Annotated in this window: 49 protein-coding genes and 2 pseudogenes (2 of these 51 cut by a window edge); 17 read left to right on the top strand and 34 right to left on the bottom strand. The window is 73.7% G+C overall.

Annotated features, from left to right (window positions below):
- The 3 genes from SNE206_RS16060 to SNE206_RS16050 all read right to left on the bottom strand — a co-directional run.
- Positions 1-508, bottom strand: partial view of a TetR/AcrR family transcriptional regulator gene (locus SNE206_RS16060; protein ID WP_407914039.1) — the 5' portion only. The gene continues 221 nt to the left of window position 1, outside the view; only the first 508 of its 729 coding nucleotides appear in the window; the start codon lies at positions 506-508; its stop codon lies beyond the left edge, outside the window.
- A 167-nt stretch (positions 509-675) separates the two neighbouring features.
- Positions 676-1,551: an NAD(P)H-binding protein gene (locus SNE206_RS16055; protein ID WP_407914038.1), complete on the bottom strand. Its 876-nt coding sequence runs from the start codon at positions 1,549-1,551 to the stop codon at positions 676-678.
- Positions 1,552-1,920: 369 nt separating this feature from the next.
- Complete coding sequence (locus SNE206_RS16050; protein WP_407914037.1) at positions 1,921-2,340, bottom strand: hypothetical protein; 420 nt, start codon at positions 2,338-2,340, stop codon at positions 1,921-1,923.
- A 606-nt stretch (positions 2,341-2,946) separates the two neighbouring features.
- Here SNE206_RS16050 and SNE206_RS16045 point away from each other — a divergent pair.
- Both SNE206_RS16045 and SNE206_RS16040 read left to right on the top strand, forming a co-directional pair.
- Positions 2,947-4,152: an NAD(P)/FAD-dependent oxidoreductase gene (locus tag SNE206_RS16045; protein ID WP_407914036.1), complete on the top strand. Its 1,206-nt coding sequence runs from the start codon at positions 2,947-2,949 to the stop codon at positions 4,150-4,152.
- A 296-nt stretch (positions 4,153-4,448) separates the two neighbouring features.
- Positions 4,449-5,345, top strand: coding sequence for an RNA polymerase sigma-70 factor (locus SNE206_RS16040; RefSeq protein ID WP_407914035.1), 897 nt, complete (start codon positions 4,449-4,451; stop codon positions 5,343-5,345).
- Positions 5,346-5,576: 231 nt separating this feature from the next.
- On the opposite strand, the gene SNE206_RS16035 is transcribed toward SNE206_RS16040, so the two are convergent.
- Positions 5,577-5,915, bottom strand: coding sequence for an RNA polymerase-binding protein RbpA (locus SNE206_RS16035; RefSeq protein WP_407914034.1), 339 nt, complete (start codon positions 5,913-5,915; stop codon positions 5,577-5,579).
- A gap of 302 nt (positions 5,916-6,217) precedes the next feature.
- Positions 6,218-6,436 carry a hypothetical protein gene (locus SNE206_RS16030; protein ID WP_407914033.1) on the bottom strand — a complete coding sequence of 73 codons (219 nt, stop codon included), beginning with the start codon at positions 6,434-6,436 and terminating at the stop codon, positions 6,218-6,220.
- 1,408 nt (positions 6,437-7,844) lie between these two features.
- Between SNE206_RS16030 and SNE206_RS16025 the strand changes: the two genes are divergently transcribed.
- From SNE206_RS16025 to SNE206_RS16000, 6 genes are read left to right on the top strand one after another with little or no spacing between them, the layout of a single operon-like run.
- Entirely contained in the window at positions 7,845-9,011 is a 1,167-nt protein-coding gene (locus SNE206_RS16025) for a glycosyltransferase (protein ID WP_407914032.1), read from the top strand.
- Positions 9,008-10,327: an aromatic ring-hydroxylating oxygenase subunit alpha gene (locus tag SNE206_RS16020; protein ID WP_407914031.1), complete on the top strand. Its 1,320-nt coding sequence runs from the start codon at positions 9,008-9,010 to the stop codon at positions 10,325-10,327. Before SNE206_RS16025 ends, SNE206_RS16020 begins: the two co-directional genes overlap by 4 nt.
- The gene (locus tag SNE206_RS16015; RefSeq protein ID WP_407914030.1) at positions 10,324-10,836 is read left to right on the top strand and encodes an aromatic-ring-hydroxylating dioxygenase subunit beta; all 513 of its coding nucleotides are present in this window, start codon (positions 10,324-10,326) and stop codon (positions 10,834-10,836) included. Before SNE206_RS16020 ends, SNE206_RS16015 begins: the two co-directional genes overlap by 4 nt.
- 7 nt (positions 10,837-10,843) lie before the next feature.
- On the top strand, positions 10,844-12,082 hold the full coding sequence (locus tag SNE206_RS16010) for an MFS transporter (RefSeq protein ID WP_407914029.1): 1,239 nt from the start codon (positions 10,844-10,846) through the stop codon (positions 12,080-12,082).
- Positions 12,057-12,449 carry a carboxymuconolactone decarboxylase family protein gene (locus tag SNE206_RS16005; protein WP_407914028.1) on the top strand — a complete coding sequence of 131 codons (393 nt, stop codon included), beginning with the start codon at positions 12,057-12,059 and terminating at the stop codon, positions 12,447-12,449. The genes SNE206_RS16010 and SNE206_RS16005 overlap by 26 nt, the downstream gene beginning before the upstream one ends.
- Positions 12,439-12,975 carry a hypothetical protein gene (locus SNE206_RS16000; protein ID WP_407914027.1) on the top strand — a complete coding sequence of 179 codons (537 nt, stop codon included), beginning with the start codon at positions 12,439-12,441 and terminating at the stop codon, positions 12,973-12,975. The genes SNE206_RS16005 and SNE206_RS16000 overlap by 11 nt, the downstream gene beginning before the upstream one ends.
- On the opposite strand, the gene SNE206_RS15995 is transcribed toward SNE206_RS16000, so the two are convergent.
- The 3 genes from SNE206_RS15995 to SNE206_RS15985 all read right to left on the bottom strand — a co-directional run bounded on the left by SNE206_RS15995 (position 12,918) and on the right by SNE206_RS15985 (position 15,919).
- Positions 12,918-13,574, bottom strand: a complete 657-nt coding sequence (locus SNE206_RS15995; RefSeq protein ID WP_407914026.1) for a flavodoxin family protein — start codon at positions 13,572-13,574, stop codon at positions 12,918-12,920. The two genes, SNE206_RS16000 and SNE206_RS15995, sit on opposite strands and share 58 nt — an antisense overlap.
- A 309-nt stretch (positions 13,575-13,883) precedes the next feature.
- The gene (locus SNE206_RS15990) at positions 13,884-15,056 is read right to left on the bottom strand and encodes a tyrosinase family protein (protein ID WP_407914025.1); all 1,173 of its coding nucleotides are present in this window, start codon (positions 15,054-15,056) and stop codon (positions 13,884-13,886) included.
- A gap of 248 nt (positions 15,057-15,304) precedes the next feature.
- The gene (locus SNE206_RS15985; RefSeq protein ID WP_407914024.1) at positions 15,305-15,919 is read right to left on the bottom strand and encodes a TetR/AcrR family transcriptional regulator; all 615 of its coding nucleotides are present in this window, start codon (positions 15,917-15,919) and stop codon (positions 15,305-15,307) included.
- 107 nt (positions 15,920-16,026) lie between these two features.
- Here SNE206_RS15985 and SNE206_RS15980 point away from each other — a divergent pair, with 107 nt between their 5' ends.
- Positions 16,027-16,761 (top strand): SDR family oxidoreductase, encoded by a 735-nt coding sequence (locus SNE206_RS15980; protein ID WP_407914023.1) that lies wholly within the window; start codon positions 16,027-16,029, stop codon positions 16,759-16,761.
- Positions 16,762-16,870: 109 nt separating this feature from the next.
- Here SNE206_RS15980 and SNE206_RS15975 read toward each other — a convergent pair whose 3' ends face one another.
- Together SNE206_RS15975 and SNE206_RS15970 are read right to left on the bottom strand one after the other, a co-directional pair.
- Entirely contained in the window at positions 16,871-17,242 is a 372-nt protein-coding gene (locus SNE206_RS15975) for a ClpX C4-type zinc finger protein (protein ID WP_407914022.1), read from the bottom strand.
- A gap of 164 nt (positions 17,243-17,406) precedes the next feature.
- On the bottom strand, positions 17,407-18,654 hold the full coding sequence (locus tag SNE206_RS15970; RefSeq protein ID WP_407914021.1) for a trans-sulfuration enzyme family protein: 1,248 nt from the start codon (positions 18,652-18,654) through the stop codon (positions 17,407-17,409).
- A gap of 239 nt (positions 18,655-18,893) precedes the next feature.
- Here SNE206_RS15970 and SNE206_RS15965 point away from each other — a divergent pair, with 239 nt between their 5' ends.
- Positions 18,894-19,136: a hypothetical protein gene (locus SNE206_RS15965; protein WP_407914020.1), complete on the top strand. Its 243-nt coding sequence runs from the start codon at positions 18,894-18,896 to the stop codon at positions 19,134-19,136.
- A gap of 261 nt (positions 19,137-19,397) precedes the next feature.
- Positions 19,398-20,297 (top strand): lytic polysaccharide monooxygenase, encoded by a 900-nt coding sequence (locus tag SNE206_RS15960; RefSeq protein ID WP_407914019.1) that lies wholly within the window; start codon positions 19,398-19,400, stop codon positions 20,295-20,297.
- Between the two features lie 196 nt (positions 20,298-20,493).
- Here the strand turns inward: SNE206_RS15960 and SNE206_RS15955 are convergent, their stop codons facing one another.
- From SNE206_RS15955 to SNE206_RS15885, 15 genes and pseudogenes are all read right to left on the bottom strand, one after another.
- Positions 20,494-21,633 carry a Rieske 2Fe-2S domain-containing protein gene (locus tag SNE206_RS15955; protein WP_407914018.1) on the bottom strand — a complete coding sequence of 380 codons (1,140 nt, stop codon included), beginning with the start codon at positions 21,631-21,633 and terminating at the stop codon, positions 20,494-20,496.
- Positions 21,634-21,955: 322 nt separating this feature from the next.
- Positions 21,956-23,026 carry a glycoside hydrolase family 43 protein gene (locus SNE206_RS15950; protein ID WP_407914017.1) on the bottom strand — a complete coding sequence of 357 codons (1,071 nt, stop codon included), beginning with the start codon at positions 23,024-23,026 and terminating at the stop codon, positions 21,956-21,958.
- 313 nt (positions 23,027-23,339) lie between these two features.
- Positions 23,340-23,606: a hypothetical protein gene (locus SNE206_RS15945; protein WP_407914016.1), complete on the bottom strand. Its 267-nt coding sequence runs from the start codon at positions 23,604-23,606 to the stop codon at positions 23,340-23,342.
- Positions 23,607-23,886: 280 nt separating this feature from the next.
- A complete protein-coding gene (locus tag SNE206_RS15940; RefSeq protein WP_407914015.1) occupies positions 23,887-25,167 on the bottom strand; it encodes a chitinase in 1,281 nt (426 codons plus the stop codon).
- Positions 25,168-25,484: 317 nt separating this feature from the next.
- Positions 25,485-26,363: a GyrI-like domain-containing protein gene (locus SNE206_RS15935; RefSeq protein ID WP_407914014.1), complete on the bottom strand. Its 879-nt coding sequence runs from the start codon at positions 26,361-26,363 to the stop codon at positions 25,485-25,487.
- A 215-nt stretch (positions 26,364-26,578) separates the two neighbouring features.
- Positions 26,579-27,508: pseudogene (locus SNE206_RS15930) on the bottom strand (pectinesterase family protein); the annotation flags it as partial.
- A gap of 132 nt (positions 27,509-27,640) precedes the next feature.
- Positions 27,641-28,978: pseudogene (locus SNE206_RS15925) on the bottom strand (polysaccharide lyase family 1 protein); the annotation flags it as partial.
- Positions 28,979-29,272: 294 nt separating this feature from the next.
- Positions 29,273-30,013: a class I SAM-dependent methyltransferase gene (locus SNE206_RS15920; protein ID WP_407914013.1), complete on the bottom strand. Its 741-nt coding sequence runs from the start codon at positions 30,011-30,013 to the stop codon at positions 29,273-29,275.
- Between the two features lie 43 nt (positions 30,014-30,056).
- Positions 30,057-31,286, bottom strand: coding sequence for a hypothetical protein (locus tag SNE206_RS15915; protein WP_407914012.1), 1,230 nt, complete (start codon positions 31,284-31,286; stop codon positions 30,057-30,059).
- Positions 31,283-31,567 carry an acyl carrier protein gene (locus SNE206_RS15910; RefSeq protein ID WP_407914011.1) on the bottom strand — a complete coding sequence of 95 codons (285 nt, stop codon included), beginning with the start codon at positions 31,565-31,567 and terminating at the stop codon, positions 31,283-31,285. The genes SNE206_RS15915 and SNE206_RS15910 overlap by 4 nt, the downstream gene beginning before the upstream one ends.
- Positions 31,540-32,178 carry a holo-ACP synthase gene (locus tag SNE206_RS15905; RefSeq protein ID WP_407914010.1) on the bottom strand — a complete coding sequence of 213 codons (639 nt, stop codon included), beginning with the start codon at positions 32,176-32,178 and terminating at the stop codon, positions 31,540-31,542. Before SNE206_RS15905 ends, SNE206_RS15910 begins: the two co-directional genes overlap by 28 nt.
- Positions 32,157-33,227 (bottom strand): NAD(P)H-dependent flavin oxidoreductase, encoded by a 1,071-nt coding sequence (locus tag SNE206_RS15900; protein ID WP_407914009.1) that lies wholly within the window; start codon positions 33,225-33,227, stop codon positions 32,157-32,159. The genes SNE206_RS15905 and SNE206_RS15900 overlap by 22 nt, the downstream gene beginning before the upstream one ends.
- The gene (locus SNE206_RS15895) at positions 33,214-34,074 is read right to left on the bottom strand and encodes an aminoacyl--tRNA ligase-related protein (RefSeq protein WP_407914008.1); all 861 of its coding nucleotides are present in this window, start codon (positions 34,072-34,074) and stop codon (positions 33,214-33,216) included. Before SNE206_RS15895 ends, SNE206_RS15900 begins: the two co-directional genes overlap by 14 nt.
- A 68-nt stretch (positions 34,075-34,142) precedes the next feature.
- The gene (locus SNE206_RS15890) at positions 34,143-35,036 is read right to left on the bottom strand and encodes a diiron oxygenase (protein WP_407914007.1); all 894 of its coding nucleotides are present in this window, start codon (positions 35,034-35,036) and stop codon (positions 34,143-34,145) included.
- Between the two features lie 138 nt (positions 35,037-35,174).
- Positions 35,175-36,608, bottom strand: coding sequence for a condensation domain-containing protein (locus SNE206_RS15885; protein ID WP_407914006.1), 1,434 nt, complete (start codon positions 36,606-36,608; stop codon positions 35,175-35,177).
- 713 nt (positions 36,609-37,321) lie between these two features.
- Here SNE206_RS15885 and SNE206_RS15880 point away from each other — a divergent pair.
- The 3 genes from SNE206_RS15880 to SNE206_RS15870 all read left to right on the top strand — a co-directional run bounded on the left by SNE206_RS15880 (position 37,322) and on the right by SNE206_RS15870 (position 42,424).
- Complete coding sequence (locus SNE206_RS15880; protein WP_407914005.1) at positions 37,322-39,205, top strand: ABC transporter ATP-binding protein; 1,884 nt, start codon at positions 37,322-37,324, stop codon at positions 39,203-39,205.
- Positions 39,202-41,052, top strand: coding sequence for an ATP-binding cassette domain-containing protein (locus SNE206_RS15875; protein WP_407914004.1), 1,851 nt, complete (start codon positions 39,202-39,204; stop codon positions 41,050-41,052). The genes SNE206_RS15880 and SNE206_RS15875 overlap by 4 nt, the downstream gene beginning before the upstream one ends.
- 184 nt (positions 41,053-41,236) lie before the next feature.
- A complete protein-coding gene (locus tag SNE206_RS15870) occupies positions 41,237-42,424 on the top strand; it encodes a UDP-N-acetylglucosamine--N-acetylmuramyl-(pentapeptide) pyrophosphoryl-undecaprenol N-acetylglucosamine transferase (protein WP_407914003.1) in 1,188 nt (395 codons plus the stop codon).
- A 184-nt stretch (positions 42,425-42,608) separates the two neighbouring features.
- On the opposite strand, the gene SNE206_RS15865 is transcribed toward SNE206_RS15870, so the two are convergent.
- Positions 42,609-44,027, bottom strand: coding sequence for a lipase family protein (locus SNE206_RS15865; protein WP_407914002.1), 1,419 nt, complete (start codon positions 44,025-44,027; stop codon positions 42,609-42,611).
- Between the two features lie 499 nt (positions 44,028-44,526).
- Between SNE206_RS15865 and SNE206_RS15860 the strand changes: the two genes are divergently transcribed.
- Complete coding sequence (locus SNE206_RS15860) at positions 44,527-45,174, top strand: TetR family transcriptional regulator (RefSeq protein ID WP_407914001.1); 648 nt, start codon at positions 44,527-44,529, stop codon at positions 45,172-45,174.
- 205 nt (positions 45,175-45,379) lie between these two features.
- Here the strand turns inward: SNE206_RS15860 and SNE206_RS15855 are convergent, their stop codons facing one another.
- From SNE206_RS15855 to SNE206_RS15840, 4 genes are all read right to left on the bottom strand, one after another.
- Positions 45,380-47,740: a cellulase family glycosylhydrolase gene (locus SNE206_RS15855; RefSeq protein ID WP_407914000.1), complete on the bottom strand. Its 2,361-nt coding sequence runs from the start codon at positions 47,738-47,740 to the stop codon at positions 45,380-45,382.
- 338 nt (positions 47,741-48,078) lie between these two features.
- Complete coding sequence (locus SNE206_RS15850) at positions 48,079-49,965, bottom strand: family 43 glycosylhydrolase (RefSeq protein WP_407913999.1); 1,887 nt, start codon at positions 49,963-49,965, stop codon at positions 48,079-48,081.
- Between the two features lie 520 nt (positions 49,966-50,485).
- Positions 50,486-50,737 (bottom strand): hypothetical protein, encoded by a 252-nt coding sequence (locus SNE206_RS15845; protein WP_407913998.1) that lies wholly within the window; start codon positions 50,735-50,737, stop codon positions 50,486-50,488.
- A gap of 20 nt (positions 50,738-50,757) precedes the next feature.
- Complete coding sequence (locus SNE206_RS15840) at positions 50,758-51,318, bottom strand: GNAT family N-acetyltransferase (RefSeq protein ID WP_407913997.1); 561 nt, start codon at positions 51,316-51,318, stop codon at positions 50,758-50,760.
- Positions 51,319-51,478: 160 nt separating this feature from the next.
- Here SNE206_RS15840 and SNE206_RS15835 point away from each other — a divergent pair, with 160 nt between their 5' ends.
- Complete coding sequence (locus SNE206_RS15835) at positions 51,479-51,760, top strand: hypothetical protein (RefSeq protein WP_407913996.1); 282 nt, start codon at positions 51,479-51,481, stop codon at positions 51,758-51,760.
- 131 nt (positions 51,761-51,891) lie between these two features.
- Positions 51,892-52,311: a hypothetical protein gene (locus SNE206_RS15830; protein ID WP_407913995.1), complete on the top strand. Its 420-nt coding sequence runs from the start codon at positions 51,892-51,894 to the stop codon at positions 52,309-52,311.
- A gap of 211 nt (positions 52,312-52,522) precedes the next feature.
- On the opposite strand, the gene SNE206_RS15825 is transcribed toward SNE206_RS15830, so the two are convergent.
- The 4 genes from SNE206_RS15825 to SNE206_RS15810 all read right to left on the bottom strand — a co-directional run.
- A complete protein-coding gene (locus SNE206_RS15825; protein ID WP_407913994.1) occupies positions 52,523-52,732 on the bottom strand; it encodes a hypothetical protein in 210 nt (69 codons plus the stop codon).
- Between the two features lie 115 nt (positions 52,733-52,847).
- On the bottom strand, positions 52,848-53,198 hold the full coding sequence (locus SNE206_RS15820; RefSeq protein WP_407913993.1) for a hypothetical protein: 351 nt from the start codon (positions 53,196-53,198) through the stop codon (positions 52,848-52,850).
- A gap of 303 nt (positions 53,199-53,501) precedes the next feature.
- A complete protein-coding gene (locus SNE206_RS15815; protein ID WP_407913992.1) occupies positions 53,502-56,279 on the bottom strand; it encodes a GNAT family N-acetyltransferase in 2,778 nt (925 codons plus the stop codon).
- Between the two features lie 108 nt (positions 56,280-56,387).
- A protein-coding gene (locus SNE206_RS15810) for an Acg family FMN-binding oxidoreductase (RefSeq protein WP_407913991.1) crosses the window boundary here: on the bottom strand, positions 56,388-57,368 show its 3' portion. The gene runs 18 nt beyond the window's last position; the window shows 981 of its 999 coding nt (coding positions 19-999); its start codon lies off the right edge, out of view — the gene reads right to left on this strand; it ends in the stop codon at positions 56,388-56,390.

Raw genomic sequence — 57,368 nt, 5'->3', positions numbered from 1 at the left:
CCTCGGCCGTGGCGATCAGCGCGAGTGCGGTTCCGCTGCCGGCGGCCTGGACGAGACGGGCCGCGCGCTCTTCGCCGACGCGCAGACGGCCCGCCTGGGCGACGCTGCGGATGTAGGAGGAGAGGTGGGCGAAGGCGGCCGCGGCAGCGGGCGAGGCGGCCCCGCCCGGACGGGGCTCGCCGTACATGAGGCAGTACAGGGCAGGGTTGGCCAGCGCGAAGGCGATGTTCAGCTCCCAACCGGTCCGCAGATCCTCGACGGGGTCACCCGTGGGCCGGATGGCGGCCTCTTCCTCCAGGTGCTGGGCCCACCCGTGGGCGGCCACCGCGTCGAGCAGTCCCTGCTTGTCCCCGAAGAGGCGGTAGATGGTGGGGGCCTGCGTGCCGGCCGCCGTGCTGACGGCGCGCGTGGAGACGGCCTCACGGCCGCCCTCGGCGAGGAGCTTCGTCGCGGCGGCGATGACCCGCTCCCGGTGCTTGTCGACGCCGGCGGGCTTCTCGGTCTCCATGTTTCCGACGATAACAGACCTTCGATTCCGACTGAACAGCCGTCACGGACGGGCCCGGGCGGCAACGGAGGCCACGACTGCCCGCCGCGAACGATCGCGGCGGGCAGCACGCAGGGCCGGACGGCCGCGGAGGGCAACACGCAGGGCAGGGCAGCACGGGGGCGGGCTCAGGCCAGGAAGGCGGGCTTGAACACGTCCTGGCACCACCGGCGGAAGTCGGTGGGGGCGGGCGATGCCGGCGCCTCCTGCTCCGCGTCGTAGATGCCGTCGTTCTGCGCGGCGGCCATGTCGACCAGGCCCTGCGCCCAGGCCTCGCTCAGGCCGTACTGCATCATCGTCGCCCTGTACGCCTGTTCGTCGACCCGCTGGAAGCGGACCGGGCGCTCCAGCACCTCGGACAGGACCTGCGCCATGGCGTCGGGGGACAGCGTGTCACCGACGACCGGAACGGTGGCCTGCCCGTTCCAGGAGCCGTCGGAGAGCAGGTCTGCGGCGACTGCGGCGATGTCCCGGGTGGCGACGACCGCCAGCGGACGGTCCGCGGAGTTCGCCAGGAAGAACATCCCCTGCGCCTTGATCGCCTCGACCTGACCGAGGAGGTTCTCCATGAAGAACGGCATGGCCAGCGCCCGGTAGTTCACCCCGGCGCTCTCGATCATGTCGTCCATCGCGAACGCGGGCGACAGCAGGCCCGCGGGCTTGCCGTAGGCGCGGCCCAGGCTCGTGACGCCGACGACGCGCTCGACGCCCCGGGCCTTGAAGGCGTCGCAGGCTGCACGGGTGAAGTCGAGGTAGTGGTCGTGGATGTCGTCGGCGCGGGGGTTCGGCGGCACGAGCCACAGGACGCCGTCGGCACCCTCGAACGCCTCGGCCAGCACCTCGGGGTCACTGTGCGAGCCCTGCACCACCTCCACCCGCTCACGCGTCCGCGGAGCCAGTCGGGCGGCATCGCGGGCGATCACCCGAAGCGGCCGGCCTTCGGCGAGCAGTGCATCGACGACCTGGTGGCCGATCCGGCCGGTGGGAGCGGTAATGACGATCACGGAAGTCTCCTGTGGTGCAGTGTCGGACGGGAGCACGCCCCGGCGGGCAGGCCTCGGCGCGACATCGTTTCCACTGATAATCATTGAACGTTTCCACTGATTTCGCAAGCCGATAGCCGCGTACTGCTATCACTGGAAACGACGAAGCCCACCACTCCGCCCCGGCAGGGAACGAACGGACTCGCGTTCGGCACGGCCGGTCCGTCCGACCTCCTTCGGCAGCGCACCGACCGGGCTCCGGTCGGCAAACTCGCCGGCACCCGCCACCCATCGGCTGCGGCCGTGGACACGGCGCCCGTCGCAGCAGGACAGGGCGACCGGCACTCCCCCGCAGCCAGGGGCCACAGCCGGCCGGCCGGGCCCGTGGCTCTACGACGTGGGGATCTCCAGCAGCAGTCCGCCGTCGAGGCGCTGCTGCATGTACCGGCCGTGCGCGCCGCAGACGACGACCGTTCCGCCCTGTGCATCCATCGCGAGGAAGATCCCCGGCTCCCCGCACGGCCCCTGCGACCGGTCGTAGCCCCACCCGGTGCCGCACTCCTCGCACCGGGAGCAGCCGTCCTCCGCGCTCAGCGTCGATCCGCAGCGCGGGCAGATCCCCCACCACGCCGTGCACGACCCCGGCCACTGGGCCGCACGGACCCGCGCCAGCCTCTCGGCCGCGGCCCCGATCCGCCGGGACGCCTGCACGAGGGCGTCGTCCACCGCCCCCGGCAGGGATCCCCGCACGGCGCGGGGCAGACCCGGCTGCTGCCTCAACCGCTCCCGCATCACGGCGACGTCCCGCACCAGGGCGTCCGTACGCGCCTGAAGGTCACGAAGCTCCGCCGGAGTCGGCTCGTCGACTCCCCCGGCCGGATCGGCATCCGCGAACAAGCCCCTCACCCCCCGACACGACTCCGCCGTCCGCGAGGTGTCCGCACACGTCGGTGCGGCGCCTCACCGCCGGCGGCCTCCCACAAGAATCGTCGTGATCAAACCATGACATCCGCGTGCCGACAAGAGGCCGCTCCCGCGCCGCACGCTCCCCCACCGGCACGACCGGCGGGTCCTGCGACCCGAAGCGGCGGGTGCGGCCCGGCCTGTGCACGGAGGGCGGCACCGTACGGATCCCCTCCGCGTCCGGCCGCCCCGGCCTGCGGAGAGGCGCCACCGCCGGAGCGTTGTTCGCCGCGCCCGTTCGGCGGCCCGGGAACGGCGGCCCGGGAACGGCGGCCCGGGAACGGCGGGAGGGACGCGACGCGCGCAGACGGCAGCGGGGTCGCAGATGTGGTGGGCGGCCGCCGGCGGTCATGCAGGCGGAGTGATCCGGCTCACATGCTGTCACAGCGATCGACCGCCCGGTGTCCTGTGACCGGATCGCTCGACCGAATCGCTCGAAACGAAGGAGACACCGTGAACGGGAACACCGAGGTGGTCGTGATCGGCGGCGGCTACGCAGGCGTCATGGCGGCCAATCGTCTGACGCAGCGCGACGACGTGACGGTGACGCTGGTCAACCCGCGCCGGAGCTTCGTCCACCGGGTCCGCCTGCACCAGCTGGTGGGCGGGTCCGACGACGCGGTCGTCGAGTACGGGGACGTGCTGCACGAGGGCGTCGAGCTGGTGGTCGACACCGTGACGCGGATCGACGCGGCCGGGCGCAGCGTGGAGCTGGCGGGCGGCGGCACGGTCGGTTACGACTACCTGATCTACGCGGTGGGCAGTGGCAGCGCCGACCCGTGCGTGCCCGGAGCGGCGGAGTTCGCCTGTCCGATCGCTTCGCTGGAGGAGGCGCAGCGGCTGGGGTCGATCCTCGACGCCGCGCCCGCGTCGGCCCCGGTGACGGTGGTCGGGGCCGGGCCGACCGGCATCGAGACCGCCGCCGAGCTGGCGGAGGCGGGCCACACCGTGACCCTGGTGTGCGGCGGGGTGCTCGGCCCGTACCTGCACCCGCGGGGGCGGCGCTCGGTCGCCGGGCGGCTGGCCGCGCTCGGCGTGACCGTGCTCGACGGCCCCGGCACGAAGGTGACGGCGGTGACGCGCGGTGCCGTGCAGCTCGGCAGCGGCCGCGAGGTGCCGAGCACGGTGACCGTCTGGACCGCCGGGTTCGGGGTGCCGGACCTGGCCGCGCGCAGCGGGCTGAGCACCGACGCCCTGGGCCGGCTGCTCACCGACGAGACGTTGACCAGCGTGGACGATGTGCGCATCGTCGCGGCCGGCGACTCGGCGGCGCCGTCGGACCTGCCGCTGCGGATGAGCTGCCAGGCCGCGATGCCGCTGGGCGCGCGGGCCGCCGACACGGTGCTCAGCCGGATCGCGGGTGAGCAGCCGTCGGCCCTCAACCAGGTGTTCGCCGGCCAGTGCATCAGTCTGGGCCGTCGCGCCGGCATCTTCCAGTTCGCCCGCAGGAACGACGACGCGTTGTGGTTCCACGTCGGTGGTGGTCCTGGGGCGAAGCTCAAGGAGTTCGTGGTCAAGGGCATCGTCAAGCACCTGGCGGACGAGGCGCGCAAGCCCGGTTCGTACGGCCTGCACCGGGTCTCGGGCGGTGCCGCCCGCGGGCAGGCGCTGCAGGCCCGGCGCGGCAAGGCGCCGGCGACCGTACGGCCGACGGCCTGACGAGGCGTTCGGTGCCGGTCCGGACGGCTGTCGACGGTCCTTCAGCGCACGCGGGCGACGACATGCCGTGCCGTCAGGGGCGTTGCCCCACCCGTGCGTTCACCGGTGGCCGTCCGGACGGCGGACCGTCGCCGGCCCGGCGTGTCACCGCCGTGCGCCGGACGGTGTCCCCCTCTCGATCGCACCGGACGGGCAGGCCATGATCGAACGGCTGCCGACGAGGGGGACCTCGCTGTGGATGCACACTCGAAGGCCGCCGTCGACCGGCGCCGACCGCACAGGAGAGGGACCGGACCATGAGTGACCACGACACCGACCCGGCGACCGGGACGTTCGTCGCCCATCGCAACCTGCTCTTCACCGTCGCCTACGAGATGCTCGGGTCGGCGGCCGACGCCGAGGACGTCCTCCAGGAGACCTGGCTGCGGTGGGTCGAGGTCGACCTGGCGCAGGTCCGCGACCGGCGCGCCTACCTGGTGCGGATCACGACCCGGCAGGCGCTCAACCGGCTGCGTACGATGCAGCGCCGCAGGGAGGCGTACGTCGGCCAGTGGCTGCCCGAGCCGCTGCTGACCGCGCCGGACGTGGCCGAGGACGTGGAGCTCGCCGAGAGCGTGTCGATGGCGATGATGCTCGTCCTGGAGACCCTGTCGCCGACCGAGCGCGCGGTCTTCGTGCTGCGCGAGGCCTTCGACGTCGGCTACGACGAGATCGCGGCCGCCGTCGGCAAGAGCCCCGCGGCCGTCCGCCAGATCGCGCACCGCGCCCGCCGGCACGTCGATGCCCGCCGTCCTCGCCGGGCGGTCTCCCCGAGGACGGCCCGGGCGGTGGTGGAGTCGTTCCGGCGCGCGCTCGAAACCGGGGATCCGCAGGGCCTCATGGACGTCCTCGCCCCGGAGGTCGTCCTCGTGAGCGACGGCGGCGGCGTCAGGCGGGCCGCGCTGCGGCCGGTCGCCGGCGCCGACAAGGTGGTGCGCTTCTACCTCGGCGGCACCAGCAAGAACGGGAACACGATCACCGCCGCCCCCACCGTCGTCAACGGCAACCCGGCACTCGTCGTCCACCTGGACGGGCAGATCGACGGCATCATGGCGATCCGCATCGAGGACGCCCGCATCGCCGGTCTCTACTACGTCCGCAACCCCGAGAAGCTGACCCGTCTCGCATCCGAGACGCCGCTCACCCTGCGGTGAGCTCCCCGCGGCGAGCCGCCCCGAGCCCGACGGAGCCGGGCTCGGGCACTCCGCCGGCCCGGACGGGCCCGGGCCGACCCGGCCCCGTCCGGGGGGTGCGCACTTCGGACGGGGCCGGGCTGCTCCCGCGCGGCGGGCCCGTCCGGCCGCGCGGCGGGCCCGGCCGGGTCGTACACGGGCCGCCTCCGCCGGGCGCGACGGTGGACGGCCCGCAGGCGCCGACCCGCAGGGTCAGATGGTCCCGCGCAGCTTGGCCAGCGCCTCGTTGAGCAGGATCTCGCCGTCCTCCTGGGTGCGGCGCTGCCGGACGTAGCCCAGGTGCGTCATGTAGGGGGCGTTGCCCGAAGCGACGGGCACGTTGTCCGGGTCGGGGCCGGCGGGCAGGCCGCACCGGGGGCAGTCCCACGTCTCCGGGACCACGGCCTCGACCGCGAAGCTGAGCTGCGTGTGGTGGCCGTTGCCGCACCAGAACGACGCCACTGTGCGAGGAGCGAGGTCACCACGCTCGGGCTCGCCCATCGGCCCCGAACCGATTCGGGCACCCCTGATACCGCTACGTCCCTGTGCCACGTTCGCTCTCCTAGGCCACGATGTCCACGCCTCGGATGTGCATGGGGACGCCAAGCGTAAGGCCACCCGCGGGTGCACACACAGTCCGCGGTCCCCCCGCGGGTGCTCGGCCCGTCGCCGACGGGCCGAGCACCTGTTGTTCGCGGCGCCGAGAACGCCAGGACCGGGGCGGCAGCCGGGGCCGGTACGGCCCGGCGGGGCGCCGTTCCTCCGGCCGCCGGGCCGGCCTGCCTGGCCCGTGCCGGGTGGCACGTGGGGTGACGCGCGGGTGACATGCCCGGCGACAGATCACCCACCGCCGGTCAGATCGGCCGGTCCGGGTCCGAGAACGTCAGGCCGTCGACAGCGAGGGGGCGGCGGACCGGGACAGGCACGGCCACGTCCTCACCGGGCGGCTCGCGGAAGGCGGCGCCCTGTTCCACCGGCAACGGCCGACGGCCACCGCTCTGCGCGGGGAGGGGCAGTTCGGCAGCGGGCTCGGAGAAAACGGGCAGCCCGAGGCTGCGACGGTCGAGGGTCATGATCCCAGTCTTGCACCCCGGGCCGTGCGCTCTCGACCGGATTGCCGCCCCGCGACGGCGCGTACGGGCACCCGCCGGTCCGGCGATCGGCGCCGGTGGTTCGCCTCGTGCGCCGCCCTTCCACGGCCGCCGTCCGCTCGGTCGCACGGCGCCGCCCTCGGCATCGGTGTCGTTCACACCACCAGGACTGCCCGGTGCTTCACATGCGCCCGTCGAGGCAGCGAGACGATTTCCCCCCTCCCGGAAGAAGTCCATCGACCCTCTTTTCGGTCGATTTCCGCTGCGCCGTCAAGAACCCGTCCGCACGCAGGAACAATCAGCCATTGGCAACGAACGAATAAATCTCGTCACGGAATCCGAACCCTGCTCACGCACACGCTCCCGCCGACATTCTTCGGGATTCATCGACGGTTCTCGATCGAGCGATCGGCACGCAGTACCGTGCCGGTCCGGGATCAGGGCCGGGATCAGGAACAGGACCAGGACCGGGACCAGGTCCAGGCCTCCGGCAACGCAGCGATATGACCGTTGTGAGTGGTTGGGTGAGGATGCTCCGAATCATGGCGGTACAGAGACGGGCGCGGCCTTTCGGCACTCGTCCGGATGTCGAGTCCGGGAAGATCGAGGAGGACCACGCCCGTCGGGATCATCATCGGTGATCGACGTGCCGGCCGTGCGGTGCCCGGAGTCCCGGCCGCTGCCGTCGCGGCGGTGCCGCCCGGCGCCCGCTCCGCGGCGGCGGGCGCGGGATCGGCCGCCGATGCGCCGCAGCGGGTCCTCGCCGGGCCGGGCGCGTTCCGGGATCCGTCCACCGATGCTCCATCAGGCTCCGGACGGGTGCACGTTCCGGCCTTCCCCCGCGCCGCGCACGCACCACGATCCGCCGCCGACTGCCGGTCCACCGGCCGCGCGGTCACCGGCCTGAGCGGTGCAGCCCTGCGCCACAACAGCCGAAATCCAGACCGGCCACTCCAACTGCTCAGAATCGCCTGAAACGGTCAAATGACAACTCCGCCGGAGCCCGGTCGAAGTTCCGTCCAACAGGGCCGTGATAGCCGACAGTTACAGGGCATTGACATCGATTGCACATCCCGGCAGGCTTTGCGGAACTGCCCGAGGCAGTGATGAACCCGGTTGTTCCGAGGTTGTTCCGAGTAACATCGATCGATTTGTCCCTCCAGCGACGGCAGGGAATGCGCAGATCCTCGTAGTAGTACCTGGACGTCGACGGTCACTTTCACCTGCCGGGCGTTCCCGCCTGTCCGGGGGCGGAGTTCCGCCGTTCGCGCGTCGCCGTCCCAACTCGTTTCCGAAGGCATGGGGGTGTCGCGGTCGTGGCTGTTGTGGTGCGTCCGGAGCCGGATCCCGGGTCGGCCTGGTCGTTCTCTTTCGATGGATCGGAGATCTGATGCGCGTCGCCCTTCTCACCACGACTCAACACGGTCATCTGAACCCGTATGTTCCGGTGGTCAATGCGCTCCGAACCGCCGGCAGCGAGGTTGCGCTGCTGCTGCTGTCCGCGGACGGTGGCGCGCTCGACGAGCAGCGCCGCCAGGCCCTGGGCAAGGCGGAGGTCCACGCGATCGGGCAGGTCGAGATGGCGCCGTGGAGCGGCGACCCGGCGAACATCGGCCCGATGCTCCGGTCGTCGCCGGTGGCCGGGCTGACGGCCGACGCGCTGCGCGAGACGGCGCCGGACTTCGTGCTCGTCGACTCGCTGCCGGTCACGGCGTCGGCCATGGTCGGCGCACGGGTGTCCGGCGTGCCGTACGGGATGATCTGGGCCAACCTGGGCGGGGTGTGCCCGAGCGAGCACCGGCGGGGCCGCTGGGCGTACGACGATCAGGTCGGCGACTACCTGACCGGGCACGGGGTGCTGTGGTCGACCCGGACCCATTCGGCGCGCTCGCCGATCCTCAACCTGATGCCGACGATTCCTGCTCTCGTCGGCGACGACGCGGTCACCGACGACGGCGTGCAGTTGGTCGGGCTGCCTGGTGCGGCGGGGGACCGCGGCGACGAGGTGGCCTTCCCGGGCCTGGACCGGATCGACCCCGACCGCCCGGTGGTGTACGTCTCCTTCGGCACGATCTTCTACCGGCGGCCGGACCTGCTGCGCACGGTGATCACCGGGGCGGCGGCGACCGGTGCCCAGGTGATCGCCGCGGTGGGGGATCTCGCCGAGGAACTCGCCCTGCCCGACGACGTGATCACCGCCCCGTACCTGCCGCAGCGTGAGGTGCTCGAACGCGCCGACGTGTTCATCACCCACGGCGGGTACAACTCCGTGGCGGAGTCGATCCGGGCGGCAACACCGATGCTGGTGATCCCGCTGGCCGTGGACCAGCCCATCCAGGCGCACTTCGTGGGCAGCGCGGGCTTCGGGACGGCGCTGGAGCCGGCCGGCGTCACCGGGCAGGCGGTCGCCGACGCCGTCACCGATCTGCTCGATCCCGCCCGGGACTACCGGGCCCGGCTGCGCGCCGCGCAGCCGGAGTGCGGCGATTCCGCCGCGCGCACGGCCGAGTTGGTCATCAGCACGGTCGAGACGCTTCAGCGAAAGGGGGAGCAGTGACGATCGAACTGCATCGGCCGGTGGGCGACCCGATCGTGGTCGATGACCTTGAACGCCTCTCGTTCCGGGTGGATCGCCGTGCCTACACCGACGACGACCTGGCCGCACGGGAGATGACGAGGATCTTCGACCGCTGCTGGTTGTACGTCGGGCACGAGTCGGAGGTGCCCGGGCCGGGCGCCTACGTGGCACGCGACGTCGGCGGACGTCCGGTGGTCATGGCGCGCGGGTCCGACGGGGTGATCCGGGTGTTCGCGAACAGCTGCCCCCACCGCGGGGCCCTGATCTGCTCGCAACCGGCCGGCCAGGCACGATCGTTCCGGTGCCCGTACCACGACTGGACGTTCTCCAACCAGGGCGACCTGGTCGGGGTTCCGATCCCGGACGGGTACGGGCCGGGCTTCCGGAAGGCGGACTTCGGCCTGGCGCAGCACCGCAGTGACAGTTACCGCGGTTTCGTGTTCGCCACCTTCGATCCCGAGCAGCCGCGCACCCTGCCCGAGTACCTGGCGGGTGCGACGGATTACCTCGATCTGATCGACGACCAGTCCGAGGCCGGGATGGAGGTGATCCAGGGTGCACAGCTCCACGGGGCCCGGGCCAACTGGAAGCTCATGATGGAGAACAGCGTCGACATCTACCACTTCCGGGCCCTGCACAAGCGTTACGTCAGCTACATGGAGTCGCTGGGGTCGGTGCCGCCACGACGGCGGGGCGGCTTCGGCTGCGCCCTCGGACTGGGGCACGGGGCCAACGAGCTGCCACCGGCGGCAGCCCGCCCGCTCGCCTACTGGACGCCGATGTTCGGCCCCGAGGTCCGGCCGCGGATCGAGGCGACGGCCGCACGGTTCGTCGAGCGGTTCGGTGCCGAACGCGCCGAACGGATCACCGGCACCAATCGTGCGGTGCTGATCTTCCCCAACTTGATGATCATCGACGCGATCGCGATCACGATCCGCAAGATCGACCCGATCGGCGCCGACCGGATGGCCATCACCTCGGTCGCCCTGGCTCCCAAGGACGAGGATCCGGACATCCGGGAACTCCGCAAGAGTCACTACCTGACGTTCCTCGGCCCCGCCGGCTTCGCCACTCCCGACGACATCGAGATCATCGAGTCGTGCCAGCGGGGTTACCTCAACCGCACGGTCCGCTACTCGGACCTGTCACGCGGCATGAACAAGGAGGTCCCGGAGACGACCGACGAGCTTCCCGCCCGCGAGTTCTGGCGGCAGTGGGACCGGCTGATGCACGGCGACGACGGTCACCTCGACGTCGCGCACCGGGCCGAGATGCAAGGGGCGGAACCACGATGACCACCGAACTGACGGTCGACGAAGCGGTCCGGGTGCAGTTGTGGCACCGGGTGAGCCAGTTCCTCTTCCGTGAGGCGCGGCTGCTCGACGAGTGGCGCCTGCGCGAGTGGTACGACGAGGTGCTGACCGCCGACATCCGCTACTCGGTGCCGGCCACCGACGTCCGCGGCGAGTCGGCCGACGCGCTCGGGCTCATCGACGACGACGCCGCCCGGCTGCGCCAGCGGATCGAACAGCTCCTCAACGGTGAGGTGTGGTGCGAGAACCCCCGGTCGCGGACGAATCGGATGATCAGCAACGTGGAGATCCTGGCCGACCGGGGCACGCACCTCGACGTGGCCGCGAACGTCGTCGTGCACCGGTTCGGGCACGGGCGCTCCGACGCCTACGTCGGAAAGTACCGGTTCGAACTCGTCGTCGAGGGAGAGTCGTTCCGGGTCCGGAGACGTCTCGTGGTGCTCGACCACGAGACGTTGTACGAGCACGGAAAGCTCAGCATCATCCTGTGAACGGACAGTGACAGCGGCCGGCCCCGGCAGCGTCCCACCCGCTGCCGCCGCCCAGCCGGGCCTCCCCCGCGAGGTCTATGTCCTCAGTGCCGTCGGTGGCTGCGTCATGCTGGGCCTGGGACTGGTGCTCCCGGTGCTCCCGTTGTACGCGGCGACGTTCGGGGCCGGGCCCACCCGGATCGGCGTGCTCGTCGCCCTGTTCGCGCTCATGCGGCTGGCCACCAGTCCGTTCTGCGGCCGGCTCGCAGTCCGTTTCGGGGAGCGGCGGGTCCTGGTCGCCGGTCTGCTGCTGTGTGCGGTGTCCTCGGCCCTGACGACGTTCGCCGGGTCCTACGGGCAACTGCTCGTGTTCCGCAGTCTCGGCGGCGTCGGCTCGGTGCTGTTCTCGGTGTCCGCACTGGCGACACTCCTGGCGATCGCGCCGGCCGACCGGCGGGGCCGGGCCAGCGCCGTGTTCGAAGCAGGCTTCCTGCTCGGCGGGATCTGCGGACCGGCCCTGGGCGGGCTCCTCGCTCTCATCGCCCTGTCCGCGCCGTTCGTGGCGTACGCCGTGCTGTTGCTGGCCGCCGCGGTGCTGACGCAGGCGGTGCTCCGCACCGGCCGAACTGCCGGTGCGGAGCCCGGCCGTGACGTGGTGCGGCTACCGGTCCTGCTGCGGGACCGGCGCTACGTGGTGGCCTGCCTCGCGGCGGCGGCGCAGGGATGGGTCCTGTTCGGGTTGCGCAGCGCGCTGGTGCCCGCGGTGGTGGTGGCGTGGCGGCACGACGTCACGTGGGTCGGGTGGGCGTTCACGGTGTCCGCCGTCGTCCAGGCGCTGCTGATCATGCCGGCCGGCCGGGCCGTCGACCGGGCCGGCCGTCGGCCCGCCATGATCGCCGGCACCGGTGTGGCTGCGGCGGCGATCACGGCCCTGGTGTTCGTGGACGGCTACGCCTGGCTCGTCGTCCTGCTCGGTGTGTACGCGGCGGGATCGGCACTGCTCAACGCCGCACCCGCCGCGCTGATCGGTGACGTCGTCGCCGGCCGGGCCGGCAGCGGCGTCGCCGTCTTCTCGATGTGCACCGATGTCGGCGCCGCGGTCGGACCGGTCGTCGTCGGGCTCGTCGCCGAGCGGGTGAGTGTTCCGGCCGCCTTCGGCAGCGGCGCCGCGCTGCTGGTCGTCGCCTTCGTGGCGTCGTGGACGTTGACAACGAGTTCGGCCAACACAGAGGAGTCAGTCGATGAATCAGCCGTCTGCCCGACATGAGCAGGGCGAGGCCATGTTCCAGCAGGTCTTCGGCCGCGAACCGCGCCCGGGTTCCTACCCGGAGTTCCTGCAGATCACCGTCGACCACCTGTTCGGCGAGATCTGGACCCGCCCGCACCTGAGCGTCGAGGAGCGCGAACTGGTCGCGCTGACCGCGGTCGCGCTGGCGCGGACCGACTGGGAGCTGCGCGGCCACATCGGTGCCGCCCTGCACCTCGGGATGTCGCGGGAGAAGATCGTCGAAGTCATCATCCAGCTCGCCTACTACGGCGGCTGGCCGGTCGCCAACAACGGGCTGCGCGTCGCCCAGGAGGTCTTCGCCGAGCTGGACGGCGCCACCGGGAAGGACGCGGACGATGACCGGTGAACCGCCTCCCCTCGACCCGGCCGAGAAGGTAGACCTGTGGCGCCAGCGGTTCTTCGAGGCCCAGGCGGCCGCAGAGGAGTTCGTCCTGGGAGAGCACGGCGAAGAAGGCCTGACCGCGTGGATCCAGGCGAACTCCCGCATCACCGCGGAGCTGTTGCAAGCGCAGCGGCCCACCGGGGTGTCCGCCACCGATCACTTCATGACCCGGCTGCAGCGCCAGTTGTTGCTGTACGACTCGGCGGTGACCAGTGAACCCCAGCCCTCGGGCACCGTCCTGCGCAACACCGACTGCGGGATCCTCCGGTACCGCAAACGGGCCGAACGCGCCGGCGTCGTCCTGACGTTCTCGTCACCGTGCCCGTACTGTCAGGAACTCAACACCGCCATCGCCGCCCGCTTCGTGGAACCGGACGTCACGGTGTCGTGCGAACAGGCGGGCGACGGGTGCACCTGGCGCGCGGAATCCCCTCACGCCGTGGGAGCGGACGCGGCCGGGTCACCGCACCGCGGACGGGCCGGCGACTGAACCAGCGGCAGTACCGTGCGGCCGTCGGCCGTCGACCGGCTGACGTCCAGCGTCATGCCGAGTTGCCGGCCGACGGCCACGCACATGTCGGGCGCCGCGGTGCGGGTCAGGTCCTGATGACCGTTCTGGCTGAAGCACGCCGACGCCACGTTCTTGTTCCGCAGGCGCAGGTACCACGGGTAGAGCGATCCCAGTGCGGGCTCGGTCAGCATCGTGCGCGAATGCACGATCGTCCCCACCAGCAGGTTGCCGAACGGGCGTTGCCCGGCGTTCATGAAGCACTTCAGGCGCTCCTGGAAGATCTTCAGCACCGCGGGCACGTTCCCCGCGTACACCGGCATGGCGAGCAGCATCGCCTGCGCACCCTCGGCCAGGCCGACGATGTGGTCGAAGTCGTCGTCGAGCGTGCACCGGCCCATCCCGGGTTCGAGGCAGGTGTCCTCGGCCTCGCACATCGCGATGTGATGGTCGATCAGCCGGATCCGCTGGATCTCCGCGTCACCGATCTCCCGGACGAGGCCGGAGATCGCCGCCTCCAGCATCGCGTCGGTCGTCGACGTGAGGCGCTTCTGCGTACAGGACAACGCGACGATCTTCATTCGAAGGGCCTCCCCGGTCCGCTCAGCACCACCCACGGCCGGCCACCGGGCGAAGCCCCGTGGCCGCAGACTGAGGCAGCCTCAACCTACCCCCGATCGCGCGCCACCGGAACGGGTACCGACCAGGGCCCGCCCGCGGAGGAGGCCGTACGCCCGTACGCCCATGTACCCATGTACCCATGTGCCCATGTACACATGTGCCGTGGAGCGTTGTCGCGGCTGGTCCGGTGACGCGCGGTCCTGTCGGGCACGGTGCGCCGTCACGAGGTGTCGGATGCCGAGCGGCCGCCCTCCCGGTCCACCGTCGGGTCAGCCCTTCGGCTCCCACCAGGTCTCCCGGTCGGGGTCCGGGGCGTAGATGGCCGCCGTGCCGCGGAAGGTGACGTAGAAGCGGCTTCCGGGGTTGCCCGCGGTCTGCGAACTCCAGCTCCTGGTGCCGTCGCTGTCGTACACGACGAGGTCGCCGTCCGGCTGCATGGTCAGCCGGCCGGGGGTGCCGGGGAGCGGGCCGGTGTTCCACAGCTCACGGCTGTTGCGGATGTCGGCCAGCACCAGAGCCCCCTCCGGCGTGTAGCTGAAGGTGTACAGGAGCAGCTTGCCGTCCCGGTACTCCAGCGAGCCGCCGGGATAGAGGACGTCACCCGGGAGCATGCGGTCCCCTTCGGCCACGGGCTCCTCCGTGTCGTACATGTAGCCGAGGTCGCGGTGGTAGAGGACGCTGTCGATGGTGGTGTCGCCGCCCCACGGGATCATGGCGTCGCCCGCGTTCTGCCCCTGCGGGCCGCCTTCCTGCGGCTCGTACGGCGCACGCTGTTCGGTCTGCCACCGGGCCCACAGGCGGTCGGTGTTGGCGTGGTGCAGGAAGAACACCGGGTCGTTGGGCGAGCTCAGCGGAAGCATCTGTCCACCGACCCACAGGTGCACCCGGTTGTGGATGTTCGGCCCGGTCCCGCCTTCGAGGAAGTTGCGGAAGCTCGGGCTGCTCGTCCCGTCCCACGGCGGCGAGTCGTACGGCATGACCTGGAGGCACTCGTCGACGTCCTGCACGGTCGGCAGGCTGCCGATCTGGACTCCGAACTCCCTTGTGAGGTACTCCGGTTCGCCGCCGATCGGGAGGCACTTCCAGTTGCCCTCCTTGCCGGCGAACCGCCCGGTCGTCACCTTCCTGTCACCCGGCTCCCCGTCTCCGCCCATGAAGACGTCGTCCCAGATCGACGCGTTCACGGCGTTGTCGACCGTCCAGTCCCAGTAGGGCAGCGTGACCGTGGAGTCGACTTCCTGCAGGGCCAGTTCGAACCTTCTCAGGAATTCCCTGTGCCAGGGGAGGAAGCTCGGACCGCCGTGGCCGTAGTAGGTGATGGCCGCATGCTCGGTGACGTAGTTGTCGTAGACGCCCGTTTTCTTGAGTCTCAGCACGGCCTGGACGTACTCGGCCTTCTCCTTGCGACTCAGCATGGCCTGGTTCCTGCGGACGAGAGTCATGGCTGTTCCCTGCTGTCCTGCCGTACGCGTGCCTCGCGTGCGGGTTGCGAACCCCCGCTTCAGGGTCGGCCCGAACGGCTCACCGGGCAACACGGGCACCACCGTTGGCGTCCGGCCGGTGGTTCCGGTACCCTCCGCGCGACCGGGGCCGCACGGGCGGCCCCCTCCTCCTGCTCCGGGAGCCGGGGCCCCTGGGGAACCGCCCACCGCACACCGCCTACTGCCTACTGCCCACCGCCGCAAGCGGGTCAGGCCCTGATGCCGCGTACGAGGTTGTCGACCAGGCTGTCGGCGAACGCCCGGGTGAGCGGCAGGCTGGGCATCAGCAGGCGGTGGTAGCAGGCGCCCCAGAGCTGGTCGACGAGGACCTCGGGGTCGACGTCGGCACGCAGTTCGCCGCGTGCCCGGGCCTGCAGGATCGCCTTCACCGCGAGCGCACGGTGTGGGCCCGAGTAGCGTTCCAGGAGGGCTGCGGACAGGTCGGGGTCGGTCTGCGCCTGGCCGATGAGTTCGGCGATCACCCGCCCGGCAGGGGTCTCGGTGACGACGTGGACGAAGGCCCGGAGCTGTGCCCGCAGGTCCGCCTCGATGTCGCCGCTGTCGGGGAAGGTCAGCGCGGACTCGACCGCGTGGAAGTAGCCGTCGAGCGCGAGCGCCCCCTTCGACGGCCACCACTTGTAGATCGTGGTCCTGCTGACGCCGGCCGTGTCGGCCACGGCCTCGATGGTGAACTGGGCCATGCCCCTGTCGAGCAGCAGGGCCCCGGCCGCGTCGAGGGCATCGGCCCGCACCTCGGCCGCGGGGCGCCGCCCGCGGCCGCGCCGGACCTTCGGTGCCTCGTCCTGCTCCGGACGCTCCGGCATGCGCTGACCTCCCGTGTCGACCCGCCGGGTCCACGATGACATATGGACGCAGCGTTCACAACGTGATTATATGGACGTCACGTTCATAAGAGAGAGAAGGTCTCGCCATGCCCGACACCGCACGCGTTGCCCTGGTCACCGGCGCCTCCGGGGGCATCGGCCGCGCCGTCGCCCGACGGCTCGCCGCCGACGGCATGGCGGTCGGCGTCCACTACGCCGGCAACAGGGCTGCCGCGGAGGAGACCGTCGCCGCCATCGAGGCGACGGGAGGCCGGGCGACCGCCGTGACCGGCGACGTCGCCGACGAGACCGCGATGGCCGAGGCGTTCGACGCGGTCGGCACCGCCTTCGGCGGGATCGACGTCGTGGTCCACACCGCCGGCGCCATGGTCCTCGGACCGGTCGCCGAGTTCGACCTGGACGCACTCGACCGGCTGCTCCGCACCAACATCCGCGGCACGTTCGTGGTCACCCAGCAGGCGGCCCGCCGCGTCCGGGGCGGCGGCGCCATCGTCACCTTCTCCACCTCCGTCACCCGGCTGGCGCCCCCCGGCTACGCCGCCTACGCCGCCAGCAAGGGGGCCGTCGAGGCCATGACCCTGGTGCTGGCCCGCGAGATGCGCGGCCGCGACATCACCGTCAACGCCGTCGCACCCGGCCCCACCGCCACCCCCCTCTTCCTGGACGGCAAGGACCAGGAGACCCTCGACCGCCTGGCCGCACAGCCCCCGCTGGAGCGCATCGCCACGCCGGACGACATCGCCGAGACCGTCGCGTTCCTCGCCGGCCCGGGCCGGTGGGTCAACGGACAGGTCATCTTCACCAACGGCGGCATCGCCTGAGCGGCAGCGCAGCCTCCGGGCGGCACCGGACGCTCCCGGGCCGTTGCACCGAGCCGTCGTCCCGGGCAGACCCCGCCGCCCTGCCCTGCCGTACGCCCGCGCCCGGGGGTCACTCCTCGCCGGAGAACCGCTCCCAGGCCGACTGGCGGGTGATGCCGAGCGCCTCGCCGATCCTCACCCAGGTCACACCGCGCCGGCGGAGCTCCCGGACCCACAGCCGCAGGTCCGCCTCGACCTGGTCCGCGACCGCCGCGACGCGCGGGAGATGGCCGAGCACCTGCTCGTCGGTCATCCCGCCGCGCAGCGGGAGCCGGAGGTCGACCGGCTTCCCGCGGTACTCCGCCACGATCGAGGTGGCCAGATCGACGCACTTGTTGCAGATGCACACCCCGGGCCCGGTGACCAGCTTGTCCACCTCGGCCTCGGACGTGCCGCAGAACGAGCAGCTCAGACCCTCGTGTCCGGCCGTGGCAGCAGACATGCCGCACCCCTCCTGTCAGGTTTTTCCTGACAGGAGCCTAGTGTTGTCAGGCCTGCCCTGACAACGGGCAACAGGCGACGGGCAACAGGCAACAGGCAACAGGCGACGGGCGACGGGGCGGAGGACCCGGACAGCCCGGACGGGTCCGTCAGGCGGCGGGTCCGTCAGGCCCCTCCGGTCGGCGGCGGCGTGTCGAGCGCGGCGGCGAAGTCGGCGATGAGGTCGTCCGGATCCTCCAGGCCCACCGCGATCCGGACCGTGCCGGGTGCGATGCCGGCCGCGGCGAGTTCCTCCTCCCCCAGCTGGCGGTGGCTGGTCGACGCCACGTGGGACACGCCGGTGGTCGTGCCGCCGAGCGAGGTGACGATGTCGCACAGCCGCAGGCCGTCGCAGAGCCGTTGCGCGGTCTCCGCGCCGCCGTGCGGGGTGACGGTGACGATGCCGCCGAAGCGGCCGGGTTCGAACAGGGCAACGGCGCGGTCGTGGTCGGGGTGGCCGGGGAGTCCGGGGAAGTCGACCGCCGCGACGGCCGGATGCCCGTGCAGGGCGGCGGCCAGGAGCGCGGCGGTGCGGTTCTGCCGCTCGACGCGCAGCGGCAGCGTCTGCAGTCCCCGCAGGAGCAGGAACGCCTCGTCCGGGGCCAGGGTGCCGCCGAGTTCGGTCCGCAGGGCCCGGACGGGCTCCAGGTGGCGGCGGTCGCCGACGACCACGCCCCCGGTGGCGTCGCTGTGCCCGCCGATGTACTTGGTGGCGGAGTGGAGCACGAGGTCGGCGCCCAGGGCGAGCGGTCGGCAGACCGACGGCGTGGCGAAGGTCGAGTCGACCACGAGCAGCGCACCGCCCCGGTGGGCGGCCTCGGCGAAACCGGGGATGTCCGCGACGCGCAGGGTGGGGTTCGAGATCGTCTCGCACCACACCAGGCGGGTGGTGGCGGACATCGCGGCGGCCGCCTCGGCCGGCGAGTCGACCAGGGACACCCCGATGCCCCAGCGCGGCAGCAGCCGGGTGAGCACGTGGTGCGTGCCGCCGTACAGGCTGCGCTGCGCGACGACGTGGTCGCCCGCGGAGAGGAAGGCGAGCAGCGTGGTCGTGATCGCGGCCATCCCCGAGGAGAACGGCTGCCCGGCCTCCGCGCCCTCCAGCGCGGCGACGGCCGCGGCGAAGGTGTCGCTGGTCGGGTTGTCGATCCGGCTGTAGACGTAGCCGAGGGTGCGGTCCGCCATGACGGCGGCGAACGCCGCGGACGACTCGAACGTGAAGGTCGCCGTCCGGTGCACGGGCGGCACGGCCGGACGGCCCGCGGCCGGAGTCGGCGGCACGGACGGGACGGGAGGGCGGACGGCCATGGTCCAGAGCCGGTCCGCGGCGGGGGTCACGCGGTCGACGGGCGGGACGGGTTCGGCCAGGGACATCGGTGGATCCTCCGGCGCGGGCGGGGCCCCCCCACGGGGCCCCGCGACGATCCTCCGCCGCCCCGCCCCTGCCGCGACAGCACCGAAAGCGCAGGCTGTCGTCCAATTCCTGCCACCGGCCCGCGGCCTGCCCCGGTCGCCCGGGCCGCGACGCACGCCGCGCCGGCCTGCCCCGGGCGGCACGGCGCGGCGCGTCCGGCCCGCGCATGGGTGCGCCCCGCGGCGGGCATCGTCCCGCGGTGAGCACGAACGGGTGGTTCGTCCTGGTGATGTCCGTGATGATCGTCTGGATCCCGGCCGCGGTGTACCTGACCGTGCGGTGCCTGGACGGCAGGACCGGGGCTGCCGTCGCCCTGCGGGCCGCGGTCGCCGTGCCCGTCCTGTGCGGCCTGGCCCTGGGCCTGTGGGGCCTGGCCTCCCTCGTGCCGGTCAGCCGCTGCGACCACGACCCGGGCCCGGAGTGCGCACTCCACACCCCCTGAGCTCCGGCTGCCGGCTGCCGGCTGCCGGCCGCCGGCCGCCGACCCGGGCGCGCCGCACAGGAACCGCGCCCTCGGCCGCGAACCGCGGCGTCCGGCCAGATCGACCGTCAGAACCGTTGGGCACCACACCCCTTGTCAATTGGTATAGGCCAATCTAGGCTCGCTTCCGGTCACGGCGTGTCGGGTCCACGCCGTGCCGCCCGCCGCTCCCCGGGCTTGCGCCGTCCCCCACAACCGACCCGATCTCTCCCGAGGAGAACCATGTCCTGGACCCGCAGACTCCTGGCCGTCGGCGCGCTGACGGCCGGCGTCGTGGTCACGGCCGCCGGCAGCGCCGGCGCCCACGGTTCGCTCTACGGCCCCACCAGCCGGATCGCCTCCTGCTACGCCGAGGGCCCCGAGCACCCCCAGTCCCAGGTGTGCAAGGACCTCGTCACGATGAGCGGCACCCAGCCGCTCTACGACTGGAACGAGGTCAACATCGCGGACGCCAACGGCCGCAGCCGGCAGATCATCCCGGACGGCAAGCTGTGCTCGGCCAACCGCGACAAGTACAAGGCGCTCGACATGGCCCGCACGGACTGGCCGGCCACCACCGTCAAGGCGGGCGCCACCACCTTCAACTTCCGCGTCACCGCCCCCCACCAGGGCGTCATGACGCTCTACGTCACCAACAGCGGCTACAACCCCACCCAGCCGCTCAAGTGGTCCGACCTCGACCTCACCCACCCCGTGGCGGAGTACGCCACCGGCCGGACCGCCACCAACGGCTACTACACCTTCAGCGGCACCCTGCCCAGCCGCACCGGCCGCCAGCTGATCTACCAGGTGTGGCAGCGGACCGACAGCCCGGAGGCGTTCTACGGCTGCTCGGACGTCGACTTCGGCGGCACCGCCGGTGCCGCCGCCCTCGCGGCGACCGCCCCGGGCAACCCGACGGAGCAGCAGCTCGCCGCCGACGCCGGCCGGTCCACGGCCCGCCACGACCACGGTACGACCGCCGCCGGACCGCAGGCCCCCGCCCCCGCCCCGGCCTCCTTCACCGCCGCCTCGGCCTCCTCCACGGCCATGCTGGGCGTGGTGGGCGTCGCGCTGGTGTCGGCGGGCGCATCCGGCGTCCTCCTGTACCGCCGCATGCGGACCGCCGCCGCGCCAGCGTAGCCCGCACCCGCGTAGCCCGACCCGCGTAGCCCGCACCACCCGGGGAGCGGGCGGCCCCGCACCGGCGCTCCTCCGGGAGGGCCGCGGGACGCCGGGGACCGTCGGACGCACGGTGCGTCCGACGGTCCCTCGGGGCGCGGAGGCACCGGGCCACGGAAGCGCCGGACCAGGGAGCCGGGCCGTCGGCCCCCGCGGGCTACGCCTCGGCGCGGACGGCCTCGGGGCCGAGGGGCACCCCGTTGGAGCGCAGGACGTCGCGGACGTCGAGGATCAGCGGGAACACCTCGTGGTTGCGGTCCTCGCCCTGCTCGTCCCAGGCCCGCTGCTCGGCCTCGACCGCCGTCCGGTCCTGGGCGAACACCCGCTCGGTGAAGCGCCGGATCAGCGGCCACGCCAGGTGGATCACACCGGGCACCGGCGGCTTCGCGATCATCAGCAGGCCGTAGGCGTGACAGGTGCGCTGCTCCGCGTCCTCCGGCACGTACGCGGCCCAGAGGGAGAACGCCGGGAGGTCGGCACCCTCGGGAACGTCCTGGAGGGTCTGGTACGGGTACTCGGTGCGGATGGTGACGACGTCGGGCTTCTCCCGGCCGCCGATCCCCTCGGCGGACAGCAGGCCGGCGCCGCGGTCCTTCCTGCCGCCCGCGGGGACGAAGAGGTAGCGGGCCTCGACGGACCGCGGACCGCTCTCGTAGCCGAGGAGTTCGGGCTGGATCCTGCCGAGCACGCCCCGGTGCAGGAACTGGTGGTTCATGTCGAGCAGGTTCTCGTGCATGAACGAGTAGTGGCACCGCACGGTGCGGGAGAAGGTCATCGTCCGGTGCGAGGCCGCGTCGTACTGCGGCAGCACCGGGAACGGCGCTGCCTCGGCCTTCGCCGGGTCTCCGGGGAAGACGAACACCAGGCCGTAGGCCTCACGGACCGGGTACGACCGCACGCCGCGCGGAGGCCGCTCGCACCCCTTGGGCAGGTACGGGATCTGCGAGATGTGGCCGTTCCCGCGGTAGGCCCAGGCGTGGTAGCAGCAGCGCAGCACGTCGCCCTCCACGACGCCCATGCTCAGCGGCACCTGGCGGTGGGCGCAGCGGTCCTCCAGGGCGTAGACCCTGCCGCTCCGGCCGCGGTACAGCGCGATCCGCTCACCGGCGAACACGGCGGCGAAGGTGCGCCCCCTGGCCACCTTCCGGGCGACGGCCACGGGGTACCAGAAGTCCGGGTCGATCCCGATGCGTCGCAGGTCGGTGCCGGCGTGGCCGCGGACGTTCACCGGCCGCGGCGGGAGCCCCGGCGTTGCGCCGACGGGGTGCCGGTCCGTTCCGGGTCGGGCCTCGGTCATGTCCTGCTCCCTTGCGCTCGGGCCGGGAGGACACAGCCGCACCGGTCGCCGGGTGTCCGGGATGCGCGTACGCGGCGCGGCCGGGAGGCCCGCCGCCGGGCCGTGCGGGCGGCGGGCGCGCCTCCCGCGGCATCGCGTCGATCCGGCATCCCGGGGGCCGAGGGCGATCCGTCGGCCGCGGGGGACTTCACCTCCCCACGGTGACCGCGGGCCGCGGGAACGGCAACCGCGGCCGCCGACAGCGAGGAGGCCGCCGGCAGAGAGGAGGCCCGGTGACGGCTGCGGTCGGGCCCGGAAGGACGTCGGGGCGCCGCCCGGCTGCCTACTCGAAGAACTTGAGGCTCCAGCCGGTGTCCGCGGTCGGGCCGGGGACGTTGGCGCGGCTGTAGGTGGTGTTGCCCCACCAGGCGAACGTGCCGGTGTACCAGTACCGGTTCGCCCACGCGTACGGCGTGCCCTTCGGGACGGCGTGGAACATCAGCGGGAACGTCGGCCCGGCGGGCGGGCTCGTGGCGATGTCGCCGTTCAGCAGGACGAAGCTGTGGTGGCCGGGACCGTCGACGTGCAGCGTCGGATCCCAGCCGGCCATCATCGTCGAGCGGTCGGAGCCGAACAGGCAGCCGTTGGACTTGTACCAGTCCCACACGTACGTCGGGTCGCCGCCCGCCCGGAGCCTCAGGTCGGCCAGGCAGTAGCGGTCGCTCCAGCTGCCGTTCGCGGAGTAGGTGATGTGCAGCTGCCCGTTCGGGTCCTTGACGGGCTCGGGCCCCTCGTTGATGAACGGGTTGCCGACCACGCGTTCCCAGCTCTCCCGGGGCTGCGAGATGACGTACCGTGCGCCGGTCGGCGCGGTCGGGCCGTTCATCCGCGCGATGTAGAGGTTCTGTTCGACGTTGGTGGTGCCGGCCCAGCCGGACCACACGAACCAGCGCTGCCCGTTGAAGGTGAACATGCTCCCGTCGATGGCCCACCGGTCGTCCGGCAGGGCCAGCTTCGTCTCGGCGGTGTAGCCGCTGTCGGGGGCGGCGGAGCTGATGACGTACATCCGGTGGGCCGCGCCGCGCCCGGCCGTGAAGTAGATGTAGTAGCGGCCGCCGTCCATCACGATCTCCGGGGCCCAGACCTCACCGCGGCCGGCGGTGTCCGACCACACCTGCCGGGCGGTCGCCGAGGCCAGCCCGGCGGTCGACGAGGCCTGCCGCACGGCGATCCCGCCGTTGGCCGACTGCACCGAGACGTACGTGCCGCCGACCCGGAGCACGCTCGGGTCGGCGGCACGTAGGCCGGTCTGGCCCGCCCCGGCAGGCTCGGCGAACGACAGGGACAGCACGGCGGCGAGCAAGCCCGAGAGCACGGCAGCGGCAACACCGGAGAGACGGCGGGAGAGCTTCATGGTCCCCGATCCTTGGTCGGTCCTCCGCTTCGGCTCCGCACCGCCGTGCCGTCGCCCTGCCGCGCCGACGGGGAGCCCGGGCGCGGGGACGACGTCTGCTCAGGACCGCATCGCAGAAGGCTGGGAGGCGCCCCGGCTCGACGTGTCCTTCCGCTTCCGTCCGGCCTTTACATCGATGGAAGAGCGCTCTCGCAGCATCCCGACAGGCGCTGAGCATGTCAATAGCTGCGGCGGCCCCGACCCCCACGGGCACGGACTCCCCCGCCGGACCGGCCGCCCGCGGCCCGGCCGCCGAGCCGCCGACGCCGGGGGCCTAGCCCCTGCCGCCGGCTCCTATCGCGGACGAGAGGTCCTCGGCGGACCCCACCGGACAGAGCCTGCCGTTGCGGAGGGCGGCGAATATCGACACCTGGTCCGACCACTCGATGACCAGCCGGTCGCTGCCGCGCACGTAGCAGTTGCGGCCCCACACACTGCCGCGCCCTTCGAGCTCCGGGAAGCCGGCCGTCCCGGGGGACAGGACACGCGACCAGCCGGCTCGCTCGATCTCAAGATCCCAGAAGCCCGGGCCAGCAATCATGGGGTACCTCCTTCCGGATGCACGATACCTGCACATCCCGGGCCGATTCCGGACACCTCCGGCTGCCGGCCCTCCGCTGCCTCGCCGTCGCTCCCGTCGGCGGGAGCAGTGGAAGCGGCAGCGGCGAGTGGCAGCGGCAGCGCGTCGCGTCGTCGGCGGCAGCAGCAGCAGCGCGTCGGCGCCGGTCCCGGATGTCGGCCCGGTGCGGGGAGGCGCCGTCATGGCAACGTGGACCGGCCCCGGGGTCGCCGGGGGCCGGTCCACGCTCACGGTGCCGAGGTCAGCAGGGGCCGTCGTCGGCCCAGACGCCCCACTGGCCGCTGGCCGTCGGAACCTCGTTCAGGGTCCACCACTTGGCGTGGTAGTTGTGGCCCTGGTACGAGACCTTGTTGCCGTTGGTGTAGGTCGTGGTGGCGCTCCACGCGGGCTGGGTGCAGCTGCCGGAGGTCGGGCTGGGGCTCGGGCTGCCCGGCGGGGGGCTGGTCGGCGGCGTGGTGGGCGGCGTCGCCCCCGCGAAGCGGACGGTGAACTTGGTGAAGTCCCAGTCGTTCTGGGCCACGCTGGAGCACGAGCCGGAGAGCCCGGGGTCGACCGTGCCGGCACACTGGCGGTCCCGGTTGACGGACCAGTAGGTGTAGCGGGCCAGCTTGTGCGCGGTGGCGAAGTCGAGGACGGTCTGGAAGTCGGCCTGCCGGAAGTACTCGGCGGCGTCGGTCCGTCCGTTCATCAGGGAGACGCCCTCGTGGGCGTAGGCGGTGGCCTCGTTCCAGCCGAAGGTGGTCTGCAGGATCTGGTTGAACTTCACCAGCGCGTCGGTCTGTGCGGCGGCGCCGTTGAACCCGCCGTCGAACGGCATGATCGAGTAGTTGTTCGGCGTGAAGCCCTGGGACTTGGCCTCGTTCAGCATCTGTGTGCCGAACCAGCCGGTGCCCGCGTTGGTACCGGCCGTGGTGATCGAGATGTACAGGCCGGGGTTGTCGCGCTGGAGGATCTTCGCGGCGCCGATCTCGTTGTGGATGGCCGCCGCGTTCTCGTACTCGGGCTCCTCCAGGTCGAAGTCGATCGCCTTGAGTGCGTACTTGGTGATCACCTTCTGGTAGCCGGCCGCGGTCGCCTCCGGACTGCCGCAGCTCTGGCCGAGCTTGTTGCCGCCGTAGCCGCCGATGGAGACCGAGACGTCGCCGCCCTTGCTGCGGATCTTCTGGATCACGGCCGGCATGACCGTGTCGGTGTCGATCGAGGAGGTGCCGCCCCAGGCCGGCTTACAGCCGCCCGAGTCCAGGATGAACGCCAGCTGGAACGCCTTCTGGCCGGTCGCGTCCATCACCGCGGCCGCGTCCGGCGGGCTGTTGTCCTCGGGCATCAGGTACGGGGCCGAGGCGTACCAGTTGCTGCCGAGGGCGTCGGTGGCGCCGAGTGCGGCGCTCGCGTCGGTGCCGGCGGTCAGGACCGCGACGCCGCCGGCCAGCAGGCCGAGAACGGTGGTGACGCCGGCGGCCACGGCACCGCGGCGACGGCGGTGCCGGCCGGGTGCGGAGGTGCGGAGCGGGGTTCGTTCCATGGGGGAACCTCTCCGGGCAGGGGTGTGGGGGCCGCCCGGAAGCCGGGAGCCGGGGGACGGATGACACTGAACGCGGCAGAGCGGTGCGGGACTTCGACCCGGACACGGACCGGCCTGCTCCATAAAATGGACTGGACCACCTACGGGGGTCAAGGGCCCGGCGAAGGCTTGGGGTTCTCTTAAGGTCCGGAACGGAATCCCGACACGATCAGCAACTCACCTGCACGTTCCGCACGGCGGTCCACCCCCGCCGCCCCGCTCCCCCGCTCCCCGCCCCCTGCTCCCCCGTGGCGACCGACCGACCGACCGACCGACCGTCAGGCCGGTGCCCGGTCCACGGGGATCCACAGCTGCGCGTCCGCCTCCGACCAGTCCTCGGTGGGCCGGGTCCGCAGGATCTCGGGCCCGGGCCGGGTGACGTACGGGTTGGACGGGAACCACTGGGTGAAGACGTCGCGCCACAAGTACTGCAGCGCGGCCGGGAAGGGGCCGTGGTTCTCGAAGACGGCCCAGGTGCCGGCCGGGACGCTGAGCACGTCGAGGCCCTCCAGGTCTTCGCCCGCCCCGGCCCCGGAGGTCACCGCGGCGTGGTAGTAGTCGAGTTCGGCTCCCTCCTCGCGGCTGTCGGTGAGATGGACGACCGCCGAGACGATCCCGTCCGGGTCCTGGTCGGAGAGCGCGGCGATCCGCCGGAGGGTCTCCGGCTCGATGCTCCTGATGAGGACGGCGATGTGCGGGTTGGCCCCCTCGTGCACGAGCGGCACCCGGGCCGTCCGGCCGACGACCCGGAACTCCGGCTTCTCCACGATCCGGTACTGCATGGTGGTGCTCCCTTCGACGACGAGGCGGAAGGACATCCGGGGCTGGGAACGCAGGGCGGCGCCGGTGCGGCGCACCTCGCCGGGGCCGATGCCGTGCACTCCGCGGAACGCACGGCCGAACGCCTCCGCCGACGTGTAGCCGTAGCGCACCGCGATCTCCAGCAGGGTCCGTTCCCCGGCGAGCACCTCGGCCCCGGCGACGGTCATGCGGCGCCGCCGGACGTACTCCGACAGCGGCAGCCCGGCCAGGGCGGAGAACAGCCGCCGCAGGTGGTACTCCGAGGTCAGCGCGGTGCGGGCCAGGTCGGCGACGTCGATCGTCCCGTCGAGGTGCTCCTCGATCGACGCCATCGCCTGGTTCAGTCGGTCCAGCAAGCCCGGTCTCCTTCCTTCTGTCCGTCCACCGTAGGGAGGGTCCACTCTGCCCGACCCGACCAACCGTGCCCGCTTCGGTCGGGTGGCCGCCGCGGCGCCCGGCCGGCCGGCTTCCGGTGCCTGCGTCGGCGCCGGTGCCGGCGCGACCGGGGTGTCGGTTTCCTTCCGCGGCGTGCCGTGCCGTGCCCGAGGCCTGCGCGCGGTGGCGGGGATCGTCAGCCCACCGGGTTCCAGCCGTCGGTGCCGGCGAGGTAGCGGCGGGCGGTGTACACGGCGGCCTGGGCGGCGGTGAGCTGCGGCCGGTCGGCGTTCACGGCCGCGCCGGGGCCGGTGTTGGCGTACTCGGCGAAGCGGGCGGACTTCCAGGAGAAGCCGCTCATGTCCGTCCAGGGGCCGGCCGTCTTCACGGCCGCGGGCAGGACGGTGTTGCGGATGACGAGCTGGCCGACGGCGTTCGCGGAGGGGTGCCACGGGCGGCCGAGGTAGAAGGTGTTCGCCTTGGCCGGGCTGTTGACCGTGCTGTCCGTGACGAGGATGCCGTACGGCTTCGAGGCGTCGGTGTTGGGCGCGGACAGGTAGCCGTTGTTGCCGCCCGCGGCGGCACCGCGGTCGCGGAGGGTGATGTTCACGCGGTCGTACACGGCGGTGGCGTTGCCGAAGACGAAGTCCACGTCGCCGGCGACGAAGGAGTTGCGGAAGTACTGCCGGTACTGGCCGGTGGCGGACGGCGCCCAGTTGAGGACCGTGTCCTGGTGGCCGATGAAGCGGGAGCCGACGTACTGCTGGCGGTCGCCGCGGGCGGCGAGGGCCACCGCCTGGGTGGCGGTGATCTCCGGGTGGGCGGAGCGGTCGAAGGTGTTCTGGACGGTGATCCCGGTCAGCAGGGTGTCGTTCGCGGAGACGGTGACGGTGGCGCTGCCCTCGGTGCCGTACGTGGAACCGTCGGCCTTCTTCGTGCCGGACGCGTTGTCGTACGTGAGGACGACGTCCTCGGCGTTGCCCGTGGCGCCCTTCAGGGTCAGGCCCTTCTTGGCCGTCGGCACGTTCACCACCTCGCGGTAGGTGCCCTTGGCGATCAGCACGGTGTCGCCGGGGGCGGCCGCGTTCACCGCCGACTGCACCGTGCGGTACGCGGCGGAGCCGTCGGCGGCGACGGCGAGCGTGCGGCCCGCGACCGCAGCGGCCGAGGGGGAGGCGGCGGCCTCGGCGCTCGCGGACGCGGACGCGGTGGCCCCGGTGCCCGCCGAGGGGGCGGCGGTTCCGATCGCGCCGGTGGCGGTGAGCACCCCGGCACCGGCCTTCGCCCTGAGGGCGGCGGGGAGTCCGGCGGCGGAGGACTCCAGGCCGGCGGTCAGTGTCGGTGTCCAGGAGACGGAGGTCTTGATCTTCTTGGAGTTGACGGCGTTGTAGGCGGCGACCAGGTCGGTGGCCGTTCCGTTCACGAGGTTGCCGCTGCCCGTGACCGCGCCCGTGCCGTCACCGCTGAGCAGTTGGGAGGCCTTCCGGTCGGCCGGGAGCTTCCAGTAGTTGCGCTCGGCGACGACCTGCGCGCCGGCGCGGGAGTTGATGCTGTAGGAGTGCCGGTAGCCGTCGAGCGGTGTGGTGTCGTAGTAGTTGTTGTAGAGGTGGATCAGGCCGACCCGGGCCAGCGGCGCACGCTGGACGATGCCCTGGAACACGTTGTGGTGCAGGGTGACCCGCAGCTTGGTGTCCTTGTCGCTGCTGCCGATCAGCATCGTCTTGTCGTGGTCGGCGAACGTGTTGTACTCGACGGTGACGAGGTCGGAGGCGTTGGTGATGTCGAGCGCTCCGTCGTGCACCTGGTACTCCCGGCCGAAGTACGAGGCGTTCGCCGCATCGTGGTGCGGGGTGTCGGAGAAGGTGTTGTGGTCGGCCCAGACGTGGGTGGCCCCGCGGAGGCTGACGGCGTCGTAGGCGGAGTTCCAGTTGCCGGTGGAGCCGTCGGTCGGATCCCACTGCGGGAAGCAGTCGCGGACGTCGGTGAACGCCAGGTTGCGGATGATCACGCTGTCCGCGTTCTTCACCGCCAGGCTGCCGCCGGTGATCCCCGCCCCCGTGCCCGGCACGCCGACGATCGTCGTCCGTGACGGCACGTTCAGCACCACTCGCGCGGCCTGCTTCGCCTGGGCGGCGCTGCGGGCGCTCTCCTGGGTGCCCGACGGCACCTTGGCACGGCCCCACACCGCGGGGTCGTAGGCCCTGAGGTACGCGCTCAGCGAGTAACCGGTGCCCGCCGCGTAGTCGGCGCAGGCCAGCGGCTTGCCCGTGTCGTCGGTGTTGGCGTCGACGACGCCCTTCACCCGGATGATCCGCGGCGCGTCGGCCGGGCCGGCCTTCAGCGCCTTCACGAGTTCCGCGCGGGTGGAGACGGTGAAGACGTGCGCGGCGTCGGCGTCGCGGCCGCCGGTGGTGCCGGAGCCGCTCGCGGCCCAGCCGTCCTTCGCGGGCAGCACGGCGTGGGCGAGGTCGGTGGCGGCGGCGTCGGCGTTCATGACCAGCGGCACGGCGCCGAGGCCGGCCGCGGCCACGGCGGCGGTGACGATCAGGGCGAGACGTCGGCGACCGGTGGGGCGGCGGTGCGGGGAAGCGGGCATGCCCGGGTGCTCCTTCGGGTGAGGCGGACCGTTCGCCCTTCGGTCGCCGTCGGACGCGGAAAGGTTGCCGCCGGTCCGGAGAAGAGGCCGCGGACCCCGCGGGCCGACAACCGTCGTGCACGGCCGGATCGTGCACGTCGAGATCCTCGACCACCCTCCGCTGCAGCGCCGGGACGGCGCACCGGCGGCCTCCGCCCGCGACCGACCACCGGCCCCGGCCCGCAGCCGAAACCGGGACCGGGACCGGAACCTGAACCGGGGTCGAATCCGCCGGGCCTCCGTCCCTCGGCCGCCTCAGGCCAGGACCAGCAGGTCCATCCAGCTGGTCGCCGGCTCGGCGGGGTCGGCCGCGGCGGCGGCGCGCAGCCGCTCCATGCCCGCCTCGAACTGCGCATCGTCGAGCGCCTTGAGCTTGGAGTCGGCGCCGCGGCGGATCCGCCGGGCGAACTCGGCGAGCGTGGGGGCGTTCTGCTGCGGCAGTGCGTCCAGCGACACGCGGGCGAAGCCGGCCTCGGCGAACGCCTCGCAGAGCCGCTCGACGGTCGGGTAGTCGTCGATCCCGTCGGCGGTCTCCGGGAAGAAACGCACCCGCAGGTCGCGGTCGCACCGGCCCGGGAAGGCGTTGCGGACGAGCACCGGCGCGCCGGGCCGCAGGGCGCGCCGGAGCTCGCGGGCGGTCGCCCCCAGGTCCGACAGGTGGTGCACCACCGAACCGAGCCAGGCCGCGTCGGCGCAGCCGTCCGGCACCGGCAGGGCCTCGCCGCGCCCGTCGAACACCTCGACGCCCCCGCCGGCGGGGATGAGGGCGCGCATCGCCTCGGCGGGTTCGACGGCCAGCACCCGGACGCCGTACCAGTCGCGGAACGCGGTGGCGAAGGCGCCGGTGCCGGCCCCGACGTCGAGCACCGTCATGCCGGGCCCGAGCCGGGCGGCCTCACCGATCGCGGTGCGCCAGGCCGTCAGGCCGTCGCGCGGGATCTCGCGTGCGAGGCGGTACTCCTCGGCGGCGCGGGTGTCGTGCGGAACTGCTGCCATGTCTCGTCCTCCGTGGTGTCGACGGCCGTTCGGGTCCGGTCCGTCACGTGAGCGCCGCCAGGATCTCGGCGACGCACCGGTCGGCGCCGGTCCCGCCGTCGGCGGTGTCCGGGTTGTCCGCGGTGTCCCGGCCGTCGGCGGCGTCCTCGCCGAGCACGGCGTAGAACAGCCAGCCCCGCGGCGGGACGAGCGTCGACGCGGCGAGCGGCAGGATGCCGGGACGGCCGCCGACGGCGAGCCTGCCGCGTTCCGCCAGCGCCTGCACGAACCGTTCGAAGAACCGCTCGTCGCCGACCTTGACGAAGGCCATCCGCAGCGGCGCGCCGAGGTGCAGGGCGATCAGGCCCGGGGAGAACCGCGCGTTGACCTCCAGCACGGGCACCAGGGTGCCGTCGGCCGTGGTCATCGAGTCGACGGTCAGCGGGCCGTGGTAGCCCTCGGCGGCGGCCGCCGCGGCGACCTTCTCCACGGTCTCCCGGTAGCCCGCGCGGTCCAGGCGGTGCATCAGCCCGGCGGTGACCGGCCCGGAGCCGCGGAAGGAGTGCCCCTCGTTGACGAGCCGGCGCACCCCCAGCCAGCGCGTGCCGCCGTCCGGGCCGACGACCAGGTGCGCGGCGAAGTCGTCGCCGCGCTCGTACAGCGGCTGGACGACGAGCTCCAGGTGGTCCTGCGGGAGGCGTTCCAGGCCCCGCCGCACGAGCGCGAGCCGGGCCGGCGAGTCGACCACCCTGTTGCCCTGTCCGGCGACGCCGTACGGGTCCTTGAGGACGCAGGGCACGGTGGCGGCCTCGTCGAGTTCGGCCAGGGTGGTGACGACGCGTCCGGAGCCGGGCAGGCCGAGCAGGGTCGACCAGGTCTTGGAGTTGACCCGCCGTAGGGCGTCCAGGTCAGGCAGGGTGCCGGCGAGGCCGAGCCGCCGGGCGGCCTCGTGCGTCCCGGGCACCACGGCGTACGGCTGCGCGGCGGCGCCCTCCAGGCCGGGCAGGCCGTGCTCGGCGAGCCGCTGCTCGACGGGCAGGTCCGCCGGGCCGGGGGCGGTGACGTGGCGGGCGCCGAACCCCGCCTCCCGCATGAGTTCGGCGAAGGCGGCGGGCGCGCGGTGGCGGGTCACCAGCACGTCGTCGGGTCCGCACAGCACGGCGAGGAGTTCGTCCATGCCGCCGAGCAGCCGCTCGGCGTGGGGGTCGCGCAGGGCGGGCAGCGCCGCCGGCCCGGCCGGCCGCCAGTGGCGCTCGGCGTCGCAGCTGCCGAACCGGACTGCGGCGGCGGTCACCGGCCCGCCGGCTGCGGCACGTCGACGGCACCCGCACCAGCACCGGCACCGGCACCGGCACCGGCCAGGAAGCGTTCCTGGATGCGGGTGAGGGTGCGGAAGTCGTCGATGCTGACCTCCTGAAGGTCGATGACCTCGCCGGACAGGCTCTCCAGGAGGTAGATGAACTCCAGGAAGTCCAGCGAGTCGATCAGCCGGCCCTCGATGAGGTCCTCGTCGGGGGTGATCTCGCGGTCGAGTTCGGGGTTCTTGCTCAGGATCCACTCGGCGATCTGCTGCATGACGGCTCCTCCGGTGCGGGTCGCGGTTCGGGGTCGGGGTCGGAATCGGGGTGGGGGTCGGCCAGGGATGCGGGGGGTTCGGGGGGTTCGGGGGCCGGGACCGGGCGGCTGCCGACGGCGACGGCCAGCGCCCACTCCCCCTCGTGGGTGATGCTCAGCGACCAGTGGTCGATGCCGCTGCTGCGGAGCTCGGCCAGCGCTCCGCCCGCGGGACGGGCCAGCGGCGCGCCGCCCGGGGCGCGCAGCACCTCGATGTCCCTGGTGAGCACGAGGCGGCTGCGCGGCGCCAGCAGCTTGATGAACGCCTCCTTCGCGGCGATCCGTCCGGCCAGGGTGGCGGCCCGGCCTCCGCGGACCACGGCGAGCTCGGCCTGCTCGCGCTCGGTGAAGTGGTCGGCCAGCCAGCGCGCGCCGTGGCGCTCGGCAAGCGCGCGCACCCGTGGGATGTGCACCAGGTCGACGCCGACCCGGGGCACAGCGGCACTCGTGCCCGGGCCGACCGTGCCCGGGGTGACCGCGCCCGGGCCGACCAGGCGGTCCAGCATCGCGTGCAGCGTCCGGTCGGCGGGCACGGTGTCCCGGGCCGCCGTCACCGGGCGGGGGCCGCGCACGCGGCGAGCGCCTGCCGGTACTCGGCGTGGAAGCGGGCGACCACCGCGGCGGCGGGTTCGATCGCGGTCACCCGCCCGCAGCCCAGGCCCGCGTACCGGGCCATCTCGTCGACCCGGCCGTCGGCCTCGACGGTCGGCGCGGCGGCCGACCCCCGGGGCACCGGGCGGCGGGCCCCCATCACGGTCGTCCAGGCGACGAACGTGGCGGGCGGCGGCTCGGCCGCCTCCGTGACGGGGCTGCGCAGCACCCGGTGCGACCGTCCGGGCCAGCCGATGGAGAAGCGTTCGGTGACCACGGTGTCGCCGGGGCCGGCCCCGACCAGGGCCTGCTTGTAGGCGTCGTGCGCCGCGGACTCGGCGGTGGCGACGAACGCCGTGCCGCACAGCGCGCCGTTCGCCCCGGCGCGCAGCGCGTCGACCAGGTCGGCGCCGGTGGCGACGGCGCCGGCGACGAACACCGGGGGTGCCAGGTCGTAGGCGGCGAGCAGGTCGGCGGTGGAGCCGCTGCCCAGGTGGTGGCCGCCCGCCGCGACGCCCTGCAGCACGATCGCGTGGGCGCCGAGGTCGGCGGCGGCCGCGGCGTCGGCGGCGGTGCCGACCTGCACGAGCAGCCGGTGGCCGGCCGCCAGGACGTCGCGGGCGTGCCGCTCGGGCGGCAGGCCGTAGCTGTTGAGCAGCAGCGGCCGGTCGGCGGTCTCCAGCAGGGCCCGCACCTGCTCGGCGAGCACCCGGCCGGCGACCTCGGGGATGACGTTGACCCCGAAGCCGCGGCCGGTGCGGCGGGCCGTGTCGGCGATCAGGGCGGTGCTCTGCGCGCCGTCGCTGCGGTACAGCGCGACGGTGCCGAGGGCGCCGGCGTCACTGACGGCCGCGGCGAGGGCCGGGGAGGCGATCCCGCCCATGCCGGCCTGGACGAGCGGCAGGTCGGTGCCGAGGGCGCGGCAGCCCCGGGCGGCGGCCCCGGCCGGGTCGGCAGCAGGAACGGCGGGAACAGGAACAGCCGGAACGGGAACAGCCGGAACGGAGGCGGCCGGGTCAGCCGCGGACATCGAGGACCCGCTCCAGGGCGCGCTCCGGCGTGCCGTGCGCGAGCACCATGGCGTGCACCCAGCGCTCCACGCCGAACGCGGTGCAGCTGCTGTGCGCGACCGACCCGTCGGAGGTGATGCCGAGCCGCTCGCCGAAGAAGTTGCGGTGCCGGTTGACGGAGGCGATGGCGGTGCCGTCGGTGGCGACGAACTCGTACTTGACCGGGTCGAGCGCCATCAGCTTGGCGCGCGAGCCCGTCCGGTCGTAGAAGGGGTCGTTGGCGGGCTGGTAGGTCAGGGGGACGCCGAGCCGCTCGGCCAGGTCGTCGATGAACGTCCGGGAGGCGGCGAGGTGGTCGCGGGCGCCGTCGGCGGTGCCGAGGTACAGCACCTCGCGCATGTGGAAGCCCCACAGGCGGCGCAGGCCGTCGTAGTGGTCCTCGTTGCGGAAGCACCGGCCGATCGCGGTGAGCCGCAGGTCGTCGCCGACCTCCTGCCCGGCGAGCGAGAGCAGCAGGCCGTAGCAGGTGGCCGAGGGCAGCAGGTAGCCGGTCGGCTGCACGGGCTGGTCGGTGACGGCGCGGCCGGCCGCGAGGGCGTCGACGGCGTCCTCGGGGAAGCGCGCGGCGGCGACGCCCAGGTGCGGGAAGTTGCGGAAGTAGTCGAGCGAGGCGAGGCCGTCGGCGGGGAGCAGCGGCGGGCCGACGACGCCGGGGGCGCCGAGCAGGTCGGCGAGGCCGGTGAACAGGCCGTCGAGCGCGTGCAGCAGCGCGGCGCGGGCGGGTTCGAGCACGACCAGGCCGGGTCCGGGGTTCCGGAGGGTGACGGAGCCGTCGAGGAGTGCGGGGGCGGCGGGGCGCGGTGCCATGGGGTGACCTTCGTCCGGTGGGGGGAGCAGGGGCGCGTCGGCGGGAATGCGAGGTGCGGGGCGGCGGGTCAGCCGGCGGTCGGGGCGAGCAGGCCGATGCGGCGGTAGAAGGCGGTGGTGCGCTGGGCGATGGCCTCGTGCACGGCCGTCCGTGCGGGGTCGGCGAGCAGCCGGGTGCGGAACGCGAACGGGTCGGCGATGCCGGCGTCGCGGTAGACGTCGACGCTGTACAGCTGCTGGATGGAGATGGCGATGTACTTCTCGACGTACTGCCGGGCGATCCCGGTCTCCCGCTCGTCACCGGCCTCCTGCAGGCGCGCCCAGAGCGCACGGACGAGCTGCGCGCCGAACGCGATGTGGCGGGACTCGTCCTGGTGGTGCACGCGGTTGATGGCGCGGATGGTCTCGGGCAGCGCGGTGTCGGCGGCCATCCGGCTGTTGAAGTGGTCGACGATCTGCTCGAAGATCAGGATGCGGCTGAAGACGATGAAGTTGTCGAGCAGCGCGGAGTGCTTCTCGGTGGAGAAGGCCATGGCCCGGTTCGGGTAGAGCTTGCCGCCGTAGCGCAGGCAGAACTCGGCGAAGAACCACATGTGTTCGTTCTCCTCGCCGAGGAAGTGGTGGAAGAACGGGGTGGGGATCTCGTAGCCGGGGGCGTGGATGCGCTGCACGACCTCCTGGAGGAGCTCGCGGATGCCGTGCACGTTGAGGCTGTAGAAGTTGACGCTCTCCCACTTGGCCAGCGCCAGGTACTGCTCGCGCGTGAGGTCGGCCGCGGCGGCGGTGCCGTGCACCGTCATCAGGTCCTCGCTCATCCAGAGCGCGCCCTCGGGGATCGCGTCGGGCCAGTCGAAGGTCTGGTACGGGTTGTAGTAGTCGTTCTCGGCGGCGGCGGTGAGACGCTGCACCGCGGTGGCGACCTCGTCGTCCCACACGGGCTGGGGGTTGGTGGCGGTCGTCATGGGGTCCTCCGTGGCTCGTGCGGCAGTACGGGTGCGGCGGTACGGGTGCGGGTCGGGCGGGGCATGGCGGTGACGGGGGCCGGGCGGTGACGGGGCCGGGCGGTGACGGGGCCGGGGCCGGGGCGTCCGTCGGGCGGGTCAGTCCGTCGGGATCGTGTAGCCGTCGAGGTCGACCGGGCCGAGGGCGGCGTCCACGAGCAGGCGTTCGAAGGCGAGCAGCACGCGCTCGATCGCCGGCCGTGGGACGAGCCGGGTGTCGGCCATCAGGTGCAGCAGGCAGGTGCCGGGGTCGTACGCGGTGTGCACGAAGAAAACGGCGTCCTGGCGCTCCCACGCGCCGACGAACGTGACCTCGCTCTTCCCGGCGAGGGCGCGCAGCGCCTCCGGGGAGTCACCGGTGTCGGGCAGGTCCGACCATCGGTCGTGCATCCGCTTGTCGTTGAAGAAGGAGCCGAGTTCGAGGCGTCCGCCGGCGGCCTCGCGGGCCTCGGCGAGCACGTCGTCCATGGCCAGCGGGTCGTACTGGGCGAAGCGGTAGGCGTTCATGCCGGCGAGGAAGGTGCGGCGCACGGCGTCGTCGAAGGTGCCGTTGCCGACGTCGAGGGCGAAGAGGGCGTTCTCGGCCATGGCGGCGACCAGGCGGCGGCTGCGGTCGTCGTGCCGGTTGACGGCGATCAGCTGCAGGGCGACGGTGTCGTGGCCGGTGCAGGCGCCGAGCACGGCGGCGGTCGCGGCGAGGAGGACGGTGCCGGTGCTGACCTGGCAGCGGTCGGCGACGCGGGTGGTCGCCACGGCGAGCGCCGGGGAGTCGAGGCGCAGGCGGACGAACCGTTCGGCGTCGGCGCTCGCGGTGCCGGTGGTCCCGGCTCCGGCTCCGGCTCCGACACCGACACCGGCCTCGGCCTCGGCCTCGGCGACCGCAGGGAACATCGCGGGCGGGACGCTGCGCAGGGTGCGGCGCCAGTACTCCAGCGACGCCGCGCCGCGGGCCGCGCCGATGCCCTCGGTCTCGTGGCGTGCCTGGTCGAGCGGCTGCCACGCGGGCACGGGACCGACGCGGCCGGCCAGGAGTTCGCGGAGGTCGGCGAGCGCCTCCCGGACACCGGAGAAGTCGGCGCCGAGGTGCGAGAAGACGAGTGCCAGATGGGCGGGGCGGCCCCGGTCGAGGACCAGGGTGCAGCGCACCGGCCATTCGGTGTCGTGCCGGAAGGCGCGGCCGGCGAGCTCCCGCGCGAGGCCGGCGGCGACGGACGCCGGGTCAGCCTCCGCAGTGTCCAGCACGGGCACGGGCAGGGCGCCCTCGGCGTCGACCTCCTGGGTGGGTCCGCGGTCGTCGTCGTGGAAGCGGGTGCGCAGCACCTCGTGCCGGAGCATCAGCAGGCCGACCGCTGCCGTGACCTGGTCGGACGTCAGTCCGTCGGGCAGGTCGAGGGTGCGGCTGATGTTGAAGTAGTGGGCGCCCTCGTCGAGCCACTTGATGGACTTCCAGATCGCTCGCTGGCCCCACGTCATGGGCGCACTTCCGGCGCGGCCTCCGTGGAAGTCCGCCGAGTCGGCGGGTCGGGTTTCCATGCGTTCCTCTCGCTGCGACGCCGCGCCGGTGCGGGCGGTCGGTCGGGTGGGCGGGGGGTCGGGTGGGCGGGGCGGAGTCCGGAGCGGGCGGCGCGGACGGCGTAGCCGCGTCCGGGGTCGCCATGGGGGTCGCGGTCGGGTTCGCAGTCGGGGTCGCCGCTGTCGGCGCGGGGAAGGGGGTCTGCGCGGCCGCGGACACGCGGGCCTGCGGGCGGCGGGCCTCCCCGCAGGCGCCGCAGCCGGGGCTGTGCCGGGCCGCGGGCGGGGGGTGCCGCTCGACGGATCGGACGGCGCCCCGGGATGCGGACAGGCAGGTACGGGCACCGGCCTCGATGCCGGCGCTCACCTGGTCCGCGCCGGTCCGCGGGGCGCGGGCCGTGGCGGGAACGGGTGATTCCCGTACCGACCGCCTCGGCCGATGCAGGACGCTAGCGACTCGGCCCTTGAATTGTCCAGACCAATCCACTGGGTGGATCAGAACTCCCAGGCGGTGTCCAGGAAACGGGAGATGACGGAAGGATGAATTCCTTGACGCACGAATTGGTCTGGGCCAGACTCGGGGCGGCCCGCCGCCGGCCGGGACAGCGCCGTCCGCCGCCGGCCCCGCGCCCACCCCTCCACGACCGTCCTCGCCCCGCGGCCCGCACACGCCCGGGAACCGGACCGCACGGGGCTGCGCACCCACCCGTCACTCCAGCCCAGGGGGCTTCAGCGTGCCACCTGCACCTCCCGTTCCGGCCGCCGGGCCGCTCGGCCGCCGCCTCCGGCGCTGGGCGGACTTCGCCCGGCTGCTGCGCCACGTCCGCCCCGGCCTGCTCGCCACCGCCCTGCTGCTGCACACCGCGGTCGGCCTGTTGCCGATCGTCTTCATCGCCTGGACGAGCCGGCTCATCGCCCGCGTGCCGGCCGCCCTGGACGGCGGCGGCTGGGCCGTCCTCGGGCTCGCCCCGCTGCTGGCCGTCGCCGCGTTCGTCGTCCAGCAGCTGCTCACCCCGTTCCAGTCCGCGCTCGGCGAACTGATCGTCCGCCAGGTCGACGGCGTGTGTATCGCCCGGCTGATGGACTGCGCCCTGACCGGCCTGCCGATCGCCGACCTGGAGCGCCAGGACGTCCTCGACGTGCTCTCCGACGCCCGCGGCGGGTTCGAGCGCGCCACCCCCACGCCCGGCGACGCCGCGGCCGGCGCGGTCGCCCTGACCGCCCGTTACGCGCAGCTGCTCGGGGCGTCCGTGATGGTCGGCCTCGTGCTCGGCCCCGCGGCCGGTGCCCTGGTGGCCGGCACCGCGCTGGTGATCCGCTTCGGCCAGCGGGGCTCGCTCGACCGGTTCGGCGCCCTGCGCACGTCGCTCGCCGGACGGCGCCGCCGCCTCGCCTACCTGCGCCGGACGGCCGGCGGCCTCGGCATGGCCAAGGAGATCCGGATGCTCGGGCTGCTGCCCTGGCTGCGGGAGCGCCACAGCGCCGAGGCCCGCGGCTACCTCGACCCGCTGTGGGCCGGCCGGCGGCGCCTGCTGTTCGGCCCGTTCGTCGGGCTCGCCGCGGTCGGCCTGCTCGGCGGCGGCACCACCCTGCTGCTGATCGGCCGCGGCGGCACCGACGGCACGCTCTCCCTCCTCCAGGTCTCGGTCGCGCTCCAGGCGGTGCTGATCCCGCTGCGGTTCGGCGTGTACTTCCCCGAGAGCGACGTGCAGACCCGCGACGGGCTGGCCGCGTTCGAGGCGATCGGCCGGCTGGAGGAGCGCGCCGCCGCGCACCGGGCCGCCGGCGAGGCCGCCACCACCGCCACCGCCGTGCCCGACGGAGCGATCCGCTTCGAGAACGTCTCCTTCCGCTACCCCGAAGGCGGCCGGACGATCCTCGACGGCCTCGACCTGGAGCTGGCCCCCGGCCGCTCCACCGCGGTCGTCGGGCTCAACGGCGCCGGGAAGACCACCCTCGTGAAGCTGCTCGCCCGGCTGCACGAACCCACCTCGGGACGGGTGACCGTCGGCGGCACCGACCTCGCCACCCTGCCGGCCGCCGCCTGGCACCGCCGGATCGCGGTGATCTTCCAGGACTTCACCCGCTACCAGCTCACCGCGGCGGAGAACATCGGCATCGGCCGGCCCGAACTCCTCGCCGACCCGGAGGCCCTGCTCGCGGCCGCCGGACGCGCGGGCGCCCGGGAGATCGTCGAGGGCCTGCCCCGCGGACTGGAGACCGTGCTCAGCGCCCAGTACGAGGACGGCACCGACCTCTCCGGCGGCCAGTGGCAGCGGATCGCCCTCGCCCGGGCCCTCCTCTCGGTCGGGGCCGGCGCCTCCCTGCTGATCCTCGACGAGCCCACCGCCCAGCTGGACGTCCGGGCGGAGGCCGCGTTCTTCGACCGCTTCCTCGACACCACGCGCGGCGTGACCAGTGTGATCATTGCGCACCGCTTCTCCAGCGTCCGCCGGGCCGACCGCATCGTCGTCCTCGCCGACGGCCGGGTCGCGGAGTCGGGCACCCACGACGAACTGATGGCCCTCGACGGCCGCTACGCCGAACTGTTCCGGATCCAGGCGGAACGCTTCACCGAGCAGGAGGACCTCACCATGACCGCGGGCGGCCCCCGATGACCACCCTGCTCCTGGCGGTCCGCCGCCTGCTGCGCCTCGCCGTGCTCTGCGACGCCCGGCGGCTGACCCGCGCCGTCGCCCTGATGACGGTCGGCTACCTCGCCACCCCACTCATCGCGGTCTGCCTCAAGTCGCTGACCACCGCGGCCGTCGCCCGCTCCGCGGGCACCGCCACCTGGCTCGCGCTCACCACCGCGCTGCTGCTCGTCCTCGAACTGATGATGACGCACTTCGCGCACCTCTCCTACTTCGAGCTCGGCGAGCTGGAGGAGCTCGCCCTGCAGAACGAGGTCATCGGCCTCGCGCACGGCACCGCCGGGCTGGAGGACCTCGACCGGCCCGGGTGGGCCGACACCCTGGCCCTCGTCCGCGAGGAACTGCCGCGCACCCGCGCCTCGCTGGAGGCCGTCCTGCAACTCGGCGGCGTGGCCCTCCAGCTCGGCGTCACCGCCGTGCTGCTGGGGATGCTCAGCCCGTGGCTGGTGCTGCTGCCCGCAGCCGCCGTCGTACCGGTCGCCGCCGGCAACCGGGCCCAGCGGCTGGTCGAGCACGCCAAGGAGACGACGGCTCCCGGCATCCGGCTCGGCCGCCACCTGCTGGAGGCCGCCACCGCCCAGGCGTCCGCCCGGGAGATCCGGCTGGCCGGCGCCGAGGCCGTGCTGATCGGCCGCCACCGGCAGACCTGGCAGCGGGCCGACGCGGCGCTCCGCCGCGCCCACCTCACGGCGGCCCTGCTGCGGGCCGCCGGACAGCTCGTCTTCGCGGCCGGCTACGGCGCGGCGATCTTCGTGGTGGCCCGGCAGGCCGTCGACGGCGGCGCGGGGCTCGGCGACGTCATCCTGGTCATCGCCCTGGCCGCGCAGATCAGCCTCCAGGTGTCCACCGCCCTCGGCCTGCTGACCGTCCTCCAGGGCGCGGGCCGCACCCTCCAGCGGCTGGCCGACCTCACCGGCCGGTCGGCGCCCCCGGCCCCGGCGGACGGCCCCGGGCCGTCCGCGCCCGCCGCACCACCCGCGCACGCCGGGACGGCGGAGACCGACGGGCCGGCCGGGCCGGCCGGGCCGCCCGCGGTGCTCGCCCGCGGCATCCGGCTGGAGAACGTCTCCTTCCGCTACCCGGGCAGCGACCGGCCGGTCCTCGACGACATCACCCTGGACATCCCCGCGGGCAGCGCGCTCGCCCTGGTCGGCGAGAACGGCGCAGGCAAGAGCACCCTGGTCAAACTCCTCTGCGGCCTCTACCGGCCCACCTCCGGCCGGATCCTGGTCGACGGCGAGGACCTCGCCGCGTACGGGCCCGCATGGCAGCGCCGGGCCGCCACGCTGTTCCAGGACTTCGCCCGGCTGGAGCTGCGGCTGCGCGACAACGTGGGCATCGGCGACCTCGACCGGCTCGGCGACGACGGGGCGATCCACGCGGCACTGGCCTCCGCGGAGGCCGGGCCGGTCACCGGACTCGTGCCCGGCGGCCTGGACGGGCTGCTCGGCCGCAGCTACGGCGACGGCGCCGAACTCTCCGGCGGCCAGTGGCAGAAGCTCGGGCTGGCCCGGGCCCTGCTGCGCCGCCGCCCGCTGCTGGTCGCCCTGGACGAGCCGGCCTCCGCCCTGGACGCCACCGCCGAGCACGCCCTGTTCGAACGCTTCGCCGACCTCGCGGCCGAGGCCCGCACCGGGTCCGGCGCCGTCACCCTGCTGGTCTCGCACCGGTTCTCGACCGTCCGGATGGCCGACCGGATCGTCGTCCTCGAACACGGCCGGATCCGCGAGAGCGGCAGCCACGCCGACCTCGTCGCCGCCGACGGACTGTACGCGGAGCTCTACGACCTGCAGGCGCGCGTGTACCACTGACACCCGCGCCCGACCCGCCGCGCCGCCGACCGGCTGCGAGCCGCACCTCGCCCGCGGCCCGACCCCCGGCCGGCGGCCGGTGCGCCACCTGCCCTGCTATCGTCCGGATTGTCCAACTGTCCTCCGGCGCGGCCGAGTCCACGGCCGGGTCCGCGGCCGAGTGCCGTTCAGATCAGGAGCTTCCGTGACCCGCGACACCCTCCCCCCGTCCGCCCCCGGCAGGCCGCTGCGACTGGTCGTCACCGGTGGCGGCACCGGCGGACACACCTATCCGGCGCTGACGGCCGTGCGGACGCTCCGCGCCCGCCTCGCGGCCGGCGGCCGCGGGCTCGACGTGCTGTGGGTGGGCTCCGCGGACAGTCTGGAGTCCCGGGTCGCCGCCGGTGAGGGGATCGCGTTCGCCGCCGTCCCGACCGGGAAGATCCGACGCTCCCGCAACCCGCTGAAGCTGGCCTCCCCGGCGAACATCCGGGACATGGTGCGGGTGGTGCAGGGCATCGTGAAGGCCCGGCGGATCGTCGCCCGGTACGCCCCGGACGTCGTCCTGGCGACCGGCGGCTACGTGGCGGTCCCCGTCGGCCGGGCCGCGCGCAGCTGCGGGGCCCCGCTGGTCGTCCACGAGCAGACGGTCCGGCTGGGCCTGGCCAACCGCTTCCTGGCGCCGGCCGCGGCACGGGTGGCGGTCTCCTCGGAGTCGACGGTGCCGCTGCTGCCGGAATCGGCACGGTCCCGCGCCGTGGTGACGGGCAATCCGGTGCGCCCCGAGGTGTTCACCGGGCGGGCGGAGAAGGCCGTCGAGGCGCTGGGACTGCACGGCTTCGACCGGACGCTGCCCACCGTGTACGTCACCGGAGGCGCACAGGGGTCGCTGCAGATCAACACGGTCGTCGAGGCCGCCCTCCCGTGGCTGCTGACCGGGGCCAACGTGGTCCACCAGTGCGGCGCGGCACACGCGGACAACCTGCGGGCCCGGGCCGGGGCCCTGCCGGCGCACCTGGCCGCGCGCTACCTCGTCACCCCGTTCGTCGGGCCCGAGCTGCCCGACGTGCTGGCCCTGGCCGACGTGGTGGTCTCCCGCAGCGGTGCCGGCACGATCGCCGAACTCACCGCGCTGGGCAAGGCATCCGTCCTGATCCCGCTCGCGTCCTCGGCCGGCGACGAGCAGGCGCACAACGCCTCGCACCTCCAGCAGGCCGGGGCGGCCGTCGCCCTCCTCGGCGACGTCACGGCGGACACCCTGCGGGAGGCGCTCGCGCCGCTGCTCGCCGACCCGGCACGCCGCGCCGACACGGCGCACCGGGCCCGGCAGCAGGGCCGGCCGGACGCGGCGGAGCGGCTGGTCGACGTACTGCTGTCCGCGGCCGGGGCGTGACGGACTCCGTCCGGCAGCGGGTGGCGGGACCACGCGGAATAGGGCCGCGAGAGGTGGGACCGCGAGGGGTGGCGCGGGTGACGGTTCGGCCGCGGGCGGGCCGGCGTGCGCGACCGCGGACCGACGGCGGCACGGCACCCTGCGCGGTCGGGTGCCGTGCCGCCGCCCGGCGCGGGGCAGGCCGTCAGGGCTGCAGCGGCATCGTCCAGCAGTTGGAGCCGGCGGCCTTGCCGGAGAGACGGTCCGTCAGCCAGGAGATGGCGTCGCCCTGGTCGGTGAGGAGCGGCACCAGGTGGTTGGTGAGCAGGCCGTCGCCGAGGTTGGGCAGGATGACGGCGTCGTAGGTGATGCTGGCGCCCTTGCGGCACCAGTCGACGGCGAGCCGGCGGGCCTGGCCGTGCGGCACGATGTCGTCCTGGACGCCCGTGGCCAGGCGCACCGGGCTGGTGGGCTTCAGGGTGCCGATGCGCTGGGAGTCGAGCACGGCCCGGAGCTTCGGCTCCGCGGCGACGATGTCGCTGACGGACTCGCCGCCGACCGTCCACGAGCTGCTCTTCGTGAACGCGTAGCCGAAGATCGCGTCGCCGACGCACATCGTGGACAGGTCGTTCAGCGCCGCCTTCCCGGCTGCGTTCAGGCGGGCGTCGGCAATGGCCCGCAGGTCCGGATCCGCCTGCAGGAAGCCGTTGAGGGACCAGCCCAGCGCACCGGCGAGCGCGCTGCCGTCGATGCCCTTCACGACCTCGGTCAGGTCGGCCGGGGGCGCGCCGGCGTAGGTGCCGGCCAGCTTGACGTCCGGCGCGTAGGAGGGCTGGAGTTCGGCGGCCGACGCGCTGGCGCCGCCGCCCTGGCTGTAGCCGAACAGGCCGACCCGCGAGTCGGCGGTGACCGACGCCCCCGGCAGCGCCCGCGCCGCCCGGACGGCGTCCAGCAGGGCGTGCCCGCCGTCGAGACGGCTGACGTAGGTGTGGAGCCGGTCCGTCGCGCCCAGTCCGACGTAGTCGGTGACGACCACCGCGGCCCCGGCGGACAGCAGCCGGTAGATCGCCAGATCCTCGTAGCCGACGGACACGGTGTCGCCCTCGATGACGATCGGGTGCTGCAGGCCCAGCGAGGCCGCGCACTGGTCACCCTGCCCCATGGTGCCCGGGGCCAGGGCCACCAGCGGCCGCGGGCCGCCGCCCTTCCAGGCCGCCGACGGCTCGATGTAGGCGCCGGTCACCGCCACGGGACCGCCCTGCGAATCCGTGGACTTGTACATCAGCCGGGTGGCGGTGCCCGGCAGCGGACGCCCGTCGAGGCCGGGCAGGCTCAGTGCCAGCGGCAGCGGCTCGGTGCGGACCAGCGCGCCGTCGGCCGCGGGAAGGGACGCCGGCGGCCGGTAGAACGCCGGGACGGTCACGCCCCGGGAGACCACGTCACCCGTCTCGGCCGCGGACGCGGGGACTCCCTGGGCCCCCAGGCAGGCCAGCACCGCGACCGTGGTGGCGATCAGGCGGCTGCGCCCCGCGGCGGTGGATCTGCGGGCCACGGACGGCACGGCCGGGCCGGTGCCGGGACGCTCGGCGGACACCGGGTCCGGCCGGTCGGTGGGACGGTACATGCGGCTCACTCCCTGCTTCGTCGGAAAAGGTGCGGGTGTGCGTCGGTACGGGCTCGCGGCTCTACGGGCGGTCTCGCGGACGGGCGGACGGCGCTGTGGTGGGTGCCGGTGGGTGCGGCAGGTGTGCAGGCGGGTGCCCGGTCCGCCGTGCCGGAGCGGGGCCGGCGATGCCGCGGCAGCACTCGGCGGCACGTGCGCGCCGTGCTGACCGGGCAGGCGCGGAAGGCGGACGCCGGACCGGCCGGGACGGTCGCGTTCCGTACCCGACATGGCGGCGTGCTCCTGCGGACGACGGCCGTCCACTGCTCGTGGCAGTGCCGGCCCTCAGGTCGTCGACGACGCGTGCCGTCGAACTCCCTCTCCCCACCCGCTAGTTACTGGCGGGTTACATCGGGAGCGTAAGGGAGCCTGTCACTCAGTGACAAGGCGTCTGCATGTGTCATTTCTGTGCGGCTCGCTATGCTGCCCGTGATCGCCGAAACAGGGGTGGTGGGACACGGTGGTTGACGCGACACCCGGGCGCAGGACGGGCACCGACGAGCCGGCCGCCAGGCCGCCGCTCGGTGAACGGCGCCGCGCTGCCCTCCGCCTGGAGATCGCGCAGACAGCGGTCCGCCTGTTCGTCTCCCAGGGCGTCACGGGCACCACGGGGGATCAGATCGCCCAGGCCGTGGGCATCTCGACCCGCACCCTGTGGCGCCACTTCCCCACCAAGGAGAGCTGCATACGCCCCGTGCTCACGGCGAGCCTGGACGCTGCCGCCGAGGCACTGCGCCACTGGCCCCCGGAGACCGGGCTGCTGGACTTCCTCACCGAGTCATGCCGCCGGGGCACGCTGCCGCGTGCCGATCCCGGCGTCCTCGACCTGATCCGGATGACCCACACCGAACCCGCCCTGCGCGCCGTCTGGCTGCAGACCCACGACGACGCGCTGCCCCTCTTCGCCGAACTCCTCGCCCGCAGGTCGGGCCGGCACCCCGGCGACCTGCGCGTGAAGGTGCACGCGGCCACCGTCAACGGAGCCCTGCGCGCCGCGGCGGAGGACTTCGCCCAGCGCTTCGCCGAGGACGACACCCTCTCGGACGACGAGCTCGCCGCCTGCCTGCACACCGCGCTGCGCGCCGCGGCGGAGGGACTCCCCTACTGACCGTCCGGGTCGGACCACCGGACGGCCGTTCCTCCAGGGGCGGGGCACCTGCGGGCCCCGCGGTACTCGACGAGCCGCCGGACGGCGTCCTCGTCCGTGGCGCGAACATCCCGCGCGGACACGACACTCCTGTCGGCACGGCCCCGGCCCCCGCCCGGGAGGGGCGGGGGCCGGGGCCGTCCTGACCGCAGTCGGCGGTCGGCGGTCAGCTGCCGTAGACCTGGAACTCCCAGAGCGAGACGCCGTACGGCGTGGCGCGCTGCTGGCCGAGCAGGCGGACGTAGCGGCCGTGACCGGAGACGGTCAGGCTCTCGGTGCCGCCGTGGCCGGCGGTGGTCGTGTAGAGGTCCGTCCAGGTGCCGAAGTTCGGGTCGTCGGAGACCTGCACCTTGTAGGTGGTGGCGTACGCCGCCTCCCAGTTCAGGACCACACCGGTGACCTGGCGGGACGACCCGAGATCGATGTTGATCCACTGGTTGTCCTGGAAGGCGCTGGCCCAGCGGGTGCCCGTGTTGCCGTCGGTGGCGTTGCCCGGCTGGGTGGCGCCGTCCTCCGACGACGACGCCCAGGCGCTCCTGCCCTGCGAGAGCAGGGTGCCCGAACCGCCGCCGCCCGCCGTGGTGGTGACGGTGACGGCGGAGGAAGCCGCCGAGACGTTGCCGGCCGCATCACGGGCACGCACGGTGTAGGTGTAGGCCGTACCCGCGGCGAGACCGGTGTCCGTGTAACTCGTACCAGCCACCGTCACCACCTTGACCGCACCCCGGTACACCTCGTACCCGGTCACACCCACGTTGTCCGTCGACGCACCCCACGCAAGCCCGACACTGGTCTGCGTCTTCGCCGGAGACGTCAACCCGCCCGGCACGGAAGGCGCCTGGGAGTCCGGCGTGGTGCCCGTGGCAGTGGTGACGGTGACGGCGGAGGAGGCCGCCGAGACGTTGCCGGCCGCATCACGGGCGCGCACGATGTAGGTGTAGGCCGTACCGGCGGCGAGACCGGTGTCCGTGTAACTCGTACCGGCCACCGTCGCCACCTTGACCGCACCCCGGTACACCTCGTACCCGGTCACACCCACGTTGTCCGTCGACGCACCCCACGCAAGCCCGACACTGGTCTGCGTCTTCGCCGGAGACGTCAACCCACCCGGCACGGAAGGCGCCTGGGTGTCGGGAGTCGGTGTGGTGCCGCCGTACAGGTCCGCCAGGCCGATGCCGGTGGACGAGCCGGTGCCGCCGAGCCGCACCTGGTGGTCGAGGGAGACGAACTTGCCGCCGCTCTGCCACAGCGCGGGCTTGAGGAGGTTGTACTTCGCGGTGTCCCAGGTCTTCCAGTCGTCGAGCAACAGCCCGCCGGTGTCACCGGAGTTCGGGTTGACGCACCAGAAGGTGTGCGAGAGACCGTACTGGACGATCTCGTCGCGCATCGCGACCATCCACTTCTCGTTGGCGCCGCCGTCGAGCTTGCCGCCCCACTCCCCGACGAGCAGCGGAGCGGTGTTGGTCTTCTTCAGGTAGAGCCAGTTCGGATCCCAGACGTCGCGCTCCAGGGTGGAGCGGTCCCAGGTGCCCTGGAACCACGGCTGCGGGTAGACCGCGGGCCCGTAGTCGTGCGGGGAGTAGACGAGTTGGCGCTGGTTGGCACCGAGGTCCACCGGATGGTCCTTGGCGCCGCGGAGGTTGCCGCCCCACCAGTTGCCGTAGTAGTCGGTCTCGTTGGTGGAACTCCAGTTGGTGCCGTTCTTCGGGTAGATCTCGATGCCCTCGCAGAGGATCAGCACGTTGGGGTTGATCGCGAGGATGCGGTTGCCCGCGGTCTGGCAGGTGTTCTTGAAGTTGTCCTGGTCGGCGGAGCCGTCCCACTTGGCGCGCGGACTGTCCGTCCACTTGCCGTGCGGCTCGTTCTTGATGTCCATGGCCACGACGGTGTCGTTCGTCCTGTACCGGGTGGTGATCCACTCCCACCCCTGGTAGAACTGCTCGACCGTGACCGAGCCCTTCCACCACACCGGGTACAGGTGACCGGAGTTGTCGGCCTCGGCACTGTGGACGTCGAGCATCACCTTGAGGCCGTACTTCTCGCACAGCGTCAGCCAGTAGTCGAAGACCTGGAGGGTGGTCTTGCCGACGAGTTCGGGGTTGGCGTAGGTGTTGACGCCGCTGGAGGCGGCCGCCTGGCCGTTCTTCCACTCCAGGATGAGCTGGGTGGAGATCGGCACCCGGACGATGTTGATGCCGTGCTCCGACATCGACTTGGCGATGTCCTCGATGTTCGCGGACCACAGGCCGTGGAACACCCGCTCGGTGGCGTTGAAGCCGAACCAGTTCGCGCCGGTCAGCAGCACCTTGTTGCCGGCGTCGTCGACGATGGTGCTGCCCTGGGCGTGCAGCCAGTCCTTGGCGGGCACCGCGGCCTCGTCGGCCGCCTGGTCGGCGCCGGCGGTGGACGCTGCGGATGCCGCGGACGCGCTCGGGGCGGACAGCGCCGTGAGCGGAACGAGCAGGGAGGCCGTCACGGCGGCCGCGACCGCGGCGGCGCGCAGGCGGTACCGCTGGGTGGATCGCATGGGTCATGCCCTTCTGGGTGGGGAACGGCGTGCCGGCGCGTCGTGGCCCGTACCCGGGGATGCACGGGCGGGCGCAACTGCGCCGCCGACCGGCGGGCGGAAGCCCGTCGTCGGGATTGCTCTCCGTCCGGACCCTGCGGACTACTCGGGAGAGCGGGGCATATGGGAGCGCTCCCACCGGGAAAGGCTCCGTTGATCTGTTCAGGCCGAACGCCCATCATCAAGCCAGAGGGCGGGCCGGGAGTCAATCCCCCGGACCGGCCGTGGACCCGCCCTGGGCCGCCCGCACCCGCCTGCCCGCACTCCAGGCCCCGGCGCGGCCCCGCCGCACCCCTCCGTCATTCCCGCAGCCCGCCGGGGAGCCGCCCTCCGCGGTAGTACGGCTCGCTGAACACCGCGCGCCCGCGCAACCCCGTACGGTCCTCGGCGAACACCCCCACGAACACCGCGCCACACGCCGGATCGGCCTGCAGCGCGGCACGCGCCGCGGGCACGCCGACCTGACGGCCGGCCGGACGGCCGGACGAACCGCCGGACTGACCGCCGGACGGACGGCCGGACGGGTCAGCAGGCCGACGGCCCGGCATGCCGACGGGCACACGGCCCGGTGCCGGGTCGAACGCCGGGCCGATCGCCCGCCAGCCCGTCCGGCCGCCGGGGCCGACCCGACGGTCGTACCACCGGAACCGTGCCCGGACGCCGTCCACGGACAGCCGCAGCCGCACCGGTCCCGGCCCGACCGCCACCGGCCTGGCCGGCTCGGCATAGCCGTCGCCCTCTCGAGCACCGACCCGCAGCACCCGGCCCAGCTCCTCGTCCCAGCCCAGGTGCAGCTGGTGCCACGACTCCGCGCTCCGGTACAGCAGCAGTCCCGCGCTCCGTAACGGCGACCGCGGATCCGCCGACACCATCACCCGGAAGTCGAAGACACCGTCGCGCACCGGCCGCGCCACCACGCTCCGGCGGCTGCGGGAGGAGAGCGGCGCCTCTCCCCGCAGCACGAGCCGCCCGCCACCGACGGTGAGCCAGGACGGGTCAGCGTGGCGGCGCAGGGTCAGCCACTCCGGGCCGAGGCGGCGCGCGCCGAAACCCTCGACGGGATACCCGCCGCGTCTCCCGGCCACCGGCGCGGCGGCCGGGAGGGAGACAGGGGCCGCCGGGACGACGGCCGGGACGGCCGCCCGCGGCCAGCCGTCCGCCGACCGGTCGATCCGGTACAGCCCGCCGCACCGCGCCCCCGCGGCCCGTGCGGCCTCCTCGCCGAAGGACACCGACCCGCAGGCGAGGAGCCAGTTGCCGTCCGGCGCGCGCACGAGGTCGGCTGGTGAGTCCCACGGCGCCGCCCCCTCGGGCGTGTCCGGCGGCACCTGCAGCAACGGGCCCGCCGGATCCGCCTGGTAGGGGCCGGTCAGGGCTGCGGAGCGGGCGGCTGCGACCGCCGCACCACCGTCCGGCCGCCGCACGAGGCCGAGCAGGTAGTACCAGCCACCGTGGCGGTGGAGACGCGGGTGCGCGAGCGGCCCGGCGCCGTGGTCCGCGGGGATGCGGATGCGGATGCGGTGCAGCGGGCCGGTGACCGTCCGCCGCTCCCGGTCGTACTCCTGGAGCAGCAGAGCGGACTCCTCCGGCCCGACGCGGAGAACCATGGTGCGGCCGTCGCCGCCGGGCCCGTCGTCGTGGAAGAGGAACGGGTCGGCCCCCGGCCCGGCGAGCGGCGCGGGATCCGACCAGCGCCCTTGCGGCGAAGGGGCCGTGACGACGAAGGCGCCGGCGTCCACGCCGCTGCCCGTGCGGCCCCGGAGGTCGGAGTAGACGAGATGGAAGGTCCCGTCGGCGGAACGGCTGAGCGAGGGCCCCCGCACGCCACCGGCGTCCGGCACACCGGCGAGGTCGATCAGGCGGGGCTCCGCCAGGGCACCGCCGAGGGGCTGCCAGTCCACGAGGTCCTCGGAACGGTGCAGCAGGATGCCGGGCAGCCAGTCACGGGTCGCCGTCGCCAGGTAGTAGCCGCCGTCGGCCCGGGCCAGCGAGGTTTCGGCCGGCGCGGTGTCGATCGGTGAGGGGCGGCCCGGCGCGGTGGACGCGACGGGCGGCCGCGAAGGAACCGGGCGAGGAGTGGCCCGACGGGCGGCTTCGGGACCGGCGGCCTCCGGACCGGCGGCTTCCCGAGGGTCGGCTTCGGGACGGGCGGCCTCCGGGTGGGCGGAGGACGAGGCGGTGGCCATGCAGCTCCTCGGACGGGACGGCGGTGCGGTCGCCCCACCGGACGACCGCACGCCGAGCCCGGCCGGTCACACCGACTGATGCCAGGTCAGCGCGATGCGCGCAGTTCGGCGGTCGACCCGCGGGGATGCGCCCCAACGTGCCACCCGCAGAATTGTCACGTCAATGCTTTCCGTGATGTTTCGCGATCCGTTTCCGGACCGTCCCGGCATTCGACATCCAGGACCGCCGGAAGTTTCGATCTCCGCCGCGTGACCTGCAGTTCGGACCGAAACTCCGACCATCACTTGACAATCGAAAAATACCGGCACCGGCGCTGCGAGTTCCTCGTCCCGCCGAATTCCTGCGCCGCTCGTGATCACCGGGCGCACACCGGCGGAGGCCTGCCGACGCTCGTCGCACGACCGGACCTGCCCGACCGCCGCCGTTCCCCTGCTGCCGTTTCCCTTCCACCGGCCCGCGGCCCGCGGCCCGCGGCCCCGGTCCGCCGGTCCGCCGGTCCGCCGGTCGACCATCGGGTCGCTACCAGCCGGAGAACCACTCCCAGATCCCGAAGGTGTGCAGATATGCGCTGCCGAACGCCGCGCCGAAGCCGCGCCCGCGCAGCAGGTTCACCACGGCGCTCACCGTGAAAGCAGCACCGAACAGTCCGGCCACCCAGGCCGCGGCCACGGGCCCGGCGACGAACCACAGAATTGTCGAAAGTACACAGGTGGCCAGGAATCCCGCATGGGCGATGCCCCGGGAAGGAGTGAAGAACTCCTTCATGTCCACCCGGGTCGGCTCCTCCCCGGTCACAGCGGCTGCTCGTTCGACAGGGCATCAGGCAGTGGCACGGCGCCGGGGAACGCCGGTGTCTCGACCTCGGTGCGGTAGACGCGCAGCCCGCGGCGCCGGTAGTTGGCGAGTGCGTTCGGGTGGTCGTTCGAGTTGGTGCGCAGCCAGACCCTGCGAACGGAGTCCGCCTCCAACGGCCGGGTCGCCCAAGCCTGTTGCAGCGCCAGTGTGAGGGCGTGCCCGCCCAGCCCCTGGCCGACGTACTCGGGGAGGAGTCCGAAGGTGAGGATCTCCACCTCCCCACGGGGTTGAGGCGCCAGTGCCACGACCCCGGCGGTCTCACCGGCCAGCGTGATCAGCCAGTACTGGCGGTGCGGCTGCGTTCGCGCCAACTCCTGCCACTCCTGGTCGGATCGCGTCGAACTCCGCCATCCGTAGGCCGCTCCGACCCGGGCCTGCACCGAACGCACCAGTGCCGACAGCCCCTCCTCGCGCCGTAGCTCCAGCGAAGGCACGACCCGACCGGGCTTCAGATCACCGCGGTCCGTCATCTCCAGGAACGTGACAGTCCTTTCCATCCCGGCACGTTATCGGGAACCACCGACGCCGGCGGACACCGCCCGACCGACCTGCGGAGATCCGTACGGTCCGCCCCGGTCACCGACGGCGGGAGGGGCGGTGGAATGATCACACCTCCACGGCCCGTCGGACGGACCGTCCTGGCGAAGGAGCCCCCTCATGACCACTTTCCGATGGACCTGCCTGGCCCTGGCCTGGGCGATAGGACTCGCCGGCGGCGTCCCCGCCGTGCTCCGGGGCTGGGTACCGCGCTGGTGGCGCCCGGTCGGTGCACCCCGCATCTGGGGCGCCGGCCAGTTCGTCGTCCTCGCAGGCATCACGTTCGGTATCGTCACCAATTCTTCGAACCTCGCAGTCTGGACCGTCGGGCCCCTCCTCGTCGGTGCCGGGCTCGTCCTGCAGGAGTGGGCCCGCCGCCGCACCCCGAGCAACCCGGCCTGACGGCACCGGCCCTGACGGCTCGCCGGGGGACGGCGTACGGACCGGTCGCCACCGCCGCCGGTTCCGCCCGGTGGATCGCGGCGGGAAGACGGACGTGCGTCCCCACCCCCGGCTCTGCCATGCTCGGGCCCGTGCCAGCCCGTAACCGCCGCCTTCCGCGCCACCTGTCGTGGCCGCTCACACCGACGGACATCCGGACGGCGCTCGGCGACCGGCTGGCCGAGGTCGATGAGGTGCACTTCGACGACCGGCCCTGGGACGACGGCACCCTGCTGCACGTCGCCTTCACCCCGGTCGTCCCCTCCAACCACGGGAACGGGATCCACCCCGACCGCTGGCTCCGCATCCAGGTCTCGGTCGCCCCGCTCCCGGCCGCCGACCGGGCTGCCGCCCGCCACGTCCTGCAGCAGCACGCCCTGGCGGAGCTGCGCGCCTGGATCGACGGCGCCCGCCGTGCGCCCGAGGCGTGGACCCTGACCCGGCACAGCCGCTCGTGGTGCCTCGCGGGCAGCTCCGCCGCCCACCGCGACGACGGCAGGCCGTACCGCTGACGGGGCGGTACGCGGTGGCCACGGCGAGCCCCTGCCCGCGATCATGTGGCGACGGACGCCCGGCTGCCGGGCGGTAGGACGATCGGGCGCGTGCGCGCCACCTCCGGGGATGCCGGGGCCGAGGTGCCGGCCCTGTACGGTCCCGGACCGGGTGAGGCGATCAACGGGTTGCGACGGAGCGGGTGTTCGGCGTGGTCACCCGTGCACGGGGTCAGTCACCGCCGCCGCCGTTGGTGGTCCGGTCCAGGCTCCGGCTCCGGCTCCGGCTCCGGCCTCTGTCGACGCAGCGCAGCATCTCGCCCACGACGAGCGTCACGGTCGCCACGGCGCGCACCCAGCGGGGCCCGCCCCTGTCCGCCCACACGACGCACACGCATCCGCCGACGGCCAGCACCAGCGCGCCCAGCAGCAGAACCGTCATGTCTCGCATCCCTGCAATCGTCCGTACCGTGCCGGTGATCCTGCCAGGCGCAACGCCCCCGTGCACAGCCTGGGACGGCGGGGGCGCGCCGACGTCGCGCACGGGTGGGGTGCGGCTACTGCTCGATCCGCAGGTTCCATCGCACGCCGGGCGGGGCGTCGACGCTCACGTGGACGTCCTGCGCCGCTTCGAGGTGGAAGACGTCGAGCAGCGGGGTCACGGCCGCAGTGTCGCAGGGCACCGTGCTGGTCGACACGGGGTCGACGTGCACGGTCAGGGAGCCGCCCGTGCAGTACATCGTGACGTCCATCTCGCCGGCCCGGGCGGAGAAGCTCCCGACGGTGGAGCCTGCCTCACGGAGCGGTACGGCGACGAGTGTCCTCTTTCCCCCCGTCGGGGGAGGCAGCTCCGGAACGTCCGGCTGCCGGTGGGCTGTCGGGTTCGGCGCGGTCGGTACGGCTGTCACGGTCGCTACGGCTGTCACGGACGGTACGGCTGTCACGGTCGGCGTCGGTACCGCCCGGTTCCCGCCCGTCCCGGAGCATCCGGCGAGGAGGGCCGTCGAGGCCAGGACGGCGACCGCCGCCGGCACGTGTCGGGTCATCGCGGTGAACGGCCCCCCCGTGGACGTCGTTTCGGAGTTCGAGGATGGAAGATCCCTGATGCTCCGTCAAGAGCACCGAAGAGCGAGGGCTTTCCGCGGGGACACCGGCCGTGGCCGCCGCCGCGCACCCGCCGGGGGCCGCTCGGGCAGGGGTCTTCAGTGCACCTAGGGGGCCGCCGGACGGCCGGTCCGGTGCGCCGGGGTCCGGTGCGGGTATGGGTCGTAGGGGTGGCGCGGTTCCAGGCGGATGCGCGCGTCGACGCCGGTCAGGGAGTCCGGGCGGGCGATCAGCGGGTCGAGGTCGACCTCGACGAGCTGGGGCAGGTCCGTCGCCATCCGGGAGAGTCCGGCGAGGACGTGCCGGACGGCGCCGAGGTCGGCCTGCTGCGTGCCGGCGGGGCCGAGGAGCAGCGAGGAGTTGCGCAGGTCGGTGACCATGGTGGTGAGGTCGTGCTCGGTCAGCGGGGTGAGCCGGGCGGCGCGGTCGTCGGGGCTGCCGGTGATGGTGCCGGTGGCGGTGCCGCGGAGAGCGAGGACGACGAGGGAGCCGAAGACCTGGTCCTGGACGATTCCGGTGAGCAGTTCGAGGCCGGGTGCGGCCATCGGCTGGACGACCACGCCGTCCATGCGGTCCCCGAACTGGGCCGTGAACTGCCGGTGTGCGGCGAGTACTTCGGCGTCGTCGGCCAGTCCTGTCCGGACGGCGCCGACCCGGCCCTTGTGGATCTGGTCGGGCCAGTAGGCCTTCAGGACGGTCCTGCCGCCGTGGCCGTACTGGCGCAGGACGCGGGCGGCGAGGACGGCCTGCTGCTCGCCGTGCGCCCACCGGAAGGGGGTGTGGGGGATGCCGTAGCAGGCGAGCAGGCTGGCGGTGTCGTTCGGGTCGAGCAGGCCGCCGTCGGGGCGGGTGCGGAGGAAGGCTTCGGCGAGCGCGCGGGCCGTCGGGGTGTCGGCGACCGGCGGCGCCGCCTCGGCGGCCGGTTCGGCCAGTCGCCGGGCGCGGTCCCGGGCGTGGGCCAGGGCCCGGGCGGCGGCGGCCGGGTCGGCGTAGGACGGCAGGAGGCCGTTTCCGCAGGCCAGGTAGCGGACGGGTGGTTCCTGGCCGACCTGGACGGCGGCGACGGGGATGCGCCGCCGGGCCGGGCCGTCCAGCAGGGCGCGGACGGTTCCGGGCCCGTCGCCCGTGGTCGTGCCCGTGCCCGTGCCCATGCCCGTGGTCAGGGCGGTCGGCACGAGGCAGACCAGCAGGGCGTCGACGGTCTCCTCGCGGGCCAGCAGGTCGAGGCAGGCACGGATCTGCTCCGGGTGGGCGGCGGCCGTGGTGTCCACCGGGTTGGCGGTGCTCGCGCCGCCCGGCAGGAGACCGGCCAGGGCAGCGGCCGTCGCGGCGGGGAGTTCGGGCAGGAGGAGCCCGGCCTCGGCGCACGCGTCGGCCGCGAGGATGCCGATCCCGCCCGCGTTCGAGATCACCGCGACGGCGCCGCGCGGGCCGGGCAGCGGCTGTGCGTGCAACAGCGCCGCGGCTTCGACGAGTTCGGCGATGCTGCGGGTGGCGGTGATGCCGGCCTGCCGGAAGAGCGCCTCCCGGGTCACGGCCGGGGTGGCCGACGCTGCGGTGTGCGCGGAGGCACCGCGGCGGCCGGCGGCGGAGCGGCCCGCGTCGACGGTGAGGACGGGCAGCCGCCGGGTCACCCGGCGGGCCGTACGGGCGAACGCCCGGGGGTTGCCGAACGAGTCGAGGTGCAGCAGCGCGAGGTCCGTGCGGCCGTCCTCCTCCCACCACCGCAGCAGGTCGTCGCCGCTGACGTCGTACTTGTCGCCGAGCGAGACGAAGCTGGAGACGCCGATGCCGAGGTGGGCCAGCCGTTCCAGCAGGGCGATCCCGATGCCGGCGGACTGGACGGCGATCCCGGCCGTGCCGGGGACGGGCGCCACGCCGCCGAACTCGGCGTCGAGACGCACCGCGGGGTCGGTGTGGGCGACGCCGATGCTGTTCGGCCCGACGAGCCGCATGCCGTGGCGGCGGCAGGCGCGCACGAGTCCGCGGGCCCCGTCCGGGGAGAGGCCCGCGGTGACCACCACGAGCGCGCGGGCCCCGGCGCGTCCGCACTGCTCGGCCGCCTCCGCCACCGCGCCGGGCGGCACGGCGAGCACGGCGAGGTCGGGAGCGCCGGGCAGCTCGGCGATCGACCGGTGGGCGGGCAGGCCCGCGATCTCGTCCGCGTGCGGGTTGACGGCCCGGAGGTCGCCGGTGAACGCCCCCTCGTGGATCTTCAGCAGGACGGCCCGGCCCACCGAGCCGGGACGTCTGGAGGCGCCGACGACGGCGATCGACCTGGGGCAGAGCAGCGCGGCGAGGCCCGCGACGTCGGCGGCCCGTCCGCGCCGGTCGGCCGCCTCGCGGTCGCGCTCGTCCTCCTCGTCGAGCGGCACCCGCAGCCGGGCCCCGTCCTGCCCGCCCCGGCGGTGGACGGGCAGGCCCAGGTCGGAGAAGAGCCGGTGCACGGCCTGGTTCCCGGCCGCGGTGTCGGCATCGAACTCCCGTACCCCGCGCTCGCGGGCGGCGTGCACGAGGTGTTCCACGAGCAGCGTGCCGACGCCTCGGTGGCTCCAGGAGTCGGCGACCGCCAGGGCGAGTCGGGCGGTGTCCGACCGGCCGTCGGTCGTCTCGCAGTCCACCTCGCCGACGAGGTCCGCCGCGACCCAGGCGCCGAGCGCGAGCAGGCCGGGCCGGGGTGGTCCGCAGAGCCGGTCGGCGGCGAGGGCCGGCGCGCGGCGGCCGGGGCCGGGGAACCGCAGGTGCCCGCCGTGCCCGGACAGCCCGGCGGTGTACAGCTCGTGCACGGCGTCGCGGTCGGTGGGGCGCAGCGGGCGGACGACGGCGGTGGTGCCGTCGGTCAGCAGGGCTTCGGCCGGCGCCGGGGGGTCGTCGCTGCTGGGCATCTGCGGCTCCTCGGTCGGGCCAGGGCGGGGCGTTCCGGGCGGGCGTCCGGTGTGCCCCGTCCTTCCAGGCTCACTCCTGCCGGGCCGCACCGCACGGCCGGGAGGGCGTCACCGGGTCTCCCCGGCCGCGGGCAGGTCGAGGATCTCCGACACGGGGCGGCGCGGTGTGGCCGGTCCGGGTGGCCCGTAGCCGATCCGGACCACGAGCTGGACGAAGCCCGGTCCCTGTTCCGGCTCGCGCAGCAGGGCCCGGGTGTCCGGCCACTCGACGGCCTGGTGCAGCACGGTCAGCCGGACGCCGCGGGCCGTGGCCAGCAGCCAGACCCGTTCCAGCGCCTGACCGGCCCGGAGCCAGTCGGCGGGGTCGTCGCCGTGCGTGGTGAGGGTGCAGACCTGCGGGAGCGCCTCGAAGCGTTCCGTGGGAAGGACCTGCCGGCCGGCGGTGAAGCTCCGCATCGGCACGCGGGCCTCGTGGTCCTGCGGGCCCAGCACCGACGCGGGGATTCCGTCGGTCGCCGGTGTCTCCGGGCGCAGCCAGCCGCGGGTCTCCGCCTGGCGGGCCACGTCGGCCTCGGTACGGGCCTCGGCCTCCGCGGTGAGGGCCAGCACCCGCCGGACCCCGGCCTCCTCCAGCAGCGTGAGGCGCACGCCCTCGGTTTGGGCGGCGTCGATCAGTTCCCCGGCCACCGTCTCCGGCACGTCGCGGCCGGCGAACGGCCGGCGGGCGGAGTGGCGGTGCGGGATGGCGGCGTACAGCCCGGGGTCGACGACCGCCGGGGGCCCGGTCAGGGAGACGACCGCGAGCAGGTCCGGCCGGGCCGGGTCCGGCAGCAGCTGCACCACCGGCGTGCGGCCGAGGTGGGCGGCCGCGGCGCGGAGGTTGAGGAGCGCCGCACCGACGGAGATGTGCAGGGCGCGGCCGACCGGGTCGGTCAGGGGGACGGCGCGGGTGCGGTCCGCGTACACCTCCACCCCGTCCGGCTCCACCCCGTCCGGCCCGGCGGTCGGACGGAAACGCCAGGGCTGGCTGTTGTGCAGGGACGGCGCCGCGCCCGCAGCTGCCACGAGGAGCCGCAGGTCGGCGAGGGT

It is taken from the genome of Kitasatospora sp. NE20-6 (assembly GCF_045862635.1).
The sequence above is the reverse complement of the archived record's forward strand: the minus strand, read 5'-3'. Positions and strand labels throughout refer to the sequence as shown.

Coding starts and splice junctions, on each gene's coding strand:
- SNE206_RS16030 (WP_407914033.1), bottom strand. CDS start 6,436: ATGACCCTCGACCGTCGCAGCCTCGGGCTGCCCGTTTTCTCCGAGCCC.
- SNE206_RS15940 (WP_407914015.1), bottom strand. CDS start 25,167: ATGGAACGAACCCCGCTCCGCACCTCCGCACCCGGCCGGCACCGCCGT.
- SNE206_RS16040 (WP_407914035.1), top strand. CDS start 4,449: ATGAGTGACCACGACACCGACCCGGCGACCGGGACGTTCGTCGCCCAT.
- SNE206_RS15920 (WP_407914013.1), bottom strand. CDS start 30,013: ATGGCAGCAGTTCCGCACGACACCCGCGCCGCCGAGGAGTACCGCCTC.
- SNE206_RS15990 (WP_407914025.1), bottom strand. CDS start 15,056: ATGACTCTCGTCCGCAGGAACCAGGCCATGCTGAGTCGCAAGGAGAAG.
- SNE206_RS15875 (WP_407914004.1), top strand. CDS start 39,202: ATGACCACCCTGCTCCTGGCGGTCCGCCGCCTGCTGCGCCTCGCCGTG.
- SNE206_RS15835 (WP_407913996.1), top strand. CDS start 51,479: ATGACCACTTTCCGATGGACCTGCCTGGCCCTGGCCTGGGCGATAGGA.
- SNE206_RS15955 (WP_407914018.1), bottom strand. CDS start 21,633: ATGACCGAGGCCCGACCCGGAACGGACCGGCACCCCGTCGGCGCAACG.
- SNE206_RS16005 (WP_407914028.1), top strand. CDS start 12,057: ATGAATCAGCCGTCTGCCCGACATGAGCAGGGCGAGGCCATGTTCCAG.
- SNE206_RS15970 (WP_407914021.1), bottom strand. CDS start 18,654: ATGTCCCTGGCCGAACCCGTCCCGCCCGTCGACCGCGTGACCCCCGCC.
- SNE206_RS16015 (WP_407914030.1), top strand. CDS start 10,324: ATGACCACCGAACTGACGGTCGACGAAGCGGTCCGGGTGCAGTTGTGG.
- SNE206_RS16025 (WP_407914032.1), top strand. CDS start 7,845: ATGCGCGTCGCCCTTCTCACCACGACTCAACACGGTCATCTGAACCCG.
- SNE206_RS15900 (WP_407914009.1), bottom strand. CDS start 33,227: ATGTCCGCGGCTGACCCGGCCGCCTCCGTTCCGGCTGTTCCCGTTCCG.
- SNE206_RS15910 (WP_407914011.1), bottom strand. CDS start 31,567: ATGCAGCAGATCGCCGAGTGGATCCTGAGCAAGAACCCCGAACTCGAC.
- SNE206_RS15865 (WP_407914002.1), bottom strand. CDS start 44,027: ATGTACCGTCCCACCGACCGGCCGGACCCGGTGTCCGCCGAGCGTCCC.
- SNE206_RS15945 (WP_407914016.1), bottom strand. CDS start 23,606: ATGATTGCTGGCCCGGGCTTCTGGGATCTTGAGATCGAGCGAGCCGGC.
- SNE206_RS16000 (WP_407914027.1), top strand. CDS start 12,439: ATGACCGGTGAACCGCCTCCCCTCGACCCGGCCGAGAAGGTAGACCTG.
- SNE206_RS15890 (WP_407914007.1), bottom strand. CDS start 35,036: ATGACGACCGCCACCAACCCCCAGCCCGTGTGGGACGACGAGGTCGCC.
- SNE206_RS15855 (WP_407914000.1), bottom strand. CDS start 47,740: ATGCGATCCACCCAGCGGTACCGCCTGCGCGCCGCCGCGGTCGCGGCC.
- SNE206_RS15815 (WP_407913992.1), bottom strand. CDS start 56,279: ATGCCCAGCAGCGACGACCCCCCGGCGCCGGCCGAAGCCCTGCTGACC.
- SNE206_RS15950 (WP_407914017.1), bottom strand. CDS start 23,026: ATGAAGCTCTCCCGCCGTCTCTCCGGTGTTGCCGCTGCCGTGCTCTCG.
- SNE206_RS15995 (WP_407914026.1), bottom strand. CDS start 13,574: ATGAAGATCGTCGCGTTGTCCTGTACGCAGAAGCGCCTCACGTCGACG.
- SNE206_RS15885 (WP_407914006.1), bottom strand. CDS start 36,608: ATGGAAACCCGACCCGCCGACTCGGCGGACTTCCACGGAGGCCGCGCC.
- SNE206_RS15975 (WP_407914022.1), bottom strand. CDS start 17,242: ATGTCTGCTGCCACGGCCGGACACGAGGGTCTGAGCTGCTCGTTCTGC.
- SNE206_RS15895 (WP_407914008.1), bottom strand. CDS start 34,074: ATGGCACCGCGCCCCGCCGCCCCCGCACTCCTCGACGGCTCCGTCACC.
- SNE206_RS15980 (WP_407914023.1), top strand. CDS start 16,027: ATGCCCGACACCGCACGCGTTGCCCTGGTCACCGGCGCCTCCGGGGGC.
- SNE206_RS15825 (WP_407913994.1), bottom strand. CDS start 52,732: ATGACGGTTCTGCTGCTGGGCGCGCTGGTGCTGGCCGTCGGCGGATGC.
- SNE206_RS15850 (WP_407913999.1), bottom strand. CDS start 49,965: ATGGCCACCGCCTCGTCCTCCGCCCACCCGGAGGCCGCCCGTCCCGAA.
- SNE206_RS15960 (WP_407914019.1), top strand. CDS start 19,398: ATGTCCTGGACCCGCAGACTCCTGGCCGTCGGCGCGCTGACGGCCGGC.
- SNE206_RS15840 (WP_407913997.1), bottom strand. CDS start 51,318: ATGGAAAGGACTGTCACGTTCCTGGAGATGACGGACCGCGGTGATCTG.
- SNE206_RS15985 (WP_407914024.1), bottom strand. CDS start 15,919: ATGCCGGAGCGTCCGGAGCAGGACGAGGCACCGAAGGTCCGGCGCGGC.